This is a genomic window from Chitinophaga varians (assembly GCF_012641275.1).
GTDB classification, from domain to species: domain Bacteria; phylum Bacteroidota; class Bacteroidia; order Chitinophagales; family Chitinophagaceae; genus Chitinophaga; species Chitinophaga varians_A.
Genome location: NZ_JABAIA010000001.1, coordinates 3,517,470 through 3,562,842, shown reverse-complemented (window position 1 = coordinate 3,562,842; position 45,373 = coordinate 3,517,470). Strand labels below are relative to the sequence as shown.

Sequence of the window (45,373 nt, the reverse complement as noted above, 5' to 3'; positions counted from 1 at the left end):
GCCGCTAGCGTTCATCCTGAGCCAGGATCAAACTCTCCATTGTAAAGAAGTTGATACCTGACTAATTCTCTTCAGAAAATTAATCGGATATTTAAATTATGTTAGCTATAACATTACCTGTGTTTATGAATCAAACTATCACTAATTTGATTCGTGCTGTTGTTTCCATTCTTTCAAAGAACTTTCGATCACTTACTGACCGTTAGCTGATGTCTGAGATCCGATCTCCGTGGCCCGTTCGGCCGTACATCTCATCTTTCAATTTCGCAACTTCGCTTTCCGTTCGTTGCCCCGTTATCGTTGGGGTTGCAAAGGTAAGCAACTTTTCATTTCCACCAAATCTTTTTTAAGATTTTTTTATTTTTTCTTTTCGAAGAGCAGTCAGCGCAAATACGCTGCTATCCATTATTTACAGCAATATGCCACCAATTCGAAAAACGTAAAAATGAAGTATGTGAAGAGCTTTTGTATGCGTGCTTTCTATCAAAGCGGAGCGCAAAGGTAGGCGGATTTTTAACACTTCCAACTTTTTTGCTGAACTATTTTTTCATAAAACCATAAAACCCTTTACCACAAAGGGTTTTATGGCGAAAATTTTTTTATCGGGAATGATGCATGGATCCACCGGACCAGGCGATTTGCCCCCATTTTTTGTTCCCAGGGCTCACGACCTGGGCTATGATGTTATTCAATTGCTTTGGGCTGAGAGATGTGATTAGTTATACGGTGTGGCATTGAAGCCTTAACACTGAAGCAACAGGGACTATGAGGTTATTTGATTGCTTTCGCCCGCCTTGGCGTTGTATTACAACGCCAAGGCGGGCGTACGAAAGACATTTTAAATAACGGTACAGCCTCCAAAGAAGAAGGGACTGACCCGTTGAGGTCAGTCCCTTCTCTTTATATCATCAGACACTATCTGACAAAGGAAACCGGTTCCAGTAATCCTTCCGGATAACGGACAGTCATCAGGAACAACCCCTGTGGCGGGACTGCAAAATCCGCACGGGTACAGTCCCTGCTTTCAATAGCGGCGCGAAACTCAGGTATCGTCAGCTTGCCGCGGCCCACCCGCAGCATGGTACCTACCAACCCCCGCACCATCCCCCGAAGAAAACGGTTGGCGGTAACGTTATAGACTATACGCTCCCCTTCCACCGTCCAGAAAGACTCCTCTATTGCACAGATAAATGTCCTTACCTGCGTATTCCGCTTGGAAAAAGTAGTGAAATCGCTGTACTCCCGGATAATACCGGCTGCCTCCTGCAACGCGTCCACATCCAGCTTATAAGGAAAGAAATACCCGCGGTCCTGCATAAACGGGTCTTTGCGGGTATACAATGTATATTCATAGGAACGGCCCAACGCGGCAAAACGGCTGTTGGCATCCTCCGGTACCCGGTATACCCCCTTCAGCACTACGTCTGTCGGCAGAATAGCGTTGATCTTATACAGGAACTGCGGATGCAAAGGCGCATCTGTATCAAAATGCAGGAAGTTCTGCCTGGCATTCACGCCTGCATCGGTCCTGCTGGAACCAGTACTCTCGATCTTCTCCCGGAGCAGGAGGCTAAGGGCCCTGTCTACCTCCGCCTGCACGGTATGTGCATTCTCCTGTACCTGAAATCCACTGTACTGCGCACCCTTATAGGCCACTTCTATAAAATATCTGTTCATCGGGGGCGAAAATAATACAATTAAAAAAAATGAGCGAAGATGGTCGTCTTCGCTCATTCATCGGCCGAAGGCCAATTATTTATCTATGTGTTCATTTAGCTATTTATGTAACATCGCTTTAAAACGGCCTTTATAATAACTTTCCGTCAGCAGCGATTCCAGCGAACCATATTTCTCGGTATCGTAGGTCTTGGCGTAGGCCAGGTCCAGCAGGCGATAACGGGCTTCTTCAGAGCTTACCAGCAGCGCCAGTGATTTCACCTGCGCCGTTTCAAGGCAGTAATTACGGGTAGACTTACGGAACACATCGATCATGCTATCATCAGACCGGGCGCTCACAAACTTCCGCAACACCTTACGGAAAGTGGCTTCATCCATCACATTACCACAATCGGTATTAATCAGACGGCTACCGGCATCTTTCTTTTCAGAGTTTTCCGCTACTGCCTCTTCATTCTTTTTCTTTTTCCTGGAAGGCGCTTCTGTGCTCATTGCAACGCCATAACCACTGGAATCCGTGATGATATTGTTTGGGTGTTCGGTATCATCGAACAGTTTCCGCTTTTTCTTCTTTCTTACCGGTGCCTCTTCTGTGGCAGGCAGTTCAACAGCCGGAGCTGCTGTTTCCGCGGCAACAGCAGCAGGTGCAGCAGCAACAACAGGCGCACTGGCCTTGCCATCTTCCTGGAATTCAATAAAATCAGGATCTCCTTCCCTTTTCTTGTGTTTTTTCTGTTTTTTAGGAGCCGGCTGTTCTTCTGTCGTCTGTTGAGGCTGGTCCGCAACAGCCGCTTCGCTGGCGGCCGCCTTGCTTTCATCTGCCATAACAGATTTCAGTATATCCTGCTCTTCTTCAGTAAGCGGTTCGCGTTCTGCCTTATGTTTCTTCCCGCGGGGCTTTTTGGCGACAGGCTGCTCCTCTACAGGCGCTGTGGCGCCCTCTGTTGGTTTGACGGGAGCGACTTCCGCCACCGGCTCTTCCCGGTCATCACCGGACACTACCACCTTATCAAGAGCGGAAGAAAAGGCATTACTGGATTTGGAGGCTGATGGTTTGCCAGGACCGGTCACCGTCGCTTTCTGGGAAAAAGTGTCTTCCAGGTCTTTCTGGAGATTGCCCATCATCTCTTTACGGGCGGTATCTTCCGTGTTATTGGCTGCTACTGCTTCCTGGACAGGTTCCTGTGCCGCCGCCGTAGCAGTGCTGCCATCGCCGTTATCGGCTTTGATTTCCCGGAATGTCTGCAGGTTGTATAAGGCGCCCTTCTTCAGCAGGAAGCCCTGGTCATTTTTGGCGATCCGTACGTAGAACTTCTGTTCCTGTGCCGGGCCTTCGCTCTGGGCATATCCAATAGACATTGGTACGGTGCCGCTTTCCAGTTTGGGAAGGATGATATATCCTCTTTCTGTAGAGCTCAGTACCTGACCATTGACCTTTACATAGAAAGGCTGGCCTTTTTCACTCTGTATATATACATAATGCTGCTGGTTCTGTGCCCATGCCCGGCCACAAAAAAACAAACATGCCAGTAAGTATAATACTGTCCTGTATTTAAGAAGCATACTAAAAATTGGTATAAAACTGTCCTTATGCAAATATTATTCCAGCACGATCAGCACCTCTCCTTTTTCAACGGCGGTGCGCTCTGCGACTTTAATTTCCTTGACTACGGCGTCCGAAGCGGCCTTGAATACATTCTCCATTTTCATGGCTTCCAGGATCAGCACCGGGTCTCCTTTGTGGATAACCTGTCCGGGCGTAACCAGCACCTTCAGCACCAGTCCCGGCATGGGCGCTTTAATATCATTCACTTTTTTAGCCAGCGCATCTTTAATGCCCATGGACGCCAGCAGCTGGTCTATCGGTTCTTCAATGGCCACCTCATACTGCTGTTGATTGATCTGCAAAGTCACGGTTTTGCTTTCCCTGTCTACTTTCAGGACCTGGGCCTGGTAGCTGTTGCCGTCCATAATGATGCTGTAATCACCTGAAGGTACCTGTACCGCTGACCAGTCCACTGCCTGGCCATTGCAGGTAATGGTAGCATCCTGATTGATGCTGAACGCAGACTTGCCGTTAACTGTTGCTTTGATCATAATTGCTGTATTTATTAGCCTCTTAGTCTAACAAAAATAGCATTTTTAACCACTTGGCTCGTTATAAGGCCATTTGTTTAAATTTGACCCTTTATATAATCAGAAGCTGATATATTTAATCAAAACAGTTTTTACATGAATCAACACTTGAAGCGGTCCCTGCTGGGTGTGCTGATCGGTGGGATGGCCGGCCTGGGTGCTACTACTTCCCTGATGGCACAATCCGGGAAAGCGGCCACCGATGATCCGGCCCTGAAGATTTACAGAGCGGCAGCCACCAAGGTCAATGACCTGGTACATACCAAACTGGACGTACGGTTTGATTACCCCAAAAGGTACCTCTATGGCAAAGCCTGGATTACCCTGAAACCCCATTTCTATGCAACCGACTCCCTCACCCTCGATGCCAAAGGCATGGACATCCATGAAGTGACTGTTGTAAAAGCCGGCAAAAACACGCCGCTGCACTACAGCTATGATACCATGCAACTGCACATCAAACTCGATAAAAAGTATGCTGCCACGGAATCGTATGTGGTTTATATCAATTATACCAGCAAGCCTAATGAGCTGAAAGTAAAAGGCAGCGCCGCCATTACTGATGCCAAAGGCCTGTATTTCATTAACCCGGACGGCACTGAGCCCAACAAGCCCACCCAGATATGGACACAGGGCGAAACGGAGAGCTCTTCGGTATGGTTCCCTACTATCGATAAAACCAACCAGAAGTGCACACAGGAACTCAGCATGACCGTTCCCCAGAAATATGTGACCCTTTCCAACGGTAAACTGGTAAGCCAGAAAACCAATACCGACGGCACCCGTACCGATACCTGGAAGATGGACCTCCCCCATTCTCCCTATCTGTTTATGATGGCCGTTGGCGACTACGCCATTGTAAAAGACAAATGGAAAGGCAAGGAAGTCAACTATTACCTGGAAAAACCATTTGAAAAATACGCGAAAAACATCTTTGGCAATACCCCCGAGATGCTCTCCTTTTATTCCAATATACTGGGATATGAATACCCCTGGGTAAAATACTCCCAGATCACCGGCCGCGATTATGTGTCCGGCGCGATGGAAAACACCACCGCCACCCTGCATGGGGAGTTCCTTCAGAAAACAGACCGCGAACTGCTCGACAATAACAACTACAATGAATGCGTGATCGCGCATGAGCTGTTCCATCACTGGTTTGGCGACCTGGCCACGGCTGAATCATGGAGCAACCTGACTGTTAACGAGTCTTTCGCCGATTACAGCGAATACCTATGGCTCGAACATAAATACGGTAAAGATGCCGCCGACGAGCACAGCTACGACGCCGCCATGTCCTACCTTTCTATGGTACAGTACTCAGGTGATAAGGACCTGGTACGTTTCCATTACCACGACAGGGAAGATATGTTTGACCAGATCACCTATCAGAAAGGCGGCCGTATCCTCCACATGCTGCGCAACGCTGTCGGTGATTCCGCCTTCTTTAAATCACTGAACCTGTATCTGAAGACCAACGCCTTCAAGGCGACCGAAGCCCATCAGCTGCGCCTCGCCTTTGAAGAGGTGACCGGCCGCGATATGAACTGGTTCTTCAACCAATGGTATTTCGGCCAGGGTTTCCCTGAACTGGATATCAGTTACAAATACAACAATAACAACGTCACGGTTATCATCCAGCAGATCCAGAAAGAAGCCAAGGTATGGCAACTGCCGATCGCTATTGATATCTACGCCGGCGGCAAGAAAGAGCGCTACAATGTGACAGTGGCCAACCGCGTGGATTCCTTCACTTTTGCCTACACCACCAAACCCGACCTGGTGAACGTAGATGCTGATAAAGTGATTCTTTCCAAGAAAGATGACCACCGTGATTTCTCCACTTATGTTTACCAGTATGCCCACGCGCCACAGTATATGGATCGCCGCGTGGCTATCGAGGCAGCCACAGAAGAGCAGGGCCGTAACCCCGAAGCCGTTAAGCTGCTGGTGCAGGCGTTGAAGGATAAATATCACGGTCTGCGTACCCTGGCCGTTTCCTCTCTCAACCTGAAACTGCCTGCTGTAAAAACTGTCGCAGAGCCGGCATTAGTGGAGATCGCCAAACAAGACCCGAGCTCGCTGACCAAAGCCGCTGCCATCAAGCAACTGGGCGATCTGAAAGACGCGCAATACACTGCGTTGTTTGAAGCCGCCACCAAAGATAAATCTTACGGCGTGGAAGCCGCTGCGCTGGAAGCATTGTCAGAACTGGACCTTAACAAAGCCTATGGCATCGCCAAACAGCTGGAAAAAGACACCAAAGGCAAACTGGTGAGCGCTATCGCCGGCGTATATGCCCGTCAGGGCAATCCCGACGATATCAATTTCGTGGCCACCAAATTTGACGAAACTTCCGGTCAGGACAAGCTGAATGCCGCATTCGACTATCTGGGCTTCCTTTCCAAAATCAACAATACCAGTGCCGTACAGCGCGGGGTAGACCAGGTAAAGGCGATGACCGTGCAGTTTAACAACAGCCAGGTAAACACTTACATCAGCAACTGGTTACAGGAGATCTCCCGGAAGAAAGACAGCGACGCTACCGCCGTCAGTGGTGCGGACCGCGAGGGGCTGCAACAGCAGGCTGCCTATATGCGTAAAGCGTCTGAGGCTATCCGGACAGCCATCAAAGAATAGTATTACCTGATTAATAAAAAAACAAAGAGCGAAGACTATCGTCTTCGCTCTTTGTTTTTTATGCTTTCTTTACAATCCGTTGTTTAGCGGGGTCCCACCACCAGGATGACTTGGCCATCCTTACACCGCCCAGCCAGCGGTGTTCCAGCGGGACGTAGTCGAGATAATTTTCCTCATTGTTAAGTACCTCGCGGCCCAGGCTGGTGATACCGATCATCTGGGCATCTTCCTCAATTACTCCGGCGCGTTGCATCCGTTGCACCAGCAGGTCCAGCTGAAAATCACCGAAGCCGTATATCCACAGCTCGTCCCAGAAAGCGATGTAGAGGTCATATCCCCGGTAACGGCCCATGGAGAGTTTCTGCAGGAAAAATTTTTCGATGGCACTGAGCCCGTTTTCCAGATTGGGAAAACGTTGCAGGTGTGCATGGATGGCTGCGGGCAGGTGTTTGAGGTTGCCTGCCGGCATATGGGAGATGGTTTCCAGTGCCAGCGGGGTATCGTCGCAATAGGCGTCCCAGGCGTCGAGGGCGTGCTGAATATCTGCCGGCTGGAGCAGTACCCGTTCTTCCAGCAACTTTGGAAAGTCTGTCGCTTCGCGGTGATGGGGAAGGTCTACCAGGCTAATGGGCGGCAGCGTGGCGAGATTGATTTTAAGGTAATGGATAATGAAGAGGAGATTGATTTGACAGAAGAGGTCTGCTTCAAACCAGAGGACTATTTCATCAAATGAGCCGGAGTTTTTTAATTTCTCCAGCTCATGTACTACATTGGTAAAATAAGTTTGTTTATCGATTCCGTAATGAAATTCGAGATGTTTGGCGCGGCTTTCAAAAAACGTATCAGCGTCTTTGGTGACTTTTACTTTGCCTTCGCTCATCATTTCCCTGCACACTACCACACCGCCTTTCAGTTTGCTTTGCCGTAGCAGCGACAGTGTAGCATCCCCGTTTAACACATACATGAATGACATATCTCAAATTTTCAAAGGTTTTCAGTATTACCAGCTGCCGCTGGCGCCTCCTCCGCCGCCGGAACCGCCACCAAAGCCTCCGAATCCGCCGCCACCGCCGCCGCCGGACCAGCCTCCTCCGTCACCGCGTCCGAAGCCGCCCATGCTGCCGATAACCGGCCATATCCAGCCTCCGCGCCTGTTGTAAGTGGTGCCGCCACCGCCACCACCGCCACGGCTGATGATGGATATGATGATCACAATTACCAGGATGAGGAGGAAGATCGCACCCGGGCTGATACCCGGTTTGCTTTGTCGCGGATCTCCTTTGTATTCGCCGGCTGCGGCCTTAATGATGGCATCAACCGCTTTGTCAAGGCCCTGATAGTATTGTCCTTCCCGGAAAGCGGGCTTAATGATCTGTGCTATGATTTCATTGGCTACCGCATCAGGTACAGCACCTTCCATGCCATAACCTGTTTCGATCCTTATCTTCCTGTCTTCCATGGAAACAAGAATAAGGATACCATTGTTCTTTCCTTTTCTGCCAATTCCCCAGTCCCTTAAAATTTTCAGTGCTACCTGACTGACGTCATAGTCACCGACTGACTTAAGGGTAACGATCGCTATTTGCGTGGAGGTACTGTCGTCGTAGGCTACCAGCTTTTGTTCCAGCCTTTCATCCTCATCTTTCAGCAGGATGCCGGCAAAGTCATTTACTAAAGTTGGAGGATTGGGCCTTGGCGGAATATTCTGTGCTTTAACCAGCAATCCCGTCAACAACAATAATACAGGTAAAAACCAGCGTAATATCCTCATGTTCTTCTATGCTAAAAGTCGTTTAAAATAATGGCCGTCAGATACTGAAAACAATATCATCCGGTAACTCGTTGGCATCGCCGGCCTCATGCGGGAAGTGTATACGGAGGGATTCACCGATTTCGCGGATACATTCTTCGATCCCTTCGATGATATTGTTGCGCTGAAAATGTGTTTTCAGGAGCGTGGCCTCTTTTTGCCAGAAGTCGTTACCTACTTTATCATGGATGCCCTGGTCGCCGAGGATGGCGAACTGGTGATCTTTCAGGGCCACATATACCAATACCCCATTGCGTTGTTTTGTTTTTTCCATGCCGAGTGACACAAATGCCTGGCGGGCACGGTCCATGGGGTCCACATAACTGCAATGGTTTTCTACGAATAACCGGATCTCACCGGACGTGAGCCGTTCGGCTACCCGGATAGCCTGCACCAATTTGTTTTTATCCGCTTCGGAAAAAATCTCTCTCTTTTTGCTGAAAGGGAACAGACGCATGCTATTTTGTTATTTGGTTATTTGCTTATTTGGCGGTTGCGTTTTGCAGCAACCGGCCAAATAAGCAAATGATAAAATTTCTAAATATTAAAATTTAACCTCGGGCGCTTTCTCAGAGCCGGCAGCTGCTTCGAAGTAGCCTTTCTGTTTAAAACCGCCGAGACCAGCAACGATGTTGCCAGGGAAGGAACGTACGCTGCTGTTGTAGCCTTTTACGGCATCGTTGAAATCGTTACGGGCCACGTTGATCCTGTTTTCGGTGCCTTCCAGCTGTGCCTGCAGGTTCATGAAGTTCTGATTGGCTTTCAGTTCAGGGTAGCTTTCGGAAACAGCCAGCAGACGGCCGAGCGCCTGGCTTAACTGGCCCTGTGCAGCCTGATATTGCTGAATTTTTTCGGGGCTGAGATCATTTACGTCCACTTTGACCTGGGTAGCGCTGGCGCGGGCTTGTATCACCTGTGTGAGCGTTGTGGTTTCAAAGTTGGCGGCGCCTTTCACTGTGCTTACCAGGTTGGGGATCAGGTCTGCCCTGCGTTGATAGCTACTCTGTACTACACCCCATTTATTCTTCACATCTTCGTCCTGTTTAACCAATCCATTGTACTTGTTGCAACCTAACAATCCCAGTAATACGATAACAATGATTACAATGATGCCTTTTTTCATCTGAATAAGAATTTAAGTTTTTGTGCCATGCCGGAAAGCAAAAGCTGTTCCTGTTTCCCGGCCTGCCGGTGTAAGTAGTTGTTTTCACGGTGAATGCTGCAAAAAACACGGTAAACGCGCATTTTTCATCCCTACACGAAAATATGGAAAGTAATGCACTAAATCGCTATTGCTTAGGGAAACGATGAATTTTAAAAAAAGTTCATCCATACTTGAAAAATTCACACTAATACAGTATGTTTATATGTACCTTTATAGTAACGTTTATCGTTAGCCTTCTGCCGATAAATGCCAAAAGTGAATGGGGCAGGATAAATACTAAATCGATAAAACTGGTTTCATTGTTTCTAACTCATTTATTATTACTAACTTGGAACTAAGTCTGCTTAAATGAGTGCACAACACATCCATATACTCTATATTGATGATGAAATACACAACCTGAATGCCTTTAAAGCTTCATTCAGGAGGCTTTACAACATTTCTACCGCCACCTCCGCCGAAGAAGCGGTGAAACTGCTGGAAGAACAGGAATTTCATATCATTATTTCAGATCAGCGTATGCCGAAGGTGACCGGGATCGAATTTTTCGAGTCTATCCTGGAAAAATACCCTGAACCGATCCGTATGCTGCTGACCGGCTACGCCGATATCAATGCCGTAGTGGACGCCATTAACAAAGGCCAGGTCTATAAATATTTCTCCAAACCCTGGAATGAGGAAGAACTGAAGCATAATATTGAAAAGGCTTTTGAAGTCTACTCCCTGCGCAAGGAAAACAAGGAATTGACCGCCAAACTGCTGGATGTCAATGAAAAACTGGAGTTCCTCGTACGTCAAAAACTGATCTCGTAGCACTTAGACATTTAGATCTTTTACTATTTGAATATTTACCCCTGCTCCTGAACGAATCTGCAAATCCCAAATTCCCGAATGTTGTTTTTCCGTTAACTTGCACCCCATTGTGAACTTAATTTTCTGAATATGCAAGTTTGGAAAGATTACCAGGCCCAACACCAGGAACGTTTCCTGGAAGAATTGCTGGAATTGCTGCGCATTCCCTCTGTGAGTGCTGACTCCCGCTTTAACGGCGACGTACAAAAATGTGCAGAAGCCGTAAAGCACCGCCTGCAGGAAGCCGGCGCGGATAATGTAGAAGTATGCCCCACCGCAGGACATCCCATCGTTTACGGAGAAAAGATCATCGATCCTTCTTTGCCTACCGTGCTGGTTTACGGCCACTACGACGTACAGCCCGCAGATCCGCTGGAACTGTGGCACAGCGGCCCGTTTGAACCTGTTATCAAAGACGGTAACATATATGCCCGTGGCAGTGCAGACGACAAAGGACAGTTTTACATGCATGTAAAAGCCTTTGAAACCATGCACAAAACCAACACCATCCCCTGCAATATCAAATTCATGATCGAAGGGGAAGAAGAAGTGGGTTCTGCCAACCTGGGCATCTTCCTGGAGCAAAACAAGGAAAAACTGAAGGCGGACGTGGTACTGATCTCTGATACCTCGATGATCAGCCTGGAAACACCGTCTATCGACACCGGCCTGCGTGGCCTCGCCTACATGGAAGTAGAAGTGACCGGTCCTAACCGCGACCTGCACAGCGGCGTTTATGGCGGCGCCGTAGCCAATCCGGCCACCATCCTCGCTAAAATGATCGCTTCCCTGCACGATGAAAACAACCACATATCCATCCCCGGCTTCTACGACAAGGTACAGGAACTGACCGCCGAAGAAAGAGCTGCCCTCAACGCCGCCCCCTTTGACGAAGAAGAATACAAAAAGGACCTGGGGATCAACGATGTATGGGGCGAAAAAGGCTATAGCACCATCGAACGTACCGGTATCCGTCCTACCCTGGAGGTAAATGGCATCTGGGGCGGTTACACCGGTGAAGGCTCCAAAACCGTACTGCCATCCAAAGCATTCGCGAAAATCTCTATGCGCCTTGTTCCTAACCAGGACTGGCACGAGATCTCTGACCTGTTTGCCAAACACTTTGAAGCCATCGCTCCGAAGAGCGTGACCGTAAAAGTGAACAAACATCATGGTGGCAGCCCTTACGTAACACCGACAGACTCTGTGGCCTACAAAGCAGCCCACAAAGCAATATCCGCCACTTTCGGCAAAGACCCCATTCCCGTTCGCGGCGGTGGCAGTATCCCGATCGTAGCGCTCTTCGAAAAAACCCTCGGACTTAAAACTGTTCTCATGGGATTTGGACTGGACAGCGACAACCTCCACTCCCCCAATGAGAAATATGGCGTGGCCAATTACTATAAAGGCATTGAGACCATCCCGTATTTCCATCAGTATTTTGCCGAGATGAGCAAATAATTCGTTTTTTCGTTTTGATATTTTTTCATTTTGAAGGCAGCCTGGCTGTTTCGAAATGAAAAAATATCAAAATGAAAAAATAAACACATATGATATGAGTAATACCGAAAAATTGCGGGTAGACAAATATCTCTGGTCCATCCGTGTGTTCAAGACCCGTAGCCAGGCCGCAGAAGCCTGCGACGGCGGGAAAGTGAAACTGAACGGCAATAATGTGAAAGCCGCCAAACCAGTAGCCATCGGCGATAACTTTGAAATTAAAACAGAAGGCCGTAAATGGCTCATACAGGTAACCGGCCTCCTGGCCAACCGCGTAGCTTACAGTGAAGCCATCAAATACTATGTGGACAATACCCCGGAAGAGGATAAAACCGCTCCCAAAGCCATAGCCGCTGTATTCCATACCGGCAAAAGACAAAGCAAAATAGGACGTCCTACCAAAAAAGACCGGAGAAGCATCGAAGGATTTATGGAAGGGGAAGGCGCGGATGACTGATTTCATCCTTTCCTATATAATTTCTCAGTTTTGCGTAGTAATTTTGCCTCCTCATTCTTAAATCAAGGAGTAAATCAATGCCTAAACAAAGCGACGTTCTTGCTACCGACTTTCTGGTGAAAATAGCAGAAGAATTTGGTACCCCGGTATACATATACCACGCAGAAAAGATCAAAACCCAGTATGAAAAGCTCCAGAAAGCCTTTCATAAGGCCAACACCCGCTTTTTCTACGCCTGTAAGGCATTGACCAATATCAACATCCTGAAGTACATCAATTCCCTTGGTTGCGGACTGGACACGGTATCCATACAGGAAGTACAGCTGGGCCTCAAAGCCGGCTTTGATCCTAAAAATATCATCTTTACCCCCAACTGCGTTGACCTGCAGGAAATCATTGCGGCCAAAGACCTGGGCGTGATTATCAATATCGATAACCTCTCCATACTGGAACAATTTGGCAACAAATTCGGAGGCAGCTATCCCATCTGCATCCGGCTCAACCCCCATATCATGGCGGGCGGCAACTTTAAAATCTCCACCGGGCATATCGACAGCAAATTCGGTATCTCCATCCACCAGATGCGCCACATCGAAAGGATCGTGAAATCCACCAAACTGAAAGTGACCGGCCTGCACATGCATACCGGCTCCGAAATCAAAGACGTGGACGTATTCCTCCGCGGCGTGGAAATCATGTTTGAGATGACCCAGCACTTCCCGGACCTCGAATCCATCGACCTGGGCAGCGGGTTTAAAGTAGCCTACCAGCAAGGCGATCCCGAAACAGATATCGACCTGCTGGGCAAAAAACTGAGCGACGCTTTCAACAACTTCGCCAAAAACTACGAAAAACCACTCCAGCTCTGGTTCGAACCAGGAAAATACCTGGTAAGCCAGTCCGGTTACTTCGTGGTAAAAGCCAATGTGATCAAACAAACTACCGCCAACGTATTCGTAGGCGTTAACTCCGGCTTTAACCACCTGATCAGGCCCATGTTCTACGACGCATTCCACCTGATACGCAATATATCCAACCCGAAAGGCACTGAACGTATCTATACCGTAGTGGGTAATATTTGTGAAACAGACACCTTCGGATGGGACCGCAAAATCAATGAAGTCCGCGAAGGCGACTACCTGGTGTTCTATAACGCCGGCGCCTATGGCTTTGAAATGTCTTCCAACTTCAACTCCCGCCTCAAACCTGCGGAAGTGCTGGTGAAAGACGGTAAGCCCTTCCTGATCCGTAAACGCGATACCATTGAAGACCTGCTGAAAAACCAGATCGAACTTGTATAGTCATTTTGATTATTTTGATATTTGGCTATTTATAAAAAGCTGTATATCAACAGCGATAAAATAGCCAAATATCAAAATAATCAAATTTAAAATATTGGCCCTACCTTTACGTCTGCATACTATCTCCCCTTGTTACTCCTGCACTGTTTTTAACTGTTACTTGTAATAGAAATTTTTTTTTGCTGGCGCACAAATGAACAGCCTTTGGTGATAATTTTATACCGTTTATATGAAGATTTTAACTGCAGACTCCAGTGTAATACATGATGAACAGGTAATTGATTCTAATATATCTTTCGTCCCCTTCGTCCGCTTCCTGAAGGAAAAGGCGGCGAATGACGACGATCCACGCTCCGCGTTTTATCGAATGATCATACGGAAATTTGAAGGCCATCCTGAAATCCTCCAACCCATTCCCCCATCAACCGACCTTGCGGAATATAAAGAATACCTCGACCTGTTGACAGCGGCCATATTCCCTGTCACTACTGATACCAACCGTGATATCTACGGCATCGGCGTACCGTTTAAATTCGCCATCTTTTATTATTCCGACCTGTTCCGTAAAATGTTTACCGACAACGGACTGGTGGCCGTACCACAGGGCATGTCTGTCAGCAAAGTCAAAAAAGACAAGCTGACCTGGCTGTACAAGCTCATTCTGGAGAGAGTATATCACTACCCTGTCAACTATCAGAATGAGATCATCCATCATATGGAACTTCCTGATGGCACCAAAAAATATGTGAAAGTCAATATAGACCCGCGATTTGTGGATGTAAAGGTGAAAGGCGATACCCCGCCGCCACTGGACTATAACAACTATTGCACCTATCAGACCTGTCCCGACGTACTGAAAGATATTATCCCCCCGGATAATTTCGCCCTCGAAGGGTTCGTGATCTGGACCGTGGAAGACGTGACCCAGACCGAAATTCTGAACAATATCAAAGGGCTGGTGATGAACATGAAAGCCAGCAACGAAGTGGAAAGCTATCGTACGCTGGAAAAAATGATCCCCACCATCATGGGCGGCAGAGGGATCACCGCCCACATTGTGCCGTTCCCGAAAGTAAACGGCAAGAACGTGCTGGAAGAACAGTTTTCCAACGCCGATCCTATTCTCGGTGTCGGCAACAAAAAACAACAGCAGCATTTCTTCCAGTTGCTGCTGGAGCATGCGGCCAAACAGCCAACGCCGCTGATACTGCCCACGGTAAATGAAACCAGCCTTACGCAGTATCCGTTCCTGAAATATCTGCCTATTAAAAATATCCAGAGCTTCATCCTCTTCCCCATCACCCATAAAAAAGAAATACTGGGTGTACTGGAACTGGCATCTTCCACGCCCGGCGCATTGTCTGCCGAACCGCTGTGGAAGCTGGAAAGCACCTACCCGCTGATTGTCATGATGCTCAGCAGGAGCATGAGCATCCTCGACAACCGCCTCAACGAAGTACTGAAAGACCAGTTCACCGCCCTGCAACCTTCCGTGGAATGGAAATTCACTGAAGCTGCCTGGAACTACCTCCTGACACCTCCGGAAGAACGCAAGGACATTGAGAACATCTCTTTTGAAGAAGTATACCCGCTGTACGGCGCCATCGATATCCGCAACTCGTCCGTACAACAGGGCAACGCCCTGCGGGAAGACCTCCAGGAACAGCTGGAACTGATTAAATACACCCTGCAACAGATAGCACAGGAAGTACACCTGCCCCTGCTGGAAGAACTGATGTTTAAGACAGAAGACCTGATGCAGGGCCTCAGCGACAACCTGACTGCCGGCGAAGACCTGAAGGTGAACGAATTCATGGAACAGGAAATCCAGCCGATACTCGAACACCTGTGCGAAGGCAGCGAAACCCTGCAACCAGTACTGAACAACTACTTCAATAAGATTGACAAGGAACAGGGCCACGTATTCCGTCACCGGCGCGAATACGAAGAAAGCCTGTCTGTCATCAACAGGGCTATCAGCCAGTACCTGGAAAAGGAACGGCTGTATATCCAGCAGTCTTTCCCCTGCTACTTTGAAAAGTACCGTACTGACGGTATCGAATACACGATCTACATCGGACAGTCCATTGCGCAGGAAAAGAAATTTGACCACCTGTACCTGCGTAACCTGCGCCTGTGGCAGCTTTCATCCATGGCCCGTATTGCCAGGCTGACCAATAAAATATCGCCACAGCTGAAAATACCGTTGCAGACCACACAGATGATCCTCATGCACAGCGCGCCTATTACTATCAGTTTCCGCAGCGACGAACGCCGCTTCGACGTGGAAGGCGCCTATAACATCCGCTATGAGATCATCAAAAAAAGAATCGATAAAGTACATGTGAAAGATACCGGCGAACGTCTTACCCAACCGGGTACTATCGCCATGGTGTATTCCTATGTGCGGGAAATGGAAGAGTTCAGGAAATATATCTCTTTCCTCCAGGCAAAAAACATCCTGCTGCCTGATATCGAAATGCTGGACCTTGAAGAGCTGCAGGGTGTCAGCGGTCTCAAAGCATTGCGTGTAAGAGTGAATATGGACCCGGATTTACCGGAATCAGGCATCTGATGATATCGATATAAAAAAAGACCGGAGCGAAGGCCCCGGTCTTTTTTTATGCGTCAGAATTTAAATCCTAATGTAATGTATGGTATTGTTTCTTCGCTCGAATGCCCTACCACAGCTGTGACGATCAGCGCATTCACCGGCGCCAGGTATACACCGCCGCCATATCCATCGTGCCATACATGGGAATGTTCATTGTCCTTCCATACACGGCCCACGTCATTAAAGGCCAGCAGCCCTACCGTGGCCGGTAATACATAAGTCTTCAGGTCAAATAGTTTCACCCTGACCTCTGTATTGTTATAGGCGGACGCACCACCTGCAAAACGGTAGTTGCGGAAGCCGCGCAGGTTCTGTGTGCCACCGATGGTTGCCGCCTGGAAAAACTCATAATCGCCCCAGATTTTGCTGCCGCCAAAACGGCTGACGATCACGAAATTGGCCGGCACCCGGAAGCTCATATACAGGCTCAGGTCAGATTGCAGGCGGGTGTAGTTCCGGCTATCGCCGTTGAGACCTTTGCTGCCTGTCCAGGAGGTGGTCCATAGGATGCCTCTCGTCGGTATCAGCTTGTTATTACGGGTATCTACCTGGGCCACCAGCTTCAGACCTGCATAAGATTTATTGCTGTATACGCTGGCAGAGTCCAATCCATTTTTACTGAAATTGGTGATGAAACGATTATCGTTTTCATCTTTATCAAACGCATAGTTGTTGAGGGTGGGCCCGTATGAGATACTGAAGTGATTGCTCAGGCTTGTGCGGAGCAATGCTTCCAGCGAATACAGGTTAAACCGGGCGCGATAATAGGTAATGCGCTTGCCGCCACTCTTATCAAAAACTGTTTCATTGCCCAGGCCGAAGAAGTTGATGGTATTGTTCGGCGCCTTGGCGCTTGCCGCCAGCAAGAGATCTGACTTGCCGATTACGTCGGTGAACTCGCCATCGTATTTAAAGTTCCATGCCCTGGTGGCCAGCGAATGGGTAGCTGTAAAGATATGTTTGGCCGCATAAGGTTCTTTACGGAAGGAATGCCGGATCATTTGCAAAGCCAGGCCCAGCTGAACACCGTCGTCACGGTTGTAACCGGCGGCCAGCATAGGGAAGGTTTTGTTATACTTAAAGGCATTGCGGTTGTAGCTTATATTCTCCGGGTTGTCGGACAGGCGGCGTTGCGTATGGCCATCCAGCAGGAACGTGTCTTTGCCCGTACGCTGGTCGTATATCCGTATCCGTTTTCCGCCGCCGGAAGTGGAACTGTCCACATAGGTATCTGCATCCTTACCACCGATCAGGCGTATCCGTATAGGCGTACCGTGATTGCCCCTGATCTCGAAGCGGTCGTGGCCGCCCAGCCCGTATACATTTACCTCTTTTGTTTCTTTGGGATTGAAGGTACGGGAATAGATATTCTGCTCCACTTCGCCCTTTTTGCTGATCTTGAACATGTTCAGGGACACCGCGCCTCCTTCCAGTTTTTCCACCTGTATCAGTTCATTCTTTTGAGTAGCGGGCACGTCTACTCCTTTGGCCAGGAAGCGGTAGTATTTGAGCATGTTGTCTTTGAGGATGTCACGGCGAACGGAAAGCCGGTGTACCATCATAGGCGCCACCTGCTTGCGGATAGTCTCCGGGAAGGCATTGACGGCGGCTTGTATTACGCTGTCCGTCATTTTACGGAGGAATTTATCCGTTTGTTTTTCCCAGTCTTTTTTCTCCAGCTCATTCATAAAGGAGCGGTCAAAATAGCGGGCGCTGAACTGGAAGCCGTTCACATCCGGGATACGGTCGCGGAAGCCCTGAATACCGGGAAGAATCCATGGCTTACATATCATACGGGGCAGCAGTCCTTCATTTACGAAGAAAGCCTGGTCGCGGTCACGTGGCACCGGGTAGTAGTATTCCTGTCCTTTGTGTTTTTCGCGGTACCAGCGCCATTGGTCGTCATGACGATCAAAATCCATGATGTAGGTATCGAAGATACGTGCGCGGAGCACGGCTTTCTGGTCCACATGAATATCGTTATCGCCCAGTATCTTATCGAGTACTTTAGGCGTACTATAGGTTTTGTCTTTATCGCCGGTCACCGGTTCTCTTTCTTCCAGCAGAAACACTTCGTTACCAAATACATTGGCGTAGGTGCCGAGCGTGGTGTCCAGCGGCAGGTACACAAAAGAAGGATGGGTATGCGGTACACCGGCGGCTTCCGCCAGTACGCTGACAGCCAGCGGGGCGTATGGATTGGAAGCTGATATCTGGTCCTGCACCACTTCACGGGCGATGGTTTCACGCAGCATCTCCGGGATGGCGGCCAGCGGGAATTTCTTCAGGGAGCGCATGGCGTATTCCGTGCCGGAGCTGTCTGCCAGCCGGAGCGAGTGGGTTTGTTTTCCACCGCCGCGCTGTAAAATGGTATATCCTTCTTTTTGCAGGTCTATCACCGGGAAGTTCATCGGCGTGTTCCATACCTCCCGGTAATTGTTGCCTAACAGGAAGCGATGAAATTTATTCACACGTGCGTACTGTGTATCAGCAGCGACTTTTACATATGCAGGCAGATTGGAAGGCTCGCGGAACTGCAGTCCCTGGCTGCGGATATCCTGAATCCGCAATACCGTGTCACTGAAAGCCGGGGCTGTCAAGTCTTTCGCAAGGAAGTACTGCGCTCTAACGGTACCGTCGGACATCACTTCCAATGCGCTGAAACCATTCTCTGAAGTGGCATACAACGATTTACCCCCTTTCTTTACCCGGTTGTTTTTAGCACCGCTGCCGCTCACGATATAGGTGTTGGACTTGTCCTTTATCAGCTGTAACGTATGGTCATGTCCGGAAACAAAGACTACCGGGCCGTGTGGCTTAAAGGCTTCCTCCACTCCTTTGATCATATTCTGATACTTAGGATTAGGGATATCTTCCGGTGTACCGAACACACCACGTGCCAGCGGATAGATCGAGCCTATTACCGGCAGGGGCACATACAGCCATGGTTTCAGATCTGTAAGCGGGAAAATATGTTGTTTGATGGTATAATATCCTCCATGAGGGCCATAGCTGCGGAATGGGTGGTGTGTGGCGAAAATAAGCAGCTTGTTCCGGTTATTGGCAACAATGTCTGCCAGCCGGCCTACTATTTCTTCCTTGTCCTTACAGTCGCAGGACGATTCCGTTCCCGGTTTCTGATAAGGGAACACCCACCATTCGCTGTCCATGATAATGAGGGTAATATTATCTGCCAGCTTCACTTCTATGGGACCGGGGCAGCCGTCTTTAGGCAGGAAGTCCACGTTCTCCAGGTGCAGGGAATCGATATATTGTTGCTGGTTGCGGATTACCTGCCATCCGTCGGGTTTACTCTTGTCCCAGTCGTGGTTACCGGGAATAAAAATGCCTTTGGAGCGGGTGCCTTTTACCAGTCCTGCCTGGTAGTCCAATATCTCTCTGGCCACCGGGTAGGATTTACTGGCCTGGTCAGGTAACCCACGCGGGTATACGTTATCGCCGAGGAACAGGACCGTGTTGATATCCTGCTGCAGGTCATATTTCTGTCTCACCGCGTCTACCACCGGGTTATGTCCGTTTTCATGCAGTTCGCCGGCGTCGCCGATGAGGATAATTCTTTTAACGACGGCGGGTGATTGCGCAAACATGCGGCCGCAGGTCAGAAAAGCTAGTGTGACGAGGATGATGGCTCTGTTGATCATTTGCGCTGGTAAGTGAATTTTAGAATATTGGCTGTGCCGTCATAACCGCCTTCATTGGAGATATACAGATCGCCATTAGCCGCAAAGGTAAGGCCTTCCGGTTGCAGGAAGAGCCGGTGTTTAAGATTATAGGCTTCCTGGACATGTCCCTGCAGGTCGGTGATCACCAGCAGTCCGTTGACCGACGCCACGATATACAGTCTTTTTTCGATCGGATGGATGGCTGCGGCAGATGGTTTGAAGAAACGCATGTCTGTACCGGCCAGTTTGGCTATCTCCGCATTGTCCAGCCGGTAGATGGGCACCGTATCAAACGTACGGGTAGCGAGATCAAAGCGGTAGGCGCTGGTCATGCCTTCTTTTTTATCATCAGGCGCGTTTTTGGTGACCAGTACGATCGCGTTGCGGGCGCTGTCGAAATAAGTAGTTTCAAATTCCCGTTTTCCTTCTTTGGGAAATTTGTGATGGGTGCTGGAAGCGCTGTCGGAGAAAAGCCCGTGTACTTCATATAGGGAGCCGTTGCTTTTGAGCACAAACCATCCGCTGTCTGTACGGCAGATGTCTTCATAATCCCCGTGTTTGGCGAATTTCCAGGAAGGATAGGCCTTGGAGGTATGGACGTTGATCTGATACACCCTGCCTTCTTCATCGTTGATCGCGATCATATTGGTTTCGTCCGGGAAAGCTTCGATACCGGAGATCTCCTGCATCGATTCCCTGACCCTGTAGCGTACCGGCGCTTTGAGGTCGTAGCCTGCCGGGGAGGCGAATACTTTCTGTTCCTGGTCACTAAGGTTATTACAGGAAAGGAACATCAACATGATTAGCAACAGGGTTGTTCTGTTCATACATCGGCTTTGTAGCATAAATTTAACTCAAAAATGCAGTAACTTCCGTCATGCAAAGGCGCAAATCGGGGAATGCACGCAAAAGTACCGCTTTCTCCCTTTGCCGGACAAAACTAAGAATATGCAGAACAGCTCACTCATCGATGCCGCCAGAGACTTTGTGATGACCCAGTATCAGCAACACCCACATCCTGAACTGGTGTATCACAACCTTGAACATACGCTGCAGGTGGTAAAAGCAGCCGCTCAGATCGCCGCCCATTACCGCCTTCAGGACGAAGAACTACAAGCCGTTTACGTTGCTGCATGGTTTCACGATGCCGGCTATCTGATAGGAGAAGCAGGCAAACACGAAGAAAACGGCGCAGCGGAAGCTGTCAACTTCCTGCAAAGCCAGCAGGCGCCGGAAAGTATACAGGCCATGGTAAAAGGCGCCATCCTGGCCACTAAAATGCCGCAGTCGCCTCATAACCTGGTAGAACAAATTGTTTGTGATGCAGACCTGTTCCACCTCGGCTCCAAAGATTTCGCCGACCGCAACAAACTGCTGCGTAAAGAAGTGGAGATGAGGAACCAACAGGAAGTGCCTACCAGCACCTGGCTGGCCGGCAATATCAAATTTCTCACTGCACACCACTACTGGACCGACTACGCGCAGACCTACACCAAACAACAAAAAGAAGAAAACCTGCAGAAGCTGTATAAAAAAATGGAAAAAAAATCGGCCGAAGCCGCTGAAACAGCAACCACGCAGGTAGCCGCAGCCGCCGACAATGCCGCTACACCGGATGCTCAGCTGCTGGAGAAAAATAAAAAGAAGGAAAAAGATAAAAAACCCGACCGCGGCGTAGAGACGATGTTCCGCATCACCTCCACCAACCATATCCGGTTAAGCTCCATGGCCGACAGCAAAGCGCATATCATGATATCGGTGAACTCCATTATCATTTCCTTTATGCTCTCGGTACTGGTACGGCGGATAGAAGACTATCCCAATATGGTCATCCCGGCCATTATCTTCCTGGTCACCTCTGTTACCACCATCATTTTTGCGGTGCTGGCCACCCGGCCCAATGTCACCAGCGGAACTTTCACCAGGGAAGATATCAACAACAAAAACGCCAACCTGCTTTTCTTCGGTAACTTCTACAGAATGAAGCTGGATGAATATGAATGGGGCATGAGAAAGATGATGGACGACGCTGATTTCCTCTATGGCAGCATGACCAAAGACGTATATCACCTTGGCGTGGTACTGGCCCACAAATACAAACTGCTCCGCATCTCCTATAACGTATTTATGTTTGGCCTGATATCGTCTGTGCTGGCCTTCATGATCGCAGCCATCTTTTTCCCGGTAAAAGCATAAGTATTCATGGCTATTCCTTTATATAACCGCGATCTCAGCTGGTTGTCCTTCAACCACAGGGTTTTGCAGATGGCAGCCGATCCACAGGTACCACTATACGAACGCATTAAATTTCTGTCCATTTTCTCTTCCAACCTCGATGAGTTTTTCCGCGTCAGAATGCCTGCCATACTGGCTATTAACAAGGTGTTGGAACGAGACCCGGATGCCGCCGGTGAAGAATCTCCCACCCCGGAAACATTACAGGAAGTGATGGACACCATCAACCGGCAGCAGGAAGAATACGGGAAGATATTTACCGGTATGTTGTTACCGGCCATGCAACAACAAGGTATCACGCTGTTCTACGGCACAGGGCTGGCGCCGGAACTGGCCGCCCGTACGCGGGCTTACTTTCAGGCTACCGTACAGGCCTGGCTGCTGCCCGTGTGGCTCAGCCACCGGCATAAAAAGTTTTTCCCTGAGAACAATGCCCTGTACCTCGTGGTGACAGTCAGTCCGCAGGGTACGCCCGATAAACAGGAAATTGTGCTGGTGAATATTCCCTCCGGTCTGAAGCGCTTCCTGACACTGGACGCGCCTGACGGGCAATTTCATATCGCCTTCCTTGATGATATTATCCGGGCCCATCTGCCCTACCTTTTCCGTGGCTACATTATCCATCATAGCTATTGCATCAAACTGACGCGTAACGCGGAAATAGACATGGACGAAATGAAAGGTGATGTGCTGGAAGAAGTAGAAACTATGATCCGCAAGCGGGAGCTGGGCGTGCCCACCCGCTTCCTGTATGACGCCTCCATGCCGTTGTCGTTGCGTAACTTCCTCGCCGGCCAGTTTGAAGCGGCCGATAATGAAATGGTGCCCGGCGGTCGTTACCACAACCTGAAAGACCTGGCAGACCTGCCCATGCCGGCAGGCCTTTCCGGCGCCCTGTATCCCAAAGCCAGGCCGGTAGTGCAGCCGGAAGCTGCTGCTGCAGACTATCTGCTGGACCTGATACAGCGTAAGGACCTGCTACTGCATCTACCCTACGAGCAGTACGACCCGGTGTTAAGGTTCTTCAGTGAAGCTGCCGTAGACCCCGACGTGGAAGAGATATATGTAACCCTTTACCGGATCGCCTCCGGCTCACAGATAGCACAGGCGCTGATCAGCGCCGCGCAAAACGGGAAAGCCGTGACCGTCTTCGTAGAGCTCAAGGCCCGTTTTGATGAAGCCAATAATATCCGCTGGTCCAAGAAAATGAAAGAAGCTGGTGTGAAACTGATTTATAGTATCCCCGGCATGAAAGTACACGCCAAAACAGCGCTGGTAAAGCGCCGCCGCGGCTACCTCTGGGACTATTCCGGTTTGATCGCCACCGGCAATTTCAACGAAAGCACAGCCCGTTTTTATACCGACCATGTGCTGTTTACCGCTCATACCGGCATTACGCGGGAAATGGAACTGTTGTTCCTCTACCTGCAAAGCCGGGAGCAGCCGATGGCCTATCATTTTCTCCAATTTGAGCATCTGCTGGTAGCACAGTTTAATATGCTTACCCGCTTCACGGATATGATAGACCGGGAGATCGCGAATGCACAAAAGGGCCTGCCGGCAAAGGTTACCGTGAAAATTAATAACCTCCAGGAGAAATCGATGATCGCGAAACTGTACGAAGCCCGCCAGGCTGGCGTGGAAGTGGACCTGATTGTCCGCAGCATCAACTGTCTGCAGACAGGTATCCCTGAAAGCGATGGTATCCGCATTGTGCGTATCGTGGACCGTTACCTCGAACATGCACGGGTGTTTATCTTCCATAACAACGGACACGAAGAAGTGTATATGGGCTCGGCCGACTGGATGAACCGGAACCTGCACCGCCGTATTGAAGTATGCGTGCCCGTATATGACGCCGCTCTACGCCAACAGCTGAAAGACATCATTTCTTTGCAGCTGGCCGACAGTCATCAGGCGCAGCAAGCCATTCAGGCTTATGTGCAAAATATAGTGTAAATTAGACAGGATGAATAAATCGATTTTTATGAAGAAGATGGTATGGGCATTGCTCCTCGGACTGTTTTTCGCCCTGCCGGCGATGCAGGTCCAGGCGCAGACACATGACCTGGAACACATTTACAACCCTTCCGCAGATGCTAAGGCGGATATAGCCGCTGCCGTTAAACAGGCCGCTGCAGAGAAAAAACATGTGCTGTTACAGATAGGTGGCAACTGGTGCATCTGGTGCAAACGGCTGTACAAGTTCGTGGAAGATGACGCAGAGCTGAAAGCTGCTATGGACAAGAATTTTGTGGTATATCACCTCAACTATAGCAAGGAAAACAAAAACCTGCCTGTCCTGAAAGAACTGGGATATCCACAGCGTTTCGGTTTCCCGGTACTGGTAGTACTGGACGCCAAAGGCAACCGGCTGCATACGCAGAATACAGGCCTGCTGGAATCGGCGGACTCCTATGACAAAAAGAAACTGACGGAGTTCTTCAAACAATGGTCACCAGCTGCTTTGCTGCCTTCCAATTACGTCAACGAATAATATTGCCATGAATAACGGCATGACCACTTTCAATACGGATGCTGTGCATACTTTTATAAAGTTTGCGCAGCATCCGTTTAAGTTTAGGGCTTACCTCTTCTGGAAGCTGCCGGCCGCATGGCTGGCCGGGGTGCGGATGCAGTCCATCACAGAAGACGCCTGTACCACTTCCGTCCCGTTCCGCTGGCTGTCACAGAACCCGTTCCGGTCCACTTACTTCGCCTGCCTCGCTATGGCCGCAGAAATGAGCACCGGCCTGCCTGCCATGATGTATGTTCAGAGTGCGCCAAAACGTATATCCATGCTTGTTACCGGACTGGAATCCACTTTCGTGAAAAAAGCCACCGGCCTTACCTACTTCACCTGTAAAGACCTTCCGGCGCTGAAAGAAGCCATCAGCAAGGCCATGAACCAGGAGGAAGCGGTCACCGTTACCCTACGCAGCGAAGGCAGGGACAAACAAGGCACACTAATTGCCTCGTTCGCTATTACCTGGTCTTTTAAAGGAAAATCATAAAATGGTGGTCATCACCCTAAATCAAGGATATGAAAATAGCATTCCATGGTGCGGCCCGCACCGTTACCGGCTCCAAGCACCTAATTACACTAAAGAACGGAAAGAAGGTTTTATTGGACTGCGGCATGTTTCAGGGCATGGGCCCAGAAACAGATGAATTGAACAGGGACTTTGGTTTTGAACCGGCCGAAGTCACCTATATGGTCCTCTCCCACGCCCATATTGACCACTCCGGCCTGATTCCCCGCCTGGTGAAAATGGGCTATAACGGCGACATCTACTGCACGCCCGGCACCCGTGACATGACGGAGATACTGCTGCTCGACTCCGCAGAAATACAGGAAGATGATGTGAAGTTCACCAACAAAAAAAGAGCAAACGAAGGCAAACCATATGTGCTGCCACTCTACACCGTGGAAGACGCCAAAAGCGCGATCCGTTTCCTCAAACCTGTCAGCAACTACAACACCTGGATCAACATTGATCCGGACATACAACTCATGTTCACCGATGCCGGTCATATCGTAGGCGCGGCCTCCGTACACCTGCGTATCACGGAAAACGGCAAAACAGAACAAATTACTTTCAGCGGTGACATCGGCCGGTATAATGATGCCATCCTCAAATCACCCGCTACTTTCCCACAGGCAGATTACGTCCTCATTGAGTCTACCTACGGTAGCACCCTGCATGCTGACGCGGCTCCCGCCGATGCGGAATTACTGCGTTACATCCGGGAAACCTGCGTTGAAAAAAGAGGTAAACTGATTATCCCCGCTTTCAGCGTAGGCCGTACCCAGGAACTGCTGTACGCATTAAACAAGGCACAGCTGAACGGCACCCTGCCGAAAGTGGACATCTTTGTGGACAGCCCCCTGTCTACCGAAGCCACAGCCGTGACCAAAGCGCATCCGGAAGTATTTAACCGCGAAGTATCTGACGTGTTGAAACGCGATGATGATCCGTTCGATTTCCCCGGACTGCACTATATAAAGTCTGTGGACGAATCCAAAGGACTTAACTTCCGCAAAGAGCCCTGCGTGATCATCTCCGCTTCCGGTATGGCGGAAGCAGGCCGTGTGAAACATCATATCGCCAATAACATCGATGAAGAAAGAAACACCATTCTCATCGTTGGTTATTGCGAACCACAATCACTCGGTGGCCGCCTGATGAGAGGCAACAAAGAAGTATCTATCTACGGCACCCGTTATGAAGTGAAGGCAGAAGTAGGCGTTATCCGCTCCATGAGCGCACATGGCGACTACGAAGACCTGAGCCAGTGGCTTTCCTGCCAGCATCCGGGCGATATAAAGAAATTATTCCTCGTACATGGTGAATACGATGTGCAGACGATCTTCAAAAACTGGTTGCTCAAAAAAGGATTTTTGGACATCGAAATCCCGGAAAGGCATTATGAAATCGGACTGAGATAATTTATCTATAAAAAAGAAAAACGGATTACGGGCTTCCTTCGTAATCCGTTTTTTTATTCATGTACATAAGGAAACCAGATATTCACCCTTGTTCCGGTTGCATTTCCGGCGCCGTCATTCAGGTCTTCGATATCAAAACTGGCATCCATATTAAAGCGGCTGTTATAAAGTTGTAGCCTGTCGCGTGTAATCTGCAGTCCGCGCGAGTAATGCTGCGTATCCATTTTCCGCAGCGCTGCCGACTTCGCCCTGCCGATGCCATTATCTTCTATTGTACATAGCACCCTGTCGCCTACACGTGCAAACATGATCCGGATCTTTCCCTGGTCAGGGATATGCAAAATGCCATGCCAGATAGCGTTTTCCACAAAAGGCTGCAGGATCATGGTGGGTATCTCCACAAAATCCTGTTCCAGTTCAGGGTCTACGACAAATTCATATTCGAAGGCATCTGCAAAGCGCAGTTTTTCCAGTTCGAGATAGTTAGTAAGCATGTTCACCTCTTTAGATACCGGTATGTTATTCAGCTGGGAGTTGTCCAGCACATTCCGGATAAGCCGTGCAAAACGCGCGAGGTAAGCGAGGGCCTGCTCTGTTTCACTCTTCATCATAAACGTCTGAATGGAATTCAGCGCATTGAAAATAAAGTGCGGGTTCATTTGGGCGCGCAGGGCTTTCATTTCCAGCTGGGCCATCTGCTGCTGGATGGCGGCCCTTTCCCGTGCTTCTTTCTTTACAGAAGTAATACGCAGCCGGATATACAGGTATACCAGGCCGAGTGCCAGCAACAGGCACAGTACGCGGAACCAGGGCGTTTGCCAGAATGCCGGCCGGATAAATATTTTCAGCTCGCTGATATGCAGCGAGGTAGTCCCGGCGGCGTTGACGGCCCTTACCCGGAAAGTATAATTTCCCGGTGCAAGATTGGTGTATTTGGCCACCAGTATATTTTCCGCACTTACCCAGTCTTCATCCAGCCCTTCCAGCTGATAGAAATAACGGATCTTTTCCTGATGATAAGACAGGCTTTTGAATTCTATACTGATGATATTCTGGCGGTGGTTCAGCTCTACCGGCGTGTTGCCCCGCAGTGCTTCCTCTATCAATATAATGCTGTCCAACGCTTTCATGTTAACGATGGTAACATCAGGCGGAGGCGGCGCCACCTCCAGTTTATTAGGTTCAAACACCACAAAATGGTCTGACGCGCCTACCAGCAGCCGGCCGTCTTTCAGCCAGGAGATGCGGCGGCGCACCTTGCGCGAGTTATCGATGATATCATCGTTCTGTGTAAAAGTCTCCAGCTTTCCACGGGGGATGGTGTACCGGTAAAAGCCATAGGGCGTGATAAACCAGAATTTTTCGGGCGTGTCTTCGCGTATATTCAACACCCACTCATCGAAGAGCTGTCCGTCGATTCTGACAGGCACATAAGTGCCCTGGCGGGTGTTGTACATCCACAGCCCGTGGTCAGTTCCGGCCAACAATGTACTGTCATTAAATCTTACCAATGAAGTGACATTGTTATAGCTGTGTTGTAACCACTCAAAATTCTGACGTGCAATGATTTTGCGGGTATGCGGATTAAAGAGAATTAACCCTCCTCCGCTGGAAGCCAGCCATAACAAAGAATCTTTTTCCGGTACGATTTGCAGCACGGACAAAGGCCGCTTCAGCGAATCCGTGATTTCGTGGTAATAGCGAAACTCGTTGGCACGCGGGTTCCAGCTGGCCAGTCCGCGTTTGTAAAGCCCTATCCATACGGCAGTATCGCCTTGCACCAGCATGCGCAATAATGTTTGTTCATGCAGCGCCGGTGAGGTAAGATGCCGGATAAACCGCCCGGTGGCAGGATTAAAAAGCGACAGGTTACCATTTTCCTGTCCTACGAGGATAGTACCGTTTTTCAGTTCAGCGAAAGTCCAAACCAGTCCGCGTTGTTCCGGAATGGTGGTAGCAGTATCTTCCCCGTGAAAATAGTTGCCCAGCAACTGCAGGCGGGAAGACAGACGGCTAAATCCTTTTCCCCAGTATCCTACATATACGTCCCCGTTACTGGCCTGGAAGATGCCTGTCACCTCAGCTGCCGGCAGCCGTTCTTTTGTTTTTTGAAAAACGGTGCGGTGGTCCAGCATCCGGAAAGAAGTGTTGTGAATACTGAGGATATTCACCCCCCGGTCGGTACCTATCCAGAGGTGGCCTTCCCGGTCGCTTAGCATGCAATTGGCTTCGTAGTCGTAGTGGAACCCACGCTCGTCGGCGTTGTTGCTGGTGATGTTAAAATCAAAACGCCGCAGGGAGTCGTTGAACCGGAAGATGCCGCCTTTTTCCGTAGCGACCCACAGGTCTTTGTTGCCGTCGGTCATCACATCAAAGATATGGTCCGTGTCAGGGGTATTGAAGCGGTATTCCTGCAGTCTGTTGACCGCCGGGTCGTACTGGTACAAAATACCTTGCCGGCCGGCCATCCATATATGATGGCGGTTATCGGTATAGATTTTTTTAAAGCTGTTGTGGATATCCAGTACCGGCAGATGGCGGGGATTATTAGCAGGTGAATACAGCTGTTTCCGGTCATGGTCCAGGATATAGAGATGTGTTGTTCCACTTATCCACAGGTTGCCGGATTCATCTTCCATAATGGCGTCCTGCATTTCAAGGCGGTCGGCCTCCGGTATCATGGCCGCTTTGTGAAAACTGAAGGAGGCTTCATCAAACTGCATAAGGCCATCGCGGGTAGTGGCCCATATGACGCCGTTATGGTCCTGTATGATATTGCTGCATTGCAGTCCCTCCGGCAGTTCCGCCCTGTTGGCCACTTTGAGCGTCCTGATGAGCATTGTCACCGGATCGTAAACACGGATATTGTCGGGGGTGCCCATCCAGATGCGGCCACGGCTGTCTTCACAGAGGCAGATATCATCATAATAGATGGAACCAGGCACGCGGTCAAAGTTGGCCATAGTGACCAGGTTGGTGCCGTCGTACCGTTGCAGCGCCGTACTGGCGATCCAGATAAACCCTTTGCGGTCCTGCAGGATAGCCGAAACGTGATTACTCGCGAGGCCATTGCTGATATCCAGATGCCGGAAATGATAAGATATGTTTTCCTCCTGCGCAGCGGCAGTAAGCGTTACACACAGGCAACACAACAGACAATGCAGATATTTCTTGATGTGATACCGTAATGGGGCGACGGACCAGATAAACTGTTCGATCATGGCATTCAGGAAAAAAGTGGCTGTGAGTTAAAAGTACTAAATGTTACCATGATATTACAAATAACTATCAGCCCCTTTTTAGTTTTTCCTGAAATCAGACGGACGGGGAAGCGCAAAATCGTAAAAGGCATCACTGAACTGCCCCACGGCTGAGTACCCCACCGCGTAAGTTATCCCGGAAACCGGCAAATGGCACCAAGCAATGACTACAGGCTCATACCGCCATCCATCACAAGTTCTGCACCGGTGACAAAAGAAGCCGCGTCGCCGGAGAGTTGTACCACCATCTTCCCGATGTCGCCGGCTTTTCCCATATGTTTCAGCGGAATACGGTCAACGATCCATGATTTCACGCCTTTGAGTTCCTCTTCGCTGTAGCCTTGCTTATGCAGGATCTCCGTTTCAATGGGTCCGGGGCTGATGGCATTCACTCTTATTTTCCGCGGCGCCAGCTCTATGGCCGCAATCTTCATCACGGCATTTAATGCTGCCTTGCTGGAGGAGTAAATGGAAGAATGGGCAACGTTCATGCTGGCGGTATTAGAGGAGAGGAATATCACTGATGCGCCGTCCTTCAGGACAGGGATAAACCTGCTCAACGTAAAATAGGCGCCTTTGAAATTCACGTCTATCACCTGATCAAATATTTCTTCCGTTGCCTGTTCAATGCCCGCTCCCGCCAGAACGCCGGCGTTGATAAACAGAATATCTATAGCTCCATATGCAGTTTTAACAGTATCAGCCAGGCTTTCAATGGCCATAAGGTTTCCCTGGTCGGCCACAATGCCGGTGACACCCAGTTCAGCCGCGGCTGTTTCGATGGCTTCTTTCCGCCGGCCTGTAATGATCACTGTCGCGCCCTGTTGTTTTAATTCCTTTGCTGTAGCGTAACCGATACCGCTGTTGCCGCCGGTCACCACAGCTATTTTACCTTTTAACTGTTCCATGATGATGATTTATTAATTCCTGACAAAGGTATGGGCAAACTGGTATAACTTTGTAACCAGTATAACAGAGTATACCAGTATGACAGACAAAAAACGCTTGGAAGAAATAGCGGAAGTACTGAGTAATCCGCGTAACCAGAAAGATGAGTTACAGGCATTGCAGGATACCATTTATGTGATCGGAGGAAAATGGCGGCTACCTATTATCAATTCCATCTGCAATGGGAACAAACGTTTCCGCGAGATAGAGCGCAGCATTCCGGGCATTACCACCAGGATGTTGTCGAGGGAATTAAAAGAGATGGAAGCCAATCAGCTGATTAAAAGGACGGTCATTGCATCCTCCCCGGTGCTGGTAGAATATACCGCTACCGGCTATTGCCGGTCATTCGGGGACATTATCCTGGAGATGATCAAATGGGGGAAAGCACACAGGAAGAAGATTATCAGGAAGCCGGAGAAGGAATAATGGTAGGTAGTGGCTGGCAGCACAAAGACAGCCGGCCACTATCCTGAACTTTCTAACCTACATCAACCACATGCAATGGTCGGCCATGGTATACTGATACAGTAGGGAGATCTTGTGTTACACCATCTGGTGTTTATGCACTCGGAACTTGCGGTTTCACTGAGAACGGCACCTTGGTGTTCTAAATTTAAATGAACCAATGTCACTTTATTAAGGGAAATCTTTCTCTGTATATCAATGTGTTTCTTTTTCATAACATACATATTGAAGATGAAAGGAACTCATCTGCTGCATACCCGGTATGCAACAGGGTGAGTTCCGGTAAAACTTCAGGTCAAAGGCAGACCAGAGTACGGTGAGGCCTGGTGGGGCAAGACGGATCATAACTATCACATCTTATGCACCTGGTGTTCAGACAACGCGCTACATTTGTATCACCCCCATGAACAGCGCTCTGCTCTTCAAAATTCAAATGGGCCAATGATACTTTTTTAAGGGAGACTTTTTTCTGCAAATCAATGTTTTTCTTTTTCATAACATACGTATTGGATGAACGTTTAAAGTGAAAGCCGAAATGCTGTATAAGCATTGCAGCAACAGTAAAAAAGCACCTAACGGAGAGGCATCCAAATCAAACGCACACCAGGGTCCGGTGAGGTTTGCTGGGGCAGGACGGGTCATAACTGTCGCAACCATCGCATCGGGTATCCGCGCACCTTGCGCTCACTGCGCCACCGTAAACAATGCGCTGTTGTTCAAAATTCAAATGGGCCAACGTTACTTTTTTAAGAGAGACTTTTTTCTGCAGGAGAATGTTTTTCTTTTTCATACGGTGTGTATTTGATGAATATCAAATATACTTCCAGGTGCTGCACAAGACTGTCAGTAACAACAGAAACCCTGGCGGTACAAGAGGTTCCGCCTGCAGATGCATTGCAGCACACGACGTATGTTATCAGGGAAAATTATGAAAGTCCCAGCTCCGCGGACATACTTTCAAATAGGTGGATATCGTCTTTTATGGCATGCAGGTCCTGCATTTTGCTCAATTGTTTTTTTAATGTTTGGTGCAACTGTTTCGCAGTCTTCATGTCTTCTGATCGCTGTGCGATACTCATTTTTAATACCATCAGTTTAAACGTGATGTCTGGCTCATCTCCTGCATCGTCCTTCAGCGCTTTTTCAATTGTCCTGATAGCTGCGGCAGTATCTTCTTTCCCATTGGCGAGCCTGTCTGCCAGCTCATAGGCTTTGCTAAGCGCAGTACCGCTTGCCGGCTTCTTTCCGTTTTCTTCAAAGAGCAGACTGTCTTTTTTCGCAATAGGCTGACCGATCCTGATATAATTGCCGGAAGGGTCAACAATAACAAATTGTCTGGCGCCATAGGCAGGCATATCTTTGAGCTGGTTGATCCTGGGTATCCCTTTGAGCGGAATTTTGCCGTATAGCGCTTTCAGTCCCGCCCGGCAGTTATTGTAAAACGTGTCAATGTCATTTACCCTGAGAAAGCAGGTACTGAAATTGGTTTCCGGTTTGATTTGTTTTAAGCCGAAGAAATGTATTTCGATGTCTTTGATTTTAAGCCCGATGTAGTTGTTGGGGGCTTTTTGCTGGTAGGTGATAATGGCGCCAAGGGCTTTATAAAAGTTCAGGGTATCATTAATGGCAATGCTTGGCAGTAGCGGTATCGCGAAGTTTTCCATCAGAAACAGGTTGAACAGTACATATTAAAAACAACATTGCCTAACAAGTAACTGTTAGGCAATGTTGTTTTTCTTCGTACCACGTACGGGAATCGAACCCGTGATTCCTCCGTGAAAGGGAGGCGTCTTAACCCCTTGACCAACGCGGCGTTTCCGTTTTGGGATTGCAAAGATAGGGAATAGTTTTACATCACAAAATTTTTTTCAACTATTTTTTCGGGAGATGATTAACAAGATCAATTTACTTGTGGATCAGTCCCGCAATCAGGTTGATCGTTAATGCCATCACAAACGTATTGAGCAGGTAGGAGATCAATCCATGCACCAGCACTGTGCGCCGGATAATACGGTTCCCTATCTCCACGTCCGAAACCTGGAACGTCATCCCGATCACAAAAGAGAAATAGGCGAAGTCCAGGTAATCGGGATATTTCTCCTGGGGAAAGTCAAGTCCTCCGGCATGACGGGAAGTATCTTTTTCATCATCGTCATAAAAAAGGTGCGCATAATGGAAGCTGTACGTTGTATGCACCAGCGCCCAGGCCGACAGGATGCCGACAATGGCCACCGGCAGGTAAATCGTTGTCTCAGCAGGTTCATTGGACACCATCACCAATGCCACAATGATCATACTGGCAAATGAAGATACCAGCAGAAAAATAGTCACGAAGGTACGGCTGCCGTCATCCACACGTGCCCATGCGCGAATTTCAGGCACCTTACGCCGTACAAATACCAGCCAGGCGGTGGCTATATAGGAAAGCGCAAAAACGTCCCATAAAAGCACGGAAAACACCAAAGGACTGACAGGCACGCGGCATATTTGCAGTATTGCCCAGACCAGCGCTGTAAGGCCAAGACTGATCATTACACGCCGCAGAGGATAAAGGCGGAGCACATCATTAAGCATTCTCCGTTTTGCCATAAAGTTGTTGGTTTGAAATATATGTTATTAAAAGTAGCATTTTTATACAGGGCGTGTACGGGATTTTATCGACTGATGTCAGCCCTTGGCCCGGTGTTGTAACAGGACTTTCTTCTTCATCCCCCGCAGCCATTTGGTCATTACACCGGTGCGGCGCCTGCATTTGGGCATCTTCGGATTTTTCCGCCAGCCCGGGTACCAGAAACGGACTGTAGGTTCGCCATGCCGGCGTACCCCATGTGTAGATACGAGGTCCTTCCTACAAAGTTCCGCCAGTGTGAAAGCATAAAAGATAATATCATTCCCATGCATGGACAATATCGGATGCCCTGGTTCGTCAATCATCATAAAACGGTGGCTCCATACCGGAAAGATGCGGGAAATGCCTCTGGCTTTTACAATGGCGGGCGTTATCCTGCATGCATCGTACACCCATTCAATCTTGTCGCGGATACGGTCTATGTCCCGGGGATAAGAATAAAACCTGTTATCCTCTGTTATGGAACCGTCATCATATGTGTAGATAAAAGGTCTGTCCACCCCATTCATCGTGCGGTAAAAATTACGGAGCGGCTCCGGAAACGGGAAACCCATTTCTTTTTCAAAAGCCTGTAGCTCCTCTTCCGAAAGGCCGGGTAACCATTTTGTACCGGGATTTACGCTTACATAAGGATCATTGAGCTCTAATTGCGCCCATTTTGCCTCCGTTTCGACTTTTAAATATTCAAAAAAAGCAAGGGAATTATTTGGTTTCATGGCAAAAGGGAGAAGAAAAAAACCTGTCTCAAGGTAATGTCCACCTGGAATTAGGGTCACTGAAAAACAGCCGCAGCGCTAAAACATAAAAAGAAGATATATACATATCATCCTGATACAAAATAAAAAGCCGGTCATTATGACCGGCTTTCTTTCGTACCACGTACGGGAATCGAACCCGTGATTCCTCCGTGAAAGGGAGGCGTCTTAACCCCTTGACCAACGCGGCGTATCGTTTTGGGATTGCAAAAGTACACTATTGTTTTATATTTCCAAAAAATTTTTTGATAACTCAAATTTATATTGATTAATAAACGCATTGATTGTAAATTCGCTCTCGATTTTTTCATACTCAAATCACGACAAAAAATGGGAACTACTCTCAAAATTGGTATTAATGGATTCGGCCGTATCGGTCGTTTGGTATACCGCCAGATTTACAAAATGCCCGGCATTGATGTGGTAGCTATCAATGACCTTACCAGCCCAACCGTGCTGGCGCATTTGCTGAAATATGATTCAGCGCAGGGTAGGTTTGATGCAGAAGTTAAACATTCCGAGAACGCAATTAATGTGAACGGCGAAGATGTGAAGATATATGCACAGAGAGACCCGTCTCAAATTCCCTGGAAAGAGCACGATATCGACGTAGTGATCGAGTGCACCGGCTTCTTTGCTGATAAAGACAAAGCTGCTGCGCACATCACCGCCGGCGCAAAACGTGTTGTAATTTCCGCTCCTGCTACCGGTGATCTGAAAACCATCGTTTTCAACGTAAACCACGAACTGCTGGACGGCAGCGAGACCGTTATCTCCTGCGCTTCCTGCACCACCAACTGCCTGGCTCCAATGGCCAAAGTTCTGCAGGACAAATACGGTATCGTTACCGGCCTGATGACCACAGTACACGCTTACACCAACGACCAGAACACCCTCGATGCTCCGCATCCGAAAGGTGACCTGCGCCGCGCCCGCGCTGCTGCTGCCAACATCGTTCCCAACAGCACCGGCGCTGCGAAAGCAATCGGCCTGGTACTGCCGGAACTGAAAGGTAAACTGGACGGCAACGCTCAACGCGTACCAACCATCACCGGTTCCCTCACTGAACTGACTACCATCCTGAGCAAAAAAGTAACCGCAGAAGAAGTGAATGCAGCGATGAAAGCAGCTTCCAACGAATCCTTCGGTTATACTGAAGACGAAATCGTAAGCTCCGACATCATCGGTATCCACTACGGTTCCCTGTTCGACGCTACCCAGACTAAGGTAATGACCGTTGGTGACCACCAACTGGTTAAAACCGTGTCCTGGTACGATAACGAAATGAGCTACGTATCTCAGCTGGTTCGTACTGTGAAGTACTTCGCCGGCCTGATCACCAAATAATCAGATCGTATTCCCGGCCGCCAGGCGCTGCCGGGATACTTTTTTACATTCCGCGGAACAACTACACCATAGCAGCAGATAGGCCAGGTCAACTTGGTTACACTCGCTTTGTGCTGTTGGTCCGCGGTTTTTTTTGGCTAAACCCTTTCTCTTAAATCGCTACATATGAGCAAATTCTCCGACTATAATTTCAACGGCCGCAAAGCCTTGGTCCGCGTGGATTTCAACGTTCCCCTGAACGACAAATTTGAAATTACTGATGACACCCGCATGCGGGCCGCTGTCCCCACCATCAAAAAAATACTGAAAGATGGCGGCGCTGTCATCCTCATGTCCCACCTCGGCCGCCCGAAAGATGGTCCTACGGATAAATACTCTTTAAAACATCTCGTATACCACCTCATTAAACTGCTGGGCGGTGTTACAGTAAAATTTGCAACAGACTGCGTTGGCCCTGTAGCTGAAAAAGCCGCTGCCGACCTGAAAATGGGCGAAGTACTGCTGCTGGAAAACCTGCGTTTCCACAAGGCAGAAGAGAAAGGCGATACCTCTTTCGCGGAACAACTGGCCAAACTGGGTAACGTTTATGTAAACGACGCCTTCGGTACCGCTCACCGCGCACACGCCTCCACAGCTGTTATCGCCCAGTTCTTCGCTAAACCGAACCGCATGTTCGGCCTGCTCATGGAAGCGGAAGTAACCAACGCGGAAAAAGTACTGAACAACGCCACCGCTCCTTTCACTGCCATCCTCGGCGGCGCTAAGGTGAGCGACAAAATACTGATCATCGAAACACTGATGGACCGCGCCAATAACATCATCATCGGCGGGGGTATGGCTTATACCTTCCTCAAGGCACAAGGCAAGGAAATAGGCAATTCCCTCTGCGAAAATGATAAACTGGACCTGGCAAATGAACTGCTGGAGAAAGCCCGCACCAAAAACGTTAAACTGGTGCTGCCGGTGGATTCCGTTGCTGCTGACAAGTTCGCTGCCGACGCGGCCACACAGGTGGTTTCCAACGATAACATCCCCGCCGGATGGATGGGCCTCGATATCGGACCAGCTTCTGTAGCCCTCTTCAGCGAAACCATCCAGGCTTCAAAAACCATCCTGTGGAACGGTCCTATGGGCGTTTTTGAAATGGAAGCTTTCCAGAAAGGCACCAAAGGCGTTGCTGATGCGATCGTGCTGGCCACTGCCCAGGGAGCATTCTCCCTCGTGGGCGGCGGCGACTCTGTAGCAGCGGTTAACCAGTTCGGTCTGGCCGACAAAGTTAGCTACGTATCTACCGGTGGCGGTGCCATGCTCGAATTCTTCGAAGGCAAAACACTCCCCGGCATCGCAGCCATCTGATTGTAACATATCATCAAACATAACAGCATTACGGATTTGCAGGGAAAAGATTTATATACCTGCAAATCCGTATTTACTTTTTACAACTCACCTTATGAAAAAACGCCTCCTCCTCTACCCTGCTATCATTGGCGTGTTCGGAGTTTTGATATGGGTCATTCTCGAACAGGGAAGGCTGCTGCCGGTCAAACAGGCAACACCCGTTGCCGCTGCAGCGACACAACATGCAGCCACAACCGGCGACTGGTGGCAATACCTCGACAACCTGAAACACCCTCTGAGCCTGCTCCTGTTGCAGATCATCGTGATCATGCTGGTCGCCCGCCTGTTTGGTATACTGGCCAATAAAATAAAGCAGCCGGCAGTAGTAGGGGAAATCATAGCAGGTGTATTACTGGGCCCTTCCCTGCTGGGATGGACCATGCCCTCCTTTTCCGCTTTCCTTTTCCCGGCGGAGTCATTGAAAACGCTCCAGTTCCTTAGTCAGATAGGCCTCGCCTTCTTTATGTTCATCGTAGGCATGGAGCTCGATATCAGCAAAATCAGGAACAAAGCGCACGATGCTGTGATGATCAGCCACGCCAGCATCATCGTGCCCTTTTTCCTGGGTGTATGGCTGGCTTATTATCTCTTCACTGATTTTGCGCCGGCAGGCGTCAGCTTCCTCGCTTTCGCACTGTTTATGGGCATCGCTATGAGTATCACGGCTTTCCCGGTACTGGCGCGCATTGTGCAGGAACGGAAACTCACCGGCACCCCGCTGGGCACCATGGCCATTACCTGTGCTGCCGCTGATGACGTGACGGCCTGGTGTATCCTGGCGGTAGTAGTAGCCATTGTGAAAGCCGGAGGACTGATCAGTGCGCTGATCACCATGGTGCTGTCCGTCGTTTTTGTGGCCGTTATGCTCACCGCCGTAAGGCCCTGGCTGGCCCGCACGGTGAACAGGCATATTGCCCGCGGACGCCAGAAAGCAGCTATTTCCGCGGTTTTTCTGACTTTGCTGCTCTCTGCCCTGGCTGCGGAAGTAATTGGCATACACGCCCTCTTTGGCGCCTTCCTGGCAGGCGTTATCATGCCACAGGAAGCTGCTGTCAAACAACTGCTGACGGATAAGCTGGAAGATGTAAGCGTACTGTTGCTGTTACCGATATTTTTTGTGTTTACCGGCCTGCGTACCCAGATCGGCCTGTTGAATGAGAGCCATCTATGGGCTATCTGCGGGATGATCATGCTGGTAGCCGTGGCCGGCAAGTTTGGCGGCAGTACCCTGACCGCCCGGCTTATGGGCCAGTCCTGGCGCCAGTCTGTTTCCATCGGTGCGCTGATGAACACCCGCGGCCTGATGGAACTGGTAGTGCTCAATATTGGCTACGACCTTGGCATCCTGTCACCCGGCATCTTCGCCATGATGGTACTGATGGCGCTGGCCACCACCTTTATGACAGGCCCGCTGCTGGACCTGGTAGCTTTCAGTGAAAGGAAAAAGGGACTGATGGCGGCATAAAAACATACAGGCGTTTCCGTGATTCAGGGGTTTTCCGCATAATAACACCACCGGTTATACGTAATGCTGTAAAAGAAAATAAAAAACCCGTGCTGGTATTACCAACACGGGTTTTTTATTTTCTTTTATAGATGAACTACTTTTTGTGGGTAGTTTTCTTTTTGGTCTTGTGTTTTTTGGCAGCGGAATATTTTTTAGTGCTGCTGTGTTTTTTGGCGCTGGCGGTAGTTGCTTTTTTGGCCGTTGTGGCTTTTTCAGCAGGCATTTTAGCCGGAGGCGGGAATTTGGATTTATCCACGCCTACTGCTTTGTCGTCCAGTGTCATTTGAACAGACTCTTTCAGCATCTCGTCTTTTTCAGCCAGGAACAACTTCATTTTTTCTTTCGGGATGCGCAGGTCATAGTTGTTTTCAGCGCTGGCCATTGCTTTGGCAAAACCAGGATTGTAGCGGTCCAGTTCACCTACAGACATCTCCAGTTTTTTGGCGATGGCCTCGAGGCGGTATTTACCGGTAACATTGATTTCCACGCTGCTGTAGATCTCATCTTCTGTCAGCGGGCCTCTTGCCACAGCGGCAGCAGGGGCGGGAGCGCTGGTATTGTCTGCCACAGGCATGCCGGGTTCATCGCTCACACCGAAGAAGTTGTTGAATCGATCGAGGATATAACCGGTAGCAATAAATTTATACACGTGGTTACGGGATTCTGCGGGCAGGAAATACTGCATGCCCCAGAAATCTTCACGGCCGCTGGCCTTCATGGCACGTAATACGCCACCAGGGCCACAGTTGTAGGCAGCTACTACCAATAACCAGTCATCAAACTGTTCGTACAGTTTGTTCAGGTACTGAGCGGCAGCCAGTGTGGATTTGTAGAAATCTTTGCGTTCATCTACTTTTTTACCCACGCTCAGACCGAAGATACGGGCGGTACCGGCCATAAACTGCCAGGCGCCAACAGCTCCTACTCTGGAACGTGCATTGGTATTAAAGCTGGATTCAATTACTGCGAGATATTTCATCTCTTCCGGGATACCATGTTCGCGGAAGATTTTTTCTACCATGGAGAAATAAGGCTGGCCTCTTTCAACCATGATCTGCAGATGCTGACTGTACCGGGTAGCATAGTTATTTACATAACCGGCCACCAGGTTGTTGTTGATCTGTTCATATACTTTAGCGCTGCGAATGTTGTTAGGCAGGCTCTGGGCAGCTTTTTTCACTGCCATAGTGGTGGGAGAAGGCGCTACAGAGTCTTTCGGCAAATGTACTTTGCGGAATTTCACTGTAGTGTCGGGCGAGACCAATGGTAACGCCGTCTCTTTAGGTACACTGTTGCTACCCATTACTTCAACACTTCCCAAACTCAATGCTGGCAACAGCAATAGTAAAAAGATTTTTCTCATACAATTTATTTTAAACAATCGATGCCCTGTCAGTTGCCATCAGTTGATGGGCAATTTGTAACAAGGCCGCTTCGTCAAACTTCTTTGTGATGATCTGTACACCGTATGGCATTCCGTTTGAATGCCGGCCCAATGGCACTGAAATGGCCGGGACCCCTGCCAGATTAGCCAGTACCGTGTATATATCCGCCAGGTACATGGCAATTGGATCTTCTGTTTTCTCTCCTAATTTAAAGGCTGTCGACGGCACCGTTGGCATTAAAATGGCGTCGAACTCTTCCAGTATCTCGTTTAGCTTGTCTGTAACTAATCTCCTGACTTGTTGTGCTTTGGTGTAATAAGCGTCGTAATAACCTGCGCTCAACACAAAAGTCCCGAGTAATATACGACGTTTTACTTCTTTACCAAACCCTTCTGATCTGTTTTTTTTGTAAAAATCGATCAAATCGAGGTTTTTCTCATTCGTCCGGTGCCCAAATCTGACCCCGTCATAACGCGACAGGTTGGAGGATGCTTCTGCTGTCGTCAACACATAATAGGCAGGGACCACGTAATCGAGGTAGTCAAAACCTTTACCGGTAACGGTATGTCCTGCATCTACCAGACTTTCAAAGAGGTCGATATAGCCATCCTTCATTTCAGCATCCAATCCTTCATGGTACTGGGCATCTCTTAAATACGCAAATCTGTGACTTTTATTGTGCAACAGACCTTGCTGGTAATCAGGGACTTCCCGCTGCGCCGCAGTGCTATCAAACTCATCCGGTCCTGCGATCACCTGCAGAACCGCTGCCACATCAGCAATTTCCTTGCCGAAAATGCCTATCTGATCAAAGGATGAGGCATAAGCCAGCAGGCCATGACGGGAAATGCGGCCATATGTTGGCTTTAATCCGATGATCCCGCAAAAATCCGCCGGTTGGCGAACGGAACCACCTGTGTCACTGCCTAAACTAACCAGGCAAAGATCTGCCTGTACCGCTACGGCAGAGCCTCCTGAAGAACCACCCGGCACCCGGGTATTGTCCAGTGCGTTCAGGGTAGGCCCATAAGCCGAATTCTCATTGGTAGACCCCATCGCGAATTCATCGCAGTTGAGATTGCCTATAATGATGGCATCAGCAGCCAGCAGCCGTTCTACAGCTGTGGCGGAATAAAGCGAAGTAAACCCTTCCAGTATTCTGGAAGCGGCACCCACATGGTGGCCTTTATAGCAGATCACATCTTTAATACCTACCACCACTCCTGCCAGCGCGCCTACCGGTTGACCGTTCTTTATCCGTTCATCCAGCTCCCGCGCTTTTGTCAGGGCTTCCTCCTCATATACTTCCAGGAAGGCATTCAAATGTTTTAACTGCGCTATCCGGTCGAGATACAGACGTACTTGTTCCGTACAGCTTGTACTGCCGGCGTATAATGCTTTATGGAAAGAAGTTATACTGCTGAATTCAGTCAAAGCTAAATCAGTTAAAATATTAAAATCAGGGACAGTATGTGCTACGCCAGATTATGCGTTGTGTTGGGCATCAGTTGGCTTGGTGTCGGTTGTAGCAGGCTGTACAGGCTTTTCCCGCATACCTTCTTCAATTTCCTGGCGCACATTGTTTTTGGCGTCATTGAACTCACGGATACCTTTACCCAATCCCCGCATCAGTTCAGGGATTTTCTTGCCTCCGAACAGCAGTAATACCACAACGGCAATCAACAGCAGCTCGGACATGCCGATATCCTGGAGAATCAAAAATGATGGTTTTACAAAAACAGCAGTCATCTTCTGAAATGTTTGTTTAGTTATCGATGATAGTCTACAAAGATAGCCATAAAATCCGCTTTTTCACCCGTTGGGACTGTTAAAACCACAGATTTAATAGCATTTTAAGAACACGAAAAAAGCGGGACCATACGGTCCCGCCTGTAACTAATTTCCCTGTATTTTATACTAAACCCTTTTTTCTTTGATACGGGCTTTCTTACCGGCACGTTCACGCAGGTAATAAAGTTTCGCTCTTCTTACTTTACCTACCTTGTTCAATACGATAGCATCGATATGAGGAGAGTAAAGTGGGAACAGTCTTTCCACACCAATACCGTCAGAAATTTTTCTAACAGTGAAAGACGCAGTAAACCCTGTACCCTGGATTTTCACCACATCACCTTTAAAGGACTGAATCCTTTCTTTATTACCTTCCACGATTTTATAATTGACAGTGACGTTGTCGCCTGCTTTAAACTTAGGGTACTGTTTTTTAGCTGTCAGTTGTTCGTGAACAAACGAAATTGCGTTCATCTTTCAAATATTTATGGGAGTGCAAAAGTAAAACAAGAAATGGCATTTACCAAATTAAATCAGGAATAAATCTTGAGATTATCCACCTTTTTTCCGGAACTGCCTGTGGAAAACACAGATATTGCCATTTATGTCATTTTTAAGTGATTAATTTACAACAAGTCAGGTCTGCGGGCCTGCGTTCTTTCCAACGCCTGCTGATGCCGCCAGTCTTCGATCTTTTTATGGTCACCGCTCAGCAACACATCAGGCACTTTCCAGCCCCTGAACTCTACCGGCCGGGTATATACCGGCGGGGCCAGCAGGTTGTCCTGGAAAGAGTCAAACAAGGCACTGGTTTCATCGTTCAGCACACCTGGCAGCAACCGCCCGATGGCATCCACCAGCACCGCTGCGCCCAGCTCCCCGCCAGACAACACATAATCGCCGATGGAGATCTCCCGGGTAATGAAATGATCGCGGATACGCTGGTCAATCCCCTTGTAGTGACCACATAACATCAGCAGGTTGCCTTTGAGCGACAACTGGTTGGCCATCTGCTGGTTCAACGTCTCCCCGTCAGGCGTCAGGTAGATGATCTCATCGTACTTTACCTTGGCCTGCAACGATTCAATCGCGTTGACGATCGGTTCCAGCATCATGACCATGCCGGCACCACCGCCAAACTGGTAATCGTCGACCTGATTGTGCTTCAGATTGGAATAGGCCCTTAACGGGTGTACATGCACCTCCAGCATTCCTTTTGCCTGTGCCCGCTTCATAATGGAATGGGACAGCGGGCTTTCCAACAGCTCCGGCAATACTGTAATGATATCTATTCGCATAAATGATATTGCTTTGATTCCCAGGGCTAAAGCCCTGGGCTACGATTTGTTATTGCCTAAGGCTTCAGCTTAGTTGTATGGGCCTGTTCCAAACACCGGCCCAATGCATTGTATCTTGCTCCGGGCCGGATTATTTATCATGGCCCACTGGTATGCTCGCTAATTGTGGCCCAGGGCTTCAGCCCTGGGTATATAGTTCAACAAGCCCTTCCGGCAGGTCGAGATGCACCACCTGCTTTTTGTGGTCCACCTTTACGAGCGACTGCTCATTAACAGGCAGCAGTGCCTCTTTACCTTTGATCTGCACTTTTACCAGTACCTGCATGGGCATTTCGATCACTTCTTCCACTGTTCCCAGCAGTCCGTGGTGGGCATCCTCCACTGTAAAGCCCAGCAGGGCCAACGGGGAAGAAGAAGCCGTTTGTGCCTTAAAGTCCTCTTCCTGAAGGTATATCTGCCCGGGCAGCAGCTTTTGCGCGGCTTCCTTGGAGTCTATGCCTTCAAGGCGTACATATACGTGCTCTGCGTCCTTAACGGTCACCTGCTGCAGAAAATAAGGGATAAAGCTGTTTTTCCTTTCTTCCAGGAAAATAGCGGTCACACCTTTGAGGGACGATCTTTTGCCGAGGCTGTGACGCACCAGCAATTCCCCCTGTAATCCGTGCGCAGACACCAGTTTTCCTATGCTGAAATAATTATTCATCGTTATGAGAGAGTCCTGCCATGAAATTAAAAAAGGAAATATTTGCGAATGCAAACATTTCCTTTTTCAGGTATTGTTAAAACGTTGCCGTTTTATGCTTCTGTACCTTCTCCTTCTGCTGGTGCGGATGGAGCAGCAGGAGTGTCTTCTACCTTTCTAACGATAGGAGCAGCTACTCTTGCTTTTCTGTGGCCGTCACGGCGGGCAGATACTTTCTGTTCGTGTTCAGCTTGCCATTGTGCAAACTTCTGGTAAGCAGTAGGCTCGTCGAACAGGTTCAGGGTAACACCTCTTAACAGGTGTTTCAAATACAATACACCTTTGAAAGACAAGATCCGTCTAACAGTATCGGTAGGCTGAGCGCCTTTCTGCAACCAACGCAATGCTTTTTCAGTATCGATGTTGATGGAAGCCGGAACGGTTAAAGGATTGTAAGTACCGATTTTCTGGATGAATTTACCATCTCTTGGAGCGCGAGCGTCAGCCACTACGATAAAATAGAAAGGCCTCTTCTTAGCGCCATGTCTCTGCAGTCTGATTTTTACTGGCATAAATAAGTCGAGTTATTTTTTGCGAGTTAGGAAATATTGTTTAATTAGGGATGCAAATGTAACCTTCTAATTGGTATTTGCAAAAAAAAGTTTACGGAGCAGTATTTTTTATTTTACCAGCCCTCTCAAACCCTTGCCACCAGCGCCAAACTTGTTCATCATCTTCATCATCTGGCGCATTTGTTCAAATTGTTTCATGAACTGGTTTACGTCCTGGATGTTTTTGCCGGCGCCTTTAGCGATACGCTTACGGCGGCTGCCGTCAATGATGTCGGGATTACCGCGTTCAGCCGGTGTCATGGAGTTGATCATGGCTTCGATGCCTTTGAATGCGTCGTCGCTGATATCGAGGTCCTTTACCGCCTTGCCTACGCCGGGGATCATGCCCATCAGGTCTTTCAGGTTACCCATTTTCTTGATCTGCTGGAGCTGTTCCCGGAAATCGTCAAAATCGAACTGGTTCTGGCGGATTTTTTTCTCCAGTTTTTTAGCCTGCTCTTCGTTGAACTGGGCCTGGGCGCGTTCCACGAGGGTGGTGATATCACCCATACCGAGGATACGCTGGGCCATACGTTCCGGATAGAACACGTCGAGGGTGTCCATCTTTTCGCCCATGCTCACGAACTTGATCGGCTTGGTAACGGTGTAACGAATGGTCAGGGCCGCACCGCCGCGGGTATCACCGTCCAGTTTGGTGAGCACCACGCCGGTAAAGTCCAGGCGGTCGTTAAACGCCTTGGCGGTGTTGACCGCATCCTGGCCGGTCATGGAGTCTACCACGAACAGGATCTCCTGTGGCTTCACCGCATTTTT

At 49.0% G+C, this 45,373-nt stretch carries 39 protein-coding genes, 2 tRNA genes and 1 pseudogene (1 of these 42 running past the window's edge); 15 read left to right on the top strand and 27 right to left on the bottom strand.

Going from position 1 to position 45,373, the window contains the following annotated elements; all coding sequences use genetic code 11:
• Positions 1 to 915: 915 nt before the first annotated feature.
• The 3 genes from HGH92_RS14640 to HGH92_RS14630 form a co-directional block, all read right to left on the bottom strand.
• Positions 916 to 1,677, bottom strand: coding sequence for a tRNA pseudouridine synthase A (locus tag HGH92_RS14640; protein WP_168871423.1), 762 nt, complete (start codon positions 1,675 to 1,677; stop codon positions 916 to 918).
• A 99-nt stretch (positions 1,678 to 1,776) separates the two neighbouring features.
• Positions 1,777 to 3,198 carry a DUF4476 domain-containing protein gene (locus HGH92_RS14635; protein ID WP_168871422.1) on the bottom strand — a complete coding sequence of 474 codons (1,422 nt, stop codon included), beginning with the start codon at positions 3,196 to 3,198 and terminating at the stop codon, positions 1,777 to 1,779.
• Between the two features lie 78 nt (positions 3,199 to 3,276).
• A complete protein-coding gene (locus HGH92_RS14630) occupies positions 3,277 to 3,774 on the bottom strand; it encodes a biotin/lipoyl-containing protein (RefSeq protein WP_168871421.1) in 498 nt (165 codons plus the stop codon).
• Between the two features lie 135 nt (positions 3,775 to 3,909).
• Here HGH92_RS14630 and HGH92_RS14625 point away from each other — a divergent pair, with 135 nt between their 5' ends.
• Positions 3,910 to 6,453, top strand: a complete 2,544-nt coding sequence (locus HGH92_RS14625; RefSeq protein WP_168871420.1) for a M1 family metallopeptidase — start codon at positions 3,910 to 3,912, stop codon at positions 6,451 to 6,453.
• A gap of 58 nt (positions 6,454 to 6,511) precedes the next feature.
• On the opposite strand, the gene HGH92_RS14620 is transcribed toward HGH92_RS14625, so the two are convergent.
• From HGH92_RS14620 to HGH92_RS14605, 4 genes are all read right to left on the bottom strand, one after another.
• A complete protein-coding gene (locus tag HGH92_RS14620; protein WP_168871419.1) occupies positions 6,512 to 7,426 on the bottom strand; it encodes a hypothetical protein in 915 nt (304 codons plus the stop codon).
• Between the two features lie 27 nt (positions 7,427 to 7,453).
• Positions 7,454 to 8,224 carry a TPM domain-containing protein gene (locus tag HGH92_RS14615; RefSeq protein WP_168871418.1) on the bottom strand — a complete coding sequence of 257 codons (771 nt, stop codon included), beginning with the start codon at positions 8,222 to 8,224 and terminating at the stop codon, positions 7,454 to 7,456.
• Between the two features lie 37 nt (positions 8,225 to 8,261).
• Entirely contained in the window at positions 8,262 to 8,720 is a 459-nt protein-coding gene (locus HGH92_RS14610) for a TPM domain-containing protein (protein WP_168871417.1), read from the bottom strand.
• Between the two features lie 87 nt (positions 8,721 to 8,807).
• On the bottom strand, positions 8,808 to 9,386 hold the full coding sequence (locus HGH92_RS14605) for a LemA family protein (RefSeq protein ID WP_168871416.1): 579 nt from the start codon (positions 9,384 to 9,386) through the stop codon (positions 8,808 to 8,810).
• Between the two features lie 390 nt (positions 9,387 to 9,776).
• Between HGH92_RS14605 and HGH92_RS14600 the strand changes: the two genes are divergently transcribed.
• From HGH92_RS14600 to HGH92_RS14580, 5 genes are all read left to right on the top strand, one after another.
• A complete protein-coding gene (locus HGH92_RS14600) occupies positions 9,777 to 10,241 on the top strand; it encodes a response regulator (protein ID WP_168871415.1) in 465 nt (154 codons plus the stop codon).
• Between the two features lie 129 nt (positions 10,242 to 10,370).
• Complete coding sequence (locus tag HGH92_RS14595) at positions 10,371 to 11,741, top strand: dipeptidase (RefSeq protein WP_168871414.1); 1,371 nt, start codon at positions 10,371 to 10,373, stop codon at positions 11,739 to 11,741.
• A gap of 94 nt (positions 11,742 to 11,835) precedes the next feature.
• Positions 11,836 to 12,237, top strand: coding sequence for an RNA-binding S4 domain-containing protein (locus HGH92_RS14590; RefSeq protein ID WP_168871413.1), 402 nt, complete (start codon positions 11,836 to 11,838; stop codon positions 12,235 to 12,237).
• Between the two features lie 77 nt (positions 12,238 to 12,314).
• Positions 12,315 to 13,538, top strand: a complete 1,224-nt coding sequence (gene lysA, locus HGH92_RS14585; protein WP_168871412.1) for a diaminopimelate decarboxylase — start codon at positions 12,315 to 12,317, stop codon at positions 13,536 to 13,538.
• A 229-nt stretch (positions 13,539 to 13,767) separates the two neighbouring features.
• Positions 13,768 to 16,113, top strand: coding sequence for a hypothetical protein (locus HGH92_RS14580; protein WP_168871411.1), 2,346 nt, complete (start codon positions 13,768 to 13,770; stop codon positions 16,111 to 16,113).
• A 53-nt stretch (positions 16,114 to 16,166) separates the two neighbouring features.
• Here the strand turns inward: HGH92_RS14580 and HGH92_RS14575 are convergent, their stop codons facing one another.
• On the bottom strand, positions 16,167 to 19,814 hold the full coding sequence (locus HGH92_RS14575) for a BamA/TamA family outer membrane protein (RefSeq protein WP_168871410.1): 3,648 nt from the start codon (positions 19,812 to 19,814) through the stop codon (positions 16,167 to 16,169).
• Positions 19,811 to 20,662, bottom strand: coding sequence for a hypothetical protein (locus tag HGH92_RS14570; RefSeq protein ID WP_168871409.1), 852 nt, complete (start codon positions 20,660 to 20,662; stop codon positions 19,811 to 19,813). The genes HGH92_RS14575 and HGH92_RS14570 overlap by 4 nt, the downstream gene beginning before the upstream one ends.
• Positions 20,663 to 20,783: 121 nt before the next feature.
• Here HGH92_RS14570 and HGH92_RS14565 point away from each other — a divergent pair, with 121 nt between their 5' ends.
• Genes HGH92_RS14565 through HGH92_RS14545 form a run of 5 tightly spaced genes read left to right on the top strand, consistent with a single transcriptional unit; the run spans position 20,784 to position 26,520 of the window.
• Positions 20,784 to 22,031 (top strand): Pycsar system effector family protein, encoded by a 1,248-nt coding sequence (locus tag HGH92_RS14565; RefSeq protein ID WP_168871408.1) that lies wholly within the window; start codon positions 20,784 to 20,786, stop codon positions 22,029 to 22,031.
• Between the two features lie 6 nt (positions 22,032 to 22,037).
• Positions 22,038 to 24,029 (top strand): polyphosphate kinase 1, encoded by a 1,992-nt coding sequence (gene ppk1 / locus HGH92_RS14560; RefSeq protein WP_168871407.1) that lies wholly within the window; start codon positions 22,038 to 22,040, stop codon positions 24,027 to 24,029.
• Positions 24,030 to 24,057: 28 nt separating this feature from the next.
• Positions 24,058 to 24,567, top strand: coding sequence for a thioredoxin family protein (locus tag HGH92_RS14555; RefSeq protein WP_168871406.1), 510 nt, complete (start codon positions 24,058 to 24,060; stop codon positions 24,565 to 24,567).
• Between the two features lie 7 nt (positions 24,568 to 24,574).
• On the top strand, positions 24,575 to 25,084 hold the full coding sequence (locus HGH92_RS14550; protein ID WP_247654888.1) for a DUF4442 domain-containing protein: 510 nt from the start codon (positions 24,575 to 24,577) through the stop codon (positions 25,082 to 25,084).
• Positions 25,085 to 25,113: 29 nt separating this feature from the next.
• Positions 25,114 to 26,520 carry an MBL fold metallo-hydrolase gene (locus tag HGH92_RS14545; protein ID WP_168871405.1) on the top strand — a complete coding sequence of 469 codons (1,407 nt, stop codon included), beginning with the start codon at positions 25,114 to 25,116 and terminating at the stop codon, positions 26,518 to 26,520.
• A 53-nt stretch (positions 26,521 to 26,573) separates the two neighbouring features.
• Here the strand turns inward: HGH92_RS14545 and HGH92_RS14540 are convergent, their stop codons facing one another.
• On the bottom strand, positions 26,574 to 29,741 hold the full coding sequence (locus HGH92_RS14540; RefSeq protein WP_168871404.1) for a sensor histidine kinase: 3,168 nt from the start codon (positions 29,739 to 29,741) through the stop codon (positions 26,574 to 26,576).
• Positions 29,742 to 29,947: 206 nt separating this feature from the next.
• Positions 29,948 to 30,688 carry an SDR family oxidoreductase gene (locus HGH92_RS14535; protein WP_168871403.1) on the bottom strand — a complete coding sequence of 247 codons (741 nt, stop codon included), beginning with the start codon at positions 30,686 to 30,688 and terminating at the stop codon, positions 29,948 to 29,950.
• Positions 30,689 to 30,767: 79 nt separating this feature from the next.
• Here HGH92_RS14535 and HGH92_RS14530 point away from each other — a divergent pair, with 79 nt between their 5' ends.
• Complete coding sequence (locus HGH92_RS14530) at positions 30,768 to 31,157, top strand: winged helix-turn-helix transcriptional regulator (protein WP_168871402.1); 390 nt, start codon at positions 30,768 to 30,770, stop codon at positions 31,155 to 31,157.
• Positions 31,158 to 31,219: 62 nt separating this feature from the next.
• Here HGH92_RS14530 and HGH92_RS34345 read toward each other — a convergent pair whose 3' ends face one another.
• The 8 genes from HGH92_RS34345 to HGH92_RS14500 all read right to left on the bottom strand — a co-directional run bounded on the left by HGH92_RS34345 (position 31,220) and on the right by HGH92_RS14500 (position 34,770).
• Complete coding sequence (locus HGH92_RS34345; RefSeq protein WP_211092593.1) at positions 31,220 to 31,411, bottom strand: class I lanthipeptide; 192 nt, start codon at positions 31,409 to 31,411, stop codon at positions 31,220 to 31,222.
• An 80-nt stretch (positions 31,412 to 31,491) separates the two neighbouring features.
• Positions 31,492 to 31,692: a class I lanthipeptide gene (locus tag HGH92_RS34340; RefSeq protein WP_211092592.1), complete on the bottom strand. Its 201-nt coding sequence runs from the start codon at positions 31,690 to 31,692 to the stop codon at positions 31,492 to 31,494.
• Between the two features lie 96 nt (positions 31,693 to 31,788).
• Positions 31,789 to 31,986, bottom strand: coding sequence for a class I lanthipeptide (locus HGH92_RS14525; RefSeq protein ID WP_168871401.1), 198 nt, complete (start codon positions 31,984 to 31,986; stop codon positions 31,789 to 31,791).
• A 136-nt stretch (positions 31,987 to 32,122) separates the two neighbouring features.
• Positions 32,123 to 32,860: a VOC family protein gene (locus tag HGH92_RS14520; RefSeq protein ID WP_168871400.1), complete on the bottom strand. Its 738-nt coding sequence runs from the start codon at positions 32,858 to 32,860 to the stop codon at positions 32,123 to 32,125.
• Between the two features lie 77 nt (positions 32,861 to 32,937).
• Positions 32,938 to 33,009: transfer RNA gene (locus HGH92_RS14515), tRNA-Glu, on the bottom strand.
• A gap of 92 nt (positions 33,010 to 33,101) precedes the next feature.
• A complete protein-coding gene (locus HGH92_RS14510; protein ID WP_247654887.1) occupies positions 33,102 to 33,785 on the bottom strand; it encodes a DUF1345 domain-containing protein in 684 nt (227 codons plus the stop codon).
• A 78-nt stretch (positions 33,786 to 33,863) separates the two neighbouring features.
• The gene (locus tag HGH92_RS14505) at positions 33,864 to 34,541 is read right to left on the bottom strand and encodes an SMI1/KNR4 family protein (RefSeq protein WP_168871399.1); all 678 of its coding nucleotides are present in this window, start codon (positions 34,539 to 34,541) and stop codon (positions 33,864 to 33,866) included.
• 157 nt (positions 34,542 to 34,698) lie between these two features.
• A tRNA-Glu gene (locus HGH92_RS14500) sits at positions 34,699 to 34,770 on the bottom strand.
• 140 nt (positions 34,771 to 34,910) lie between these two features.
• Between HGH92_RS14500 and gap the strand changes: the two genes are divergently transcribed.
• From gap to HGH92_RS14485, 3 genes are all read left to right on the top strand, one after another.
• The gene (gene gap / locus HGH92_RS14495) at positions 34,911 to 35,927 is read left to right on the top strand and encodes a type I glyceraldehyde-3-phosphate dehydrogenase (RefSeq protein ID WP_168871398.1); all 1,017 of its coding nucleotides are present in this window, start codon (positions 34,911 to 34,913) and stop codon (positions 35,925 to 35,927) included.
• 165 nt (positions 35,928 to 36,092) lie between these two features.
• Positions 36,093 to 37,283, top strand: a complete 1,191-nt coding sequence (locus HGH92_RS14490; protein WP_168871397.1) for a phosphoglycerate kinase — start codon at positions 36,093 to 36,095, stop codon at positions 37,281 to 37,283.
• 94 nt (positions 37,284 to 37,377) lie between these two features.
• Positions 37,378 to 38,790 (top strand): cation:proton antiporter, encoded by a 1,413-nt coding sequence (locus tag HGH92_RS14485; RefSeq protein ID WP_168871396.1) that lies wholly within the window; start codon positions 37,378 to 37,380, stop codon positions 38,788 to 38,790.
• 136 nt (positions 38,791 to 38,926) lie between these two features.
• On the opposite strand, the gene HGH92_RS14480 is transcribed toward HGH92_RS14485, so the two are convergent.
• The 8 genes and pseudogenes from HGH92_RS14480 to ffh all read right to left on the bottom strand — a co-directional run.
• The gene (locus HGH92_RS14480; protein ID WP_168871395.1) at positions 38,927 to 40,195 is read right to left on the bottom strand and encodes a lytic transglycosylase domain-containing protein; all 1,269 of its coding nucleotides are present in this window, start codon (positions 40,193 to 40,195) and stop codon (positions 38,927 to 38,929) included.
• 10 nt (positions 40,196 to 40,205) lie between these two features.
• Positions 40,206 to 41,651, bottom strand: a complete 1,446-nt coding sequence (gene gatA, locus HGH92_RS14475; protein WP_168871394.1) for an Asp-tRNA(Asn)/Glu-tRNA(Gln) amidotransferase subunit GatA — start codon at positions 41,649 to 41,651, stop codon at positions 40,206 to 40,208.
• A 51-nt stretch (positions 41,652 to 41,702) separates the two neighbouring features.
• Positions 41,703 to 41,936 (bottom strand): twin-arginine translocase TatA/TatE family subunit, encoded by a 234-nt coding sequence (locus HGH92_RS14470; protein ID WP_246496197.1) that lies wholly within the window; start codon positions 41,934 to 41,936, stop codon positions 41,703 to 41,705.
• A gap of 198 nt (positions 41,937 to 42,134) precedes the next feature.
• Positions 42,135 to 42,482: a 50S ribosomal protein L19 gene (gene rplS / locus HGH92_RS14465; protein WP_078670224.1), complete on the bottom strand. Its 348-nt coding sequence runs from the start codon at positions 42,480 to 42,482 to the stop codon at positions 42,135 to 42,137.
• Between the two features lie 152 nt (positions 42,483 to 42,634).
• The gene (gene trmD, locus HGH92_RS14460) at positions 42,635 to 43,306 is read right to left on the bottom strand and encodes a tRNA (guanosine(37)-N1)-methyltransferase TrmD (protein WP_168871393.1); all 672 of its coding nucleotides are present in this window, start codon (positions 43,304 to 43,306) and stop codon (positions 42,635 to 42,637) included.
• 178 nt (positions 43,307 to 43,484) lie between these two features.
• The gene (rimM, locus tag HGH92_RS14455) at positions 43,485 to 44,009 is read right to left on the bottom strand and encodes a ribosome maturation factor RimM (RefSeq protein WP_168871392.1); all 525 of its coding nucleotides are present in this window, start codon (positions 44,007 to 44,009) and stop codon (positions 43,485 to 43,487) included.
• Positions 44,010 to 44,308: 299 nt separating this feature from the next.
• Positions 44,309 to 44,560, bottom strand: a pseudogene (gene rpsP, locus HGH92_RS33820) (30S ribosomal protein S16); the annotation flags it as partial.
• A 108-nt stretch (positions 44,561 to 44,668) separates the two neighbouring features.
• Positions 44,669 to 45,373 carry the 3' portion of a signal recognition particle protein gene (gene ffh, locus HGH92_RS14445; RefSeq protein WP_168871391.1) on the bottom strand. Its footprint extends 621 nt past the window's final position, so only the last 705 of its 1,326 coding nucleotides appear in the window; the start codon falls outside the window, past its right edge; the stop codon is at positions 44,669 to 44,671.

What these genes read in the sequence shown, in the direction of transcription:
- HGH92_RS14565 (WP_168871408.1), top strand. Translation starts at nt 20,784, where the DNA reads ATGCAGAACAGCTCACTCATCGATGCCGCCAGAGACTTTGTGATGACC.
- HGH92_RS14485 (WP_168871396.1), top strand. Translation starts at nt 37,378, where the DNA reads ATGAAAAAACGCCTCCTCCTCTACCCTGCTATCATTGGCGTGTTCGGA.
- HGH92_RS14600 (WP_168871415.1), top strand. Translation starts at nt 9,777, where the DNA reads ATGAGTGCACAACACATCCATATACTCTATATTGATGATGAAATACAC.
- HGH92_RS34345 (WP_211092593.1), bottom strand. Translation starts at nt 31,411, where the DNA reads ATGAAAAAGAAACACATTGATATACAGAGAAAGATTTCCCTTAATAAA.
- HGH92_RS14570 (WP_168871409.1), bottom strand. Translation starts at nt 20,662, where the DNA reads ATGAACAGAACAACCCTGTTGCTAATCATGTTGATGTTCCTTTCCTGT.
- HGH92_RS14630 (WP_168871421.1), bottom strand. Translation starts at nt 3,774, where the DNA reads ATGATCAAAGCAACAGTTAACGGCAAGTCTGCGTTCAGCATCAATCAG.
- HGH92_RS14625 (WP_168871420.1), top strand. Translation starts at nt 3,910, where the DNA reads ATGAATCAACACTTGAAGCGGTCCCTGCTGGGTGTGCTGATCGGTGGG.
- rimM (WP_168871392.1), bottom strand. Translation starts at nt 44,009, where the DNA reads ATGAATAATTATTTCAGCATAGGAAAACTGGTGTCTGCGCACGGATTA.
- HGH92_RS14620 (WP_168871419.1), bottom strand. Translation starts at nt 7,426, where the DNA reads ATGTCATTCATGTATGTGTTAAACGGGGATGCTACACTGTCGCTGCTA.
- HGH92_RS14505 (WP_168871399.1), bottom strand. Translation starts at nt 34,541, where the DNA reads ATGAAACCAAATAATTCCCTTGCTTTTTTTGAATATTTAAAAGTCGAA.
- HGH92_RS14490 (WP_168871397.1), top strand. Translation starts at nt 36,093, where the DNA reads ATGAGCAAATTCTCCGACTATAATTTCAACGGCCGCAAAGCCTTGGTC.
- HGH92_RS14575 (WP_168871410.1), bottom strand. Translation starts at nt 19,814, where the DNA reads ATGATCAACAGAGCCATCATCCTCGTCACACTAGCTTTTCTGACCTGC.
- HGH92_RS34340 (WP_211092592.1), bottom strand. Translation starts at nt 31,692, where the DNA reads ATGAAAAAGAAAAACATTGATTTGCAGAAAAAAGTCTCCCTTAAAAAA.
- HGH92_RS14555 (WP_168871406.1), top strand. Translation starts at nt 24,058, where the DNA reads ATGAAGAAGATGGTATGGGCATTGCTCCTCGGACTGTTTTTCGCCCTG.
- HGH92_RS14615 (WP_168871418.1), bottom strand. Translation starts at nt 8,224, where the DNA reads ATGAGGATATTACGCTGGTTTTTACCTGTATTATTGTTGTTGACGGGA.
- HGH92_RS14545 (WP_168871405.1), top strand. Translation starts at nt 25,114, where the DNA reads ATGAAAATAGCATTCCATGGTGCGGCCCGCACCGTTACCGGCTCCAAG.
- HGH92_RS14590 (WP_168871413.1), top strand. Translation starts at nt 11,836, where the DNA reads ATGAGTAATACCGAAAAATTGCGGGTAGACAAATATCTCTGGTCCATC.
- HGH92_RS14605 (WP_168871416.1), bottom strand. Translation starts at nt 9,386, where the DNA reads ATGAAAAAAGGCATCATTGTAATCATTGTTATCGTATTACTGGGATTG.
- HGH92_RS14480 (WP_168871395.1), bottom strand. Translation starts at nt 40,195, where the DNA reads ATGAGAAAAATCTTTTTACTATTGCTGTTGCCAGCATTGAGTTTGGGA.
- HGH92_RS14530 (WP_168871402.1), top strand. Translation starts at nt 30,768, where the DNA reads ATGACAGACAAAAAACGCTTGGAAGAAATAGCGGAAGTACTGAGTAAT.
- HGH92_RS14610 (WP_168871417.1), bottom strand. Translation starts at nt 8,720, where the DNA reads ATGCGTCTGTTCCCTTTCAGCAAAAAGAGAGAGATTTTTTCCGAAGCG.
- lysA (WP_168871412.1), top strand. Translation starts at nt 12,315, where the DNA reads ATGCCTAAACAAAGCGACGTTCTTGCTACCGACTTTCTGGTGAAAATA.
- HGH92_RS14540 (WP_168871404.1), bottom strand. Translation starts at nt 29,741, where the DNA reads ATGATCGAACAGTTTATCTGGTCCGTCGCCCCATTACGGTATCACATC.
- HGH92_RS14535 (WP_168871403.1), bottom strand. Translation starts at nt 30,688, where the DNA reads ATGGAACAGTTAAAAGGTAAAATAGCTGTGGTGACCGGCGGCAACAGC.
- HGH92_RS14580 (WP_168871411.1), top strand. Translation starts at nt 13,768, where the DNA reads ATGAAGATTTTAACTGCAGACTCCAGTGTAATACATGATGAACAGGTA.
- rplS (WP_078670224.1), bottom strand. Translation starts at nt 42,482, where the DNA reads ATGAACGCAATTTCGTTTGTTCACGAACAACTGACAGCTAAAAAACAG.
- trmD (WP_168871393.1), bottom strand. Translation starts at nt 43,306, where the DNA reads ATGCGAATAGATATCATTACAGTATTGCCGGAGCTGTTGGAAAGCCCG.
- HGH92_RS14525 (WP_168871401.1), bottom strand. Translation starts at nt 31,986, where the DNA reads ATGAAAAAGAAAAACATTCTCCTGCAGAAAAAAGTCTCTCTTAAAAAA.
- HGH92_RS14520 (WP_168871400.1), bottom strand. Translation starts at nt 32,860, where the DNA reads ATGGAAAACTTCGCGATACCGCTACTGCCAAGCATTGCCATTAATGAT.
- HGH92_RS14595 (WP_168871414.1), top strand. Translation starts at nt 10,371, where the DNA reads ATGCAAGTTTGGAAAGATTACCAGGCCCAACACCAGGAACGTTTCCTG.
- HGH92_RS14640 (WP_168871423.1), bottom strand. Translation starts at nt 1,677, where the DNA reads ATGAACAGATATTTTATAGAAGTGGCCTATAAGGGTGCGCAGTACAGT.
- HGH92_RS14550 (WP_247654888.1), top strand. Translation starts at nt 24,575, where the DNA reads ATGAATAACGGCATGACCACTTTCAATACGGATGCTGTGCATACTTTT.
- ppk1 (WP_168871407.1), top strand. Translation starts at nt 22,038, where the DNA reads ATGGCTATTCCTTTATATAACCGCGATCTCAGCTGGTTGTCCTTCAAC.
- gap (WP_168871398.1), top strand. Translation starts at nt 34,911, where the DNA reads ATGGGAACTACTCTCAAAATTGGTATTAATGGATTCGGCCGTATCGGT.
- HGH92_RS14510 (WP_247654887.1), bottom strand. Translation starts at nt 33,785, where the DNA reads ATGGCAAAACGGAGAATGCTTAATGATGTGCTCCGCCTTTATCCTCTG.